The 46,750-nt window shown below is 62.2% G+C and carries 37 protein-coding genes and 1 tRNA gene; 21 read left to right on the top strand and 17 right to left on the bottom strand.

Features of this window, described 5'->3' with window-relative positions; all coding sequences use genetic code 11:
• The first annotated feature begins 229 nt into the window (after positions 1-229).
• Positions 230-439 carry a carbon storage regulator CsrA gene (gene csrA, locus HX839_RS23420; protein ID WP_177047113.1) on the top strand — a complete coding sequence of 70 codons (210 nt, stop codon included), beginning with the start codon at positions 230-232 and terminating at the stop codon, positions 437-439.
• Between the two features lie 3 nt (positions 440-442).
• Here csrA and HX839_RS23415 read toward each other — a convergent pair whose 3' ends face one another.
• The 5 genes from HX839_RS23415 to mnmC all read right to left on the bottom strand — a co-directional run bounded on the left by HX839_RS23415 (position 443) and on the right by mnmC (position 7,749).
• Positions 443-670 (bottom strand): YheU family protein, encoded by a 228-nt coding sequence (locus HX839_RS23415; RefSeq protein ID WP_003192759.1) that lies wholly within the window; start codon positions 668-670, stop codon positions 443-445.
• Between the two features lie 59 nt (positions 671-729).
• Positions 730-1,914, bottom strand: a complete 1,185-nt coding sequence (locus HX839_RS23410) for an osmoprotectant NAGGN system M42 family peptidase (RefSeq protein ID WP_003216760.1) — start codon at positions 1,912-1,914, stop codon at positions 730-732.
• A gap of 170 nt (positions 1,915-2,084) precedes the next feature.
• Positions 2,085-3,830: an N-acetylglutaminylglutamine synthetase gene (gene ngg / locus HX839_RS23405; protein ID WP_134326020.1), complete on the bottom strand. Its 1,746-nt coding sequence runs from the start codon at positions 3,828-3,830 to the stop codon at positions 2,085-2,087.
• Between the two features lie 3 nt (positions 3,831-3,833).
• Positions 3,834-5,606, bottom strand: a complete 1,773-nt coding sequence (locus HX839_RS23400) for an N-acetylglutaminylglutamine amidotransferase (RefSeq protein ID WP_003216754.1) — start codon at positions 5,604-5,606, stop codon at positions 3,834-3,836.
• A gap of 154 nt (positions 5,607-5,760) precedes the next feature.
• Positions 5,761-7,749 carry a bifunctional tRNA (5-methylaminomethyl-2-thiouridine)(34)-methyltransferase MnmD/FAD-dependent 5-carboxymethylaminomethyl-2-thiouridine(34) oxidoreductase MnmC gene (gene mnmC, locus HX839_RS23395; protein ID WP_177067735.1) on the bottom strand — a complete coding sequence of 663 codons (1,989 nt, stop codon included), beginning with the start codon at positions 7,747-7,749 and terminating at the stop codon, positions 5,761-5,763.
• A gap of 141 nt (positions 7,750-7,890) precedes the next feature.
• On the opposite strand from mnmC, the gene pap reads away from it, so the two are divergent.
• The 3 genes from pap (at position 7,891) to HX839_RS23380 (ending at position 11,839) form a co-directional block, all read left to right on the top strand.
• On the top strand, positions 7,891-9,408 hold the full coding sequence (gene pap, locus HX839_RS23390) for a polyphosphate:AMP phosphotransferase (RefSeq protein WP_102368465.1): 1,518 nt from the start codon (positions 7,891-7,893) through the stop codon (positions 9,406-9,408).
• Positions 9,409-9,510: 102 nt separating this feature from the next.
• Positions 9,511-10,695 carry a thiolase family protein gene (locus tag HX839_RS23385; protein ID WP_003216747.1) on the top strand — a complete coding sequence of 395 codons (1,185 nt, stop codon included), beginning with the start codon at positions 9,511-9,513 and terminating at the stop codon, positions 10,693-10,695.
• A gap of 187 nt (positions 10,696-10,882) precedes the next feature.
• Positions 10,883-11,839, top strand: coding sequence for a DMT family transporter (locus tag HX839_RS23380; RefSeq protein ID WP_003216745.1), 957 nt, complete (start codon positions 10,883-10,885; stop codon positions 11,837-11,839).
• On the opposite strand, the gene HX839_RS23375 is transcribed toward HX839_RS23380, so the two are convergent.
• Positions 11,836-13,224 (bottom strand): class II fumarate hydratase, encoded by a 1,389-nt coding sequence (locus HX839_RS23375; protein ID WP_003216744.1) that lies wholly within the window; start codon positions 13,222-13,224, stop codon positions 11,836-11,838. The genes HX839_RS23380 and HX839_RS23375 overlap by 4 nt on opposite strands.
• A gap of 193 nt (positions 13,225-13,417) precedes the next feature.
• Between HX839_RS23375 and HX839_RS23370 the strand changes: the two genes are divergently transcribed.
• From HX839_RS23370 to HX839_RS23340, 7 genes are all read left to right on the top strand, one after another.
• Complete coding sequence (locus tag HX839_RS23370) at positions 13,418-13,936, top strand: DUF2059 domain-containing protein (protein WP_003216742.1); 519 nt, start codon at positions 13,418-13,420, stop codon at positions 13,934-13,936.
• Positions 13,937-13,942: 6 nt separating this feature from the next.
• Positions 13,943-14,236, top strand: a complete 294-nt coding sequence (locus tag HX839_RS23365) for a BolA family transcriptional regulator (RefSeq protein WP_003216739.1) — start codon at positions 13,943-13,945, stop codon at positions 14,234-14,236.
• 139 nt (positions 14,237-14,375) lie between these two features.
• Entirely contained in the window at positions 14,376-15,320 is a 945-nt protein-coding gene (locus tag HX839_RS23360; protein WP_003216738.1) for a rhodanese-related sulfurtransferase, read from the top strand.
• A 3-nt stretch (positions 15,321-15,323) separates the two neighbouring features.
• Positions 15,324-15,959: a DsbA family protein gene (locus HX839_RS23355; RefSeq protein ID WP_008433236.1), complete on the top strand. Its 636-nt coding sequence runs from the start codon at positions 15,324-15,326 to the stop codon at positions 15,957-15,959.
• Positions 15,952-17,772: an ABC transporter ATP-binding protein gene (locus HX839_RS23350; RefSeq protein ID WP_003216734.1), complete on the top strand. Its 1,821-nt coding sequence runs from the start codon at positions 15,952-15,954 to the stop codon at positions 17,770-17,772. The genes HX839_RS23355 and HX839_RS23350 overlap by 8 nt, the downstream gene beginning before the upstream one ends.
• Before the next feature lie 75 nt (positions 17,773-17,847).
• Positions 17,848-20,310, top strand: coding sequence for an EAL domain-containing protein (locus tag HX839_RS23345; protein ID WP_008433239.1), 2,463 nt, complete (start codon positions 17,848-17,850; stop codon positions 20,308-20,310).
• Positions 20,311-20,389: 79 nt separating this feature from the next.
• A complete protein-coding gene (locus HX839_RS23340) occupies positions 20,390-21,151 on the top strand; it encodes a TenA family transcriptional regulator (protein ID WP_218166164.1) in 762 nt (253 codons plus the stop codon).
• A gap of 21 nt (positions 21,152-21,172) precedes the next feature.
• Here the strand turns inward: HX839_RS23340 and HX839_RS23335 are convergent, their stop codons facing one another.
• The 4 genes from HX839_RS23335 to HX839_RS23320 all read right to left on the bottom strand — a co-directional run bounded on the left by HX839_RS23335 (position 21,173) and on the right by HX839_RS23320 (position 25,812).
• A complete protein-coding gene (locus HX839_RS23335; RefSeq protein ID WP_003216729.1) occupies positions 21,173-22,099 on the bottom strand; it encodes a GGDEF domain-containing protein in 927 nt (308 codons plus the stop codon).
• Between the two features lie 169 nt (positions 22,100-22,268).
• Positions 22,269-23,543 carry an MFS transporter gene (locus HX839_RS23330; RefSeq protein ID WP_003216727.1) on the bottom strand — a complete coding sequence of 425 codons (1,275 nt, stop codon included), beginning with the start codon at positions 23,541-23,543 and terminating at the stop codon, positions 22,269-22,271.
• A gap of 187 nt (positions 23,544-23,730) precedes the next feature.
• A complete protein-coding gene (locus HX839_RS23325; protein ID WP_003216725.1) occupies positions 23,731-24,885 on the bottom strand; it encodes an acyl-CoA dehydrogenase family protein in 1,155 nt (384 codons plus the stop codon).
• Between the two features lie 69 nt (positions 24,886-24,954).
• The gene (locus HX839_RS23320; RefSeq protein ID WP_008433245.1) at positions 24,955-25,812 is read right to left on the bottom strand and encodes an IclR family transcriptional regulator; all 858 of its coding nucleotides are present in this window, start codon (positions 25,810-25,812) and stop codon (positions 24,955-24,957) included.
• Between the two features lie 263 nt (positions 25,813-26,075).
• Here HX839_RS23320 and HX839_RS23315 point away from each other — a divergent pair, with 263 nt between their 5' ends.
• From HX839_RS23315 to HX839_RS23305, 3 genes are read left to right on the top strand one after another with little or no spacing between them, the layout of a single operon-like run.
• Positions 26,076-26,861 (top strand): enoyl-CoA hydratase, encoded by a 786-nt coding sequence (locus HX839_RS23315; RefSeq protein ID WP_087692953.1) that lies wholly within the window; start codon positions 26,076-26,078, stop codon positions 26,859-26,861.
• Positions 26,862-26,863: 2 nt separating this feature from the next.
• Positions 26,864-28,393, top strand: coding sequence for a 3-hydroxyacyl-CoA dehydrogenase (locus tag HX839_RS23310; RefSeq protein WP_177067734.1), 1,530 nt, complete (start codon positions 26,864-26,866; stop codon positions 28,391-28,393).
• A gap of 26 nt (positions 28,394-28,419) precedes the next feature.
• Positions 28,420-29,652 carry a CaiB/BaiF CoA-transferase family protein gene (locus HX839_RS23305; RefSeq protein ID WP_003216714.1) on the top strand — a complete coding sequence of 411 codons (1,233 nt, stop codon included), beginning with the start codon at positions 28,420-28,422 and terminating at the stop codon, positions 29,650-29,652.
• Between the two features lie 42 nt (positions 29,653-29,694).
• On the opposite strand, the gene HX839_RS23300 is transcribed toward HX839_RS23305, so the two are convergent.
• The gene (locus tag HX839_RS23300) at positions 29,695-31,077 is read right to left on the bottom strand and encodes a glycerophosphodiester phosphodiesterase family protein (RefSeq protein ID WP_177067733.1); all 1,383 of its coding nucleotides are present in this window, start codon (positions 31,075-31,077) and stop codon (positions 29,695-29,697) included.
• Between the two features lie 176 nt (positions 31,078-31,253).
• Between HX839_RS23300 and HX839_RS23295 the strand changes: the two genes are divergently transcribed.
• Positions 31,254-31,329, top strand: a tRNA-Asn gene (locus HX839_RS23295).
• 65 nt (positions 31,330-31,394) lie between these two features.
• On the opposite strand, the gene HX839_RS23290 is transcribed toward HX839_RS23295, so the two are convergent.
• On the bottom strand, positions 31,395-31,658 hold the full coding sequence (locus HX839_RS23290; protein WP_102368470.1) for an Ada metal-binding domain-containing protein: 264 nt from the start codon (positions 31,656-31,658) through the stop codon (positions 31,395-31,397).
• A gap of 152 nt (positions 31,659-31,810) precedes the next feature.
• Here HX839_RS23290 and HX839_RS23285 point away from each other — a divergent pair, with 152 nt between their 5' ends.
• Entirely contained in the window at positions 31,811-33,856 is a 2,046-nt protein-coding gene (locus HX839_RS23285; RefSeq protein WP_177067732.1) for a prolyl oligopeptidase family protein, read from the top strand.
• Here the strand turns inward: HX839_RS23285 and mug are convergent.
• Together mug and HX839_RS23275 are read right to left on the bottom strand one after the other, a co-directional pair.
• Positions 33,843-34,358 (bottom strand): G/U mismatch-specific DNA glycosylase, encoded by a 516-nt coding sequence (gene mug, locus HX839_RS23280; RefSeq protein WP_177067731.1) that lies wholly within the window; start codon positions 34,356-34,358, stop codon positions 33,843-33,845. The genes HX839_RS23285 and mug overlap by 14 nt on opposite strands.
• A gap of 361 nt (positions 34,359-34,719) precedes the next feature.
• Positions 34,720-35,106, bottom strand: coding sequence for a MarR family winged helix-turn-helix transcriptional regulator (locus HX839_RS23275; RefSeq protein WP_003207888.1), 387 nt, complete (start codon positions 35,104-35,106; stop codon positions 34,720-34,722).
• Positions 35,107-35,415: 309 nt separating this feature from the next.
• On the opposite strand from HX839_RS23275, the gene HX839_RS23270 reads away from it, so the two are divergent.
• The 4 genes from HX839_RS23270 (at position 35,416) to yghU (ending at position 42,174) form a co-directional block, all read left to right on the top strand.
• Positions 35,416-38,604, top strand: a complete 3,189-nt coding sequence (locus HX839_RS23270) for an efflux RND transporter permease subunit (RefSeq protein WP_003207890.1) — start codon at positions 35,416-35,418, stop codon at positions 38,602-38,604.
• A gap of 1 nt (position 38,605) precedes the next feature.
• Positions 38,606-39,787, top strand: a complete 1,182-nt coding sequence (locus tag HX839_RS23265) for an efflux RND transporter periplasmic adaptor subunit (protein WP_003207891.1) — start codon at positions 38,606-38,608, stop codon at positions 39,785-39,787.
• On the top strand, positions 39,780-41,207 hold the full coding sequence (locus HX839_RS23260) for an efflux transporter outer membrane subunit (protein WP_177067730.1): 1,428 nt from the start codon (positions 39,780-39,782) through the stop codon (positions 41,205-41,207). The genes HX839_RS23265 and HX839_RS23260 overlap by 8 nt, the downstream gene beginning before the upstream one ends.
• Before the next feature lie 133 nt (positions 41,208-41,340).
• Positions 41,341-42,174 (top strand): glutathione-dependent disulfide-bond oxidoreductase, encoded by an 834-nt coding sequence (gene yghU / locus HX839_RS23255; protein ID WP_003207895.1) that lies wholly within the window; start codon positions 41,341-41,343, stop codon positions 42,172-42,174.
• A gap of 101 nt (positions 42,175-42,275) precedes the next feature.
• Here the strand turns inward: yghU and HX839_RS23250 are convergent, their stop codons facing one another.
• The 3 genes from HX839_RS23250 to HX839_RS23240 form a co-directional block, all read right to left on the bottom strand.
• Complete coding sequence (locus HX839_RS23250; RefSeq protein ID WP_177067729.1) at positions 42,276-43,571, bottom strand: cation:dicarboxylate symporter family transporter; 1,296 nt, start codon at positions 43,569-43,571, stop codon at positions 42,276-42,278.
• Between the two features lie 91 nt (positions 43,572-43,662).
• The gene (locus HX839_RS23245) at positions 43,663-44,871 is read right to left on the bottom strand and encodes a pyridoxal phosphate-dependent aminotransferase (RefSeq protein ID WP_177067728.1); all 1,209 of its coding nucleotides are present in this window, start codon (positions 44,869-44,871) and stop codon (positions 43,663-43,665) included.
• Positions 44,872-44,882: 11 nt separating this feature from the next.
• Positions 44,883-45,548 carry an RraA family protein gene (locus HX839_RS23240; protein ID WP_134326042.1) on the bottom strand — a complete coding sequence of 222 codons (666 nt, stop codon included), beginning with the start codon at positions 45,546-45,548 and terminating at the stop codon, positions 44,883-44,885.
• 117 nt (positions 45,549-45,665) lie between these two features.
• On the opposite strand from HX839_RS23240, the gene HX839_RS23235 reads away from it, so the two are divergent.
• Complete coding sequence (locus HX839_RS23235) at positions 45,666-46,562, top strand: LysR family transcriptional regulator (protein ID WP_177067727.1); 897 nt, start codon at positions 45,666-45,668, stop codon at positions 46,560-46,562.
• Positions 46,563-46,750: the final 188 nt, after the last annotated feature.

The raw sequence follows: 46,750 nt of genomic DNA, 5'->3' as shown, positions 1-46,750 counted from the left end.
CCCTCGCCACAGCAAGCTCCTCGCCACAACAAGCTCTCTAGCCACAGAGAGCGCCTGCAAATTTGAACATATCGTTTGGTTCTTGGGTGTAATTCGAGATTATTCACTGCCTGTCTGTAGGGTAATTTACCCTGATGTGTAAGGCATGCCTGTTTAACCTGAAGGCCATTGATGGTGCCAGGCAGGGAGCGCATGGTCGGGGTTCGGTAACTTAAAAAGGACGAACCCCATGCTGGTATTAAGCCGCGCGGTAGGTGAAATAATTTCGGTGGGTGACCAGATCACTTTGCGCATTCTGGAAGTGAACGGCACCCAAGTGAAGCTGGGTGTGGAAGCGCCGGTGGGGGTCAATGTGCACCGGGCGGAGGTCTATCAGAAGATCCTCAGTCGCCACGGGCAGCAGACCAACACCCATCCAGTGCCTGTGCCCAATCCTTGAGTCTCAGTCGAACAGGTGCTTGGGCACATCGTGCTTGAGCATCAACTGGCACTGCTCGCTTTCGGGGTCGAAAACAATCAGCGCCTGGCCCTTGGTCAGCGCCTGGCGTACCCGCAGCACCCGTGTTTCCAGGGGGGTGTCGTCACCATTGTCGGTGCCGTCGCGGGTCACGAAGTCTTCGATGAGGCGTGTCAGGGTGTCGACTTCAAGTGCATCGTAGGGAATCAGCATACAAGCCTCGGCTAGGGAATCCCGGCGATGCTACTGCGCCGGGATCCGAGTTGCCAGTCTCAGGTTTTTTGGCCCACCAGGCTGTCCACCGACGGCACGCGGGTATCACTCTCCATTTGTGTGTCGTGTTCGATCTGGTGACTGAACCGGTCGAGGGAGCCCTTGGCCGGCTGTGCATCGCTGGCGAACACCGGCGGGCTGAGGATGTACGCGCCCAGCAGGCGACTCAGCGCGGCGAGGCTGTCGATGTGCGTGCGCTCATAACCATGGGTGGCATCGCAACCGAATGCCAGCAGTGCGGTGCGAATGTCGTGGCCGGCGGTCACCGCCGAATGCGCGTCGCTGAAGTAGTAGCGAAACAGGTCGCGACGCACCGGTAGCTCATTTTCCGCCGCCAGGCGCAGCAGGTGGCGGGACAGGTGATAGTCATACGGCCCGCCGGAATCCTGCATCGCCACACTCACCGCGTGCTCGCTGGAGTGCTGCTCGTGGGCCACCGGCGCAATGTCGATGCCGACGAACTCACTCACATCCCACGGCAATGCCGCCGCCGCACCACTGCCGGTTTCTTCGGTGATGGTGAACAGCGGATGGCAGTCGATCAGCAGCGGCTGGCCGCTGTCGACAATCGCCTTGAGCGCCGCCAGCAGCGCGGCAACCCCGGCTTTATCGTCCAGGTGGCGGGCGCTGATATGCCCGCTCTCGGTGAATTCCGGCAGCGGGTCGAAGGCGACGAAATCGCCGACGCTGATACCCAGGGAGTCACAGTCGGCGCGGGTGGCGCAGTAGGCATCCAGGCGCAGTTCGATGTGGTCCCAACTGATGGGCATTTCATCCACGGCCGTATTGAACGCGTGACCGGAGGCCATCAACGGCAACACGCTGCCACGGATCACTCCGTTATCGGTGAACAGGCTGACGCGACTGCCTTCGGCAAAACGGCTGGACCAGCAGCCCACCGGCGCGAGGGTCAGGCGGCCATTGTCCTTGATCGCCCGCACGGCGGCGCCGATGGTGTCCAGGTGCGCGGAAACGGCGCGGTCGGGGCTGTTTTTCTGGCCCTTGAGGGTGGCGCGGATGGTGCCGCGCCGGGTCATTTCAAAGGGAATGCCCAGTTCCTCAAGGCGCTCGGCAACGTAGCGCACGATGGTGTCGGTAAACCCGGTGGGGCTGGGAATGGCGAGCATTTCCAGCAGCACTTTTTGCAGGTAAGCGAGATCCGGTTCGGGGATGGTTCGGGTCATGGAAACTCCTGATGAGTTGAGGGCATCGATGGTTTCGATGAAAGGGGCGCCTCAGAGATTGTGTTGGCTGTACCGGCGTCTTCGCGAGCAAGCCCGCTCCCACATTTGGAATGCATTCCCCTGTGGGAGCGGGCTTGCTCGCGAAAGCGCCAGTCAAGGCAACACCTTTCTCAAGCCGTCGGTTGGCTATGGGGAAACAACAGGTCCACGAACTTTTCAGCCGTCGGCTGCGGTTCATGGTTGGCCAGCCCGGCCCGTTCGTTGGCTTCGATAAACACGTAGTCCGGTTGGTCGGCGGCCGGCACCATCAGGTCCAGGCCCACCATGGGAATGTCGAGGGCACGGGCGGCGCGCACGGCGGCGTCCACCAGGGTCGGGTGGAGGATGGCGGTGACGTCTTCCAGGCAACCGCCGGTGTGCAGGTTGGCGGTACGCCGCACCGCCAGGCGTTCGCCACGGGGCAGGATGCTGTTGTAGTCGTAGCCGGCCGCCTGCAGGGTGCGTTGGGTTTCATGGTCCAGGGGGATTTTGCTTTCGCCATCGGTGGCGGCCTGGCGTCGGCGGCTCTGGGCTTCGATCAACGCGCCAATGGAATGCTGACCATCGCCGGTGACTTCCGCCGGGCGCCGAATGGCGGCGGCAACCACTTCAAAGCCGATCACCAGAATGCGCAGGTCGAGGCCTTCGTGGAAGCTTTCCAGCAGTACACGGGTGTCGAATTGGCGGGCCGCCTCAATGGCTTTTTGCACGTCTTCAATGGTCTGCAAATCCACCGCCACCCCCTGGCCTTGTTCGCCATCCAGCGGCTTGACCACAATACGCTGGTGCTCGTCGAGAAACTCCAGGTTGTCATCGGCACTGCCGGCCAATTGCTGGGCCGGAAGGTTCAGGCCTGCGGCCTTGAACACCTTGTGGGTCAGGCTCTTGTCCTGGCACAAAGTCATGCTGATGGCGCTGGTCAGGTCGCTGAGGGATTCGCGGCAGCGCACCCGGCGGCCACCGTGGCTCAGGGTGAACAAGCCGGCATCGGCATCGTCCACTTGCACGTCGATCCCGCGCCGATGAGCTTCCTCGACGATGATCCGCGCATAGGGATTGAACTCCGCCTGCGGGCCAGGGCCGAGGAACAGCGGCTGGTTGATCCCGTTCTTGCGCTTGATGGCGAAGGTGGTCAGCGCGCGAAAGCCAAGCTTGGCGTAGAGACTTTTTGCCTGGCGGTTGTCGTGCAGCACCGACAGGTCGAGGTAGCTCAGGCCACGGCTCATGAAGTGTTCGATCAAGTGGCGCACCAGCACTTCACCCACCCCGGGGCGGGTGCATTGCGGGTCGACCGCCAGGCACCAGAGGCTGCAGCCGTTCTCCGGATCGTGAAAGGCCTTCTGGTGGTTCAGGCCCATCACGCTGCCGATCACCGCGCCGCTGTCTTCGTCCTCGGCCAGCCAATACACCGGGCCGCCTTGATGGCGTGGCGTGAGCAGTGCCGGGTCCACCGGCAACATGCCGCGCCCCTGGTACAACTGGTTCACCGCTTGCCAGTCCGCCTCGGTTTGTACCCGGCGAATCCGGAACCCGCGAAACACCCGGGTTGCCGGGCGATAGTCGGTGAACCACAGGCGCAGGGTATCGGACGGGTCGAGAAACAACTGCTGGGGATCAATCCCGAGGATCTGCTGCGGCGCCGCCACATACAGCGCGATATCCCGCTCGCCGGGCTGCTCGTTGAGCAACTCCAGGGCCAGGCTCGCCGGGTCCGGGAAGGTGTGGCCGATCAACAGCCGGCCCCAACCGCAATGCACGGCAATCGGCGTGGGGTCCAGTTCGCTGCCGTCTTCGGCGAAGCGGGCTTGCAGGCGCTCGTAGGAGGGCGCCTGGCCTCGCAGCAAGCGTTGGCTGTAAGCCGTGGCATGAGGTTTCATGAATCAGATTCCTTGTTCGCTGAGCCACAGGTTCAGCGCCGCCAGTTGCCACAGCTTGGAGCCGCGCAACGGGGTCAGTTGGCCTTGGGGATCGGTGAGCAGGCGGTCGAGCATGGCCGGGTTGAACAGGCCGCGGTCCTGGCTTGGGTCCAGCAGCAGCTCACGCACCCAGTTCAAGGTGTCACCCTGCAAATGCTTGAGGCCGGGCACCGGGAAGTAGCCTTTCTTGCGATCGATGACCTCGCTCGGGATCACCCGGCGCGCCGCTTCCTTGAGCACTTGCTTGCCGCCGTCCGGCAGTTTGAATTTGCCCGGCACGCGGGCCGACAGTTCTACCAGGCGATAGTCGAGAAACGGTGTGCGCGCTTCCAGGCCCCAGGCCATGGTCATGTTGTCGACGCGCTTGACCGGGTCATCCACCAGCATCACGGTGCTGTCCAGGCGCAGGGCTTTGTCCACCGCCGCATCGGCGCCGGGCTGGGCGAAATGCTCGCGCACGAAGTCACCGGCGGCGTCATTCGCGGTCAACCATTTCGGCGCGACGGTAGCGGCATAGTCGTCGTAGCTGCGGTCGAAAAATGCGTCGCGGTAGGCCGCGTACGGGTCGCTTGCGCCATCCACCTGCGGGTACCAGTGGTAACCGGCGAACAGTTCATCGGCGCCCTGGCCGCTTTGCACCACCTTGCAGTGCTTGGCCACTTCCCGGGACAGCAGGTAGAAGGCGATGCAGTCATGACTGACCATCGGCTCGCTCATGGCACGGAACGCCGCCGGCAACTGCTCGATGATTTCGCTTTCGGCGATACGCAGTTGGTGGTGACGGGTGCCGTAATGCTTGGCGATCAAGTCCGAATACTGGAACTCGTCGCCGCGCTCGCCGCCCGCGTCTTCAAAGCCGATGGAGAAGGTCGACAGGTCCTGCACGCCGACTTCCCGCAACAGGCCCACCAGCATGCTGGAGTCGACACCGCCGGAAAGCAGCACGCCCACATCCACCGCCGCCCGCTGACGAATCGCCACGGCTTCGCGGGTGCTGTCGAGCACGCGGTCGGTCCAGTCTTCCAGGGTCAGGTTGGCTTCGTCGGCGTGGGGGCCGTAGGGCAGGGTCCACCAGGTTTTCTGTTCAGTCTTGCCATCGGCGTCGATGCGCATCCAGGAGGCGGGCGGCAGCTTTTCAATGCCCGCCAGCAGGGTGCGCGGCGCAGGCACCACGGCGTGGAAGTTCAGGTAGTGATTGAGGGCCACCGGATCGAGGATCGGGTTGATATCGCCACCCTTGAGCAGCGCCGGCAGGGCCGAGGCAAAACGCAGGCGCTGGCCGGTGCGCGACAGGTACAGCGGCTTCACGCCGAGGCGGTCACGGGCGATAAACAGGCGCTGGGCATCGCGCTCCCAGATGGCGAAGGCGAACATCCCGTTGAGCTTGGGCAGCAGGGCTTCGCCCCAGGCGTGGTAGCCCTTGAGCAGCACTTCGGTGTCGCCACCGGAATAGAAGGCGTAGCCCAGGGCTTCCAGCTCTTCACGCAATTCCGGGAAGTTATAGATCGCGCCGTTGAACGCCAGGGACAGGCCCAGTTGGGCGTCGACCATCGGTTGGGCGGAGCCATCCGACAGGTCCATGATTTTCAGGCGTCGATGGCCCAGGGCAATCGGCCCCTGGGCATGAAAGCCCCACGCGTCAGGACCGCGTGGCGCCAAGTGATGGGTGATTCGTTCCACCGCTGCCAGGTCGGCAGGTTGGTGATCGAAACGTAACTCTCCAGCTAATCCGCACATAAATTCCTTACCGGTTTTTCCGTTGGGGAGGGATAGAAATGCAGCCCGCCAAAACGGCGGGTACCCAGAGACTGACCCGGGTAAATTGTGGGAGTTTTAGAACAATACGTTATAAGGCAAAGAGCCTTGACGGGTTGCAAGCCCGTCGTCGCCCTCAGGATTTGCCTGGGTTACCGCGGATCAGGGCGCGCAGCGCGAAGCGATTGGGGTGACAGGCTTCGCTGACACTGCGCGGCAGCGGTAGCGGCTCATCGTCGAGCCAGGCGGCCAGCAGCTCTGCACAGAGTGGCGCGGTGACCAGCCCCCGTGAGCCATGGCCACTGTTGATATACACGCCGTGCAACCACGGGCACGGCGCATCAGGGACCTGCCGGGCGTCTTTGCCAAGGGCGGCGTAGGTGTGATCAAACGCTTCTCGCTGCGCCAGCGGTCCGACGATCGGCAGGTAGTCCGGGCTGGTGCAACGGAAGGCGGCGCGGCCTTCAAGCTGTTCGGGTGCCAGGCTGTCGGCGCCCAGGCGTTGCAGCAAATCGAGGGAGATTTCCCGCAGCATCTCCAGATTGCCCACGTGCTCGGCCACCGTGGGCGTAAGGTCATCGCTCTTGAAGTCGAAGCTGGCACCGAGGGTGTGCTCGCCCAGGCGTGGCGGGGCGACGTAGCCCTCGGCGCACACCACCGTGGCCAACGCCTGGCTTTGCGCCGTTTGCGGCAGGCGAGTGATTTGCCCGCGGATGCGCTTGAGGGGCAAGTCAGCGCTGAAGGAAAACCGCTTGATCTCGGCGGCGCCGGCCAGCACGACCACACTGGCTTGAGCCAGAACCGTATCGTCCTGCAACGCCTGCCACTGACCGTCGACCTGCTTGAGCTCAAGGGCGTCGTGGTGCTGGAGCACTTCGATCAGCGGGTGCCTGGCTTGCCATTCGCACAGCGCCGGCGGGTGAACCCAGCCGCCCTCGGGGAAGAACAACCCACCTTGCTCCAGCGTTATCCCGGCGCGCACCTGTGCCTGCTCTTTATCCAGCAGGTGCAACAGGTCCGGGGCAAAAGCGCCGGCCAGTTGTGCCTGACGCTCGGCTTCCTTGGCGTTGAAGGCCAGTTGCAGCACGCCGCAGCCATCCCAGTCCACGCCACGTTGCAGGTGTTCCAGCAGGCGCCGGGTGTGGCCGAAACCGCTGAGAATCAACTGCGAAAGTGCCGTGCCATGGGCGGAAAGCTTGAGGTACAACACCCCTTGCGGGTTGCCGGAGGCTTCCTGCGCGAGCGCTGCGTGGCGTTCCAGCAAACTGACGCGCCAGCCGCGTGCCGCCAGGCTGGCCGCCGTGGCGCAACCGGCCAGGCCACCACCGATGACCAGTGCATGGCGTTCACCGGAAACCGCAGGCGGGCGCGCAAACCAGGGTTTTGCCGCGGCAGGCGCAGGCGTTTCAGCGGGCCAGCCGAGAAACTCACCCCGCAGGATTTCCCACTTGTGGCCGATGCCGGGGGTGCGCTTCATCTTGAACCCGGCGGCGTTGATCAACCGCCGTACCCAGCCGGTGCTGGTAAAGGTGCTGATGGTCGAGCCCGGCGCCGCCAGCCGCGCCAGTTCGGCGAACAGCTCGGCAGTCCACATGTCGGGGTTCTTGGCCGGGGCGAAACCGTCGAGGAACCAGGCGTCGACCTGCGCGTCCAGCTGCGGCAATTGCTCCAGGGCGTCGCCGATCAGCAACGTCAGGGTGACTCGACCGGTGTCCAGTACCAGCCGCTGGAAGCCTTGGTGAATCGCGATGTATTGCGCCAGCAGTTGCTCGGCGAACGGCGCCAGTTCCGGCCAGAGGGCGAGGGCGCGCTGCAGGTCGGCGCGGCTCAGCGGGTACTTTTCCACGCTGACAAAATGCAGGCGTGCGCCCGCCACCGCGTGTTGTTCGAACAACTGCCAGGCGCACAGGAAATTCAGGCCGGTGCCGAAGCCGGTCTCACCGATCACCAAGCGCCCACCCACCGGCAGCGCCGCAAAGCGTTCCTGCAAACGGTTCTGTTCGAGGAATACGTAGCGGGTTTCTTCAAGGCCCGACTTGTCGGAGAAGTACACGTCATCGAAGACCCGCGAGTGCGGGCGACCTTGGTCATCCCAGTCAAGCTGGGCGTGGGATACGGGGTTCATGAGCGGCTCGGCAAAGGCAAGGCGGCCATTCTAGCTGATCAACAGGGTTGTCATTGATCCATGGCAAGCCGCTGTGGAATTTCCTGCCACGTGTTGTTGCCCAATCCGCTAGTCTTGATCACTTCTGGAACGGAGCCGCCCATGTTCGAATCTGCCGAAATCGGTCACGCCATCGACAAAGACACCTACGACGCCGAAGTGCCGGCCCTGCGTGAAGCCTTGCTGGAAGTGCAGTACGAACTGCAACAGCAGAAGCGCTTCCCGGTGATCATCCTGATCAATGGCATCGAAGGTGCGGGCAAGGGTGAAACCGTCAAATTGCTGAATGAATGGATGGACCCGCGCCTGATCGAGGTGCGCACCTTCGACCAGCAGACCGACGAAGAACTGGCCCGCCCGCCGGCCTGGCGCTACTGGCGCCAGCTGCCGGCGAAAGGTCGCATGGGGGTCTTTTTTGGTAACTGGTACAGCCAGATGCTGCAGAGTCGCGTCCATGGCGAGATCAAGGATGCGCGGCTCGACCAGGCCATCGCCGGTGCCGAGCGCCTGGAAAAGATGCTGTGTGACGAAGGCGCGCTGATCTTCAAGTTCTGGTTTCACCTCTCCAAGAAGCAAATGAAATCCCGGCTCAAGGCCTTGCAGGACGACCCACTGCACAGCTGGCGCATCAGCCCGCTGGACTGGCAGCAGTCCAAGACCTACGACAAGTTTGTGCATTTTGGTGAGCGGATCCTGCGCCGCACCAGTCGTGACTATGCGCCTTGGTATGTGATCGAGGGTGTCGATGCGCACTACCGCGGGCTGACCGTCGGCAAGATCCTGCTCGAAGGCCTGCAAAACGCCTTGAAAGTGCCCAAGGGTAAAGCCAGCGGCATGAACCCGGCGCCGCTGCCATCGGCGGTTGACCAGATGAGCCTGCTGAACAGCCTGGACATGAGCCTGAGCCTTGAAAAGGACGATTACGAAGAACAACTGATTACCGAGCAGGCACGGTTCTCCGGGCTGATGCGCGACAAACGCATGCGCAAGCACGCGTTGGTGACGGTGTTTGAAGGCAACGACGCGGCGGGCAAGGGTGGGGCCATCCGGCGTGTGGCGGCAGCCCTCGATCCCCGGCAGTACCACATCGTGCCGATCGCCGCGCCCAGTGAAGACGAGCGCGCCCAGCCTTACCTGTGGCGTTTCTGGCAGAAAATTCCGGCGCGGGGCATGTTCACCGTGTTCGACCGCTCCTGGTATGGCCGGGTGCTGGTGGAACGCATCGAAGGCTTCTGCACGCCGACGGACTGGATGCGCGCCTACGGCGAGATCAACGACTTCGAAGAGCAACTGCGCGACGCCGGGGTGATCGTGGTCAAGTTCTGGCTGGCGATCGACAAGCAGACGCAGCTGGAGCGGTTCCAGGCCCGCGAGGAAATTCCGTTCAAACGCTTCAAGATCACCGAGGACGACTGGCGTAACCGCGAGAAGTGGGACGACTACCGGGCGGCGGTGGGCGACATGGTAGACCGCACCAGCACCGAGATTGCGCCGTGGACGCTGGTTGAAGCCAACGACAAGCGCTGGGCGCGGGTGAAGGTACTGCGCACCATCAACCGGGCGCTGGAGGAAGCGTTCGACAAGACCGACAAGCATGACAAGAAGGACAAGAAGAAGTAACGCCATGCTTTTGCATACGCGGGGTGAATGATTGTCGCGGTTGAAGAGGGCGGGATCTATGCTCGATCCATCTCTCAACAACCACAACAATTGAGGTAGCCCATGCGTGAAGTAGTGATCGTCGACAGCGTGCGAACCGGCCTGGCCAAGTCCTTTCGCGGCAAGTTCAACCAGACCCGTCCCGATGACATGGCTGCCCATTGCGTGAACGCGTTGCTGACCCGCAACGGCATCGACCCGGCCACGGTCGAGGACTGCATCGTCGGCGCCGGTTCCAACGAAGGTGCCCAGGGCTACAACATCGGCCGCAATGTGGCGGTGTTGTCGCAACTGGGTACCGGTACGGCGGGCATGACCCTCAACCGTTTCTGTTCCTCGGGGTTGCAGGCGATTGCGATCGCCGCCAACCAGATTGCTTCCGGTTGCAGCGAGATCATTGTCGCCGGTGGGGTCGAGTCCATCAGCCTGACCATGAAGAGCGTCAACACCGATAACCTGATCAATCCGTTGCTCAAGGAGCAGGTGCCGGGCATTTACTTTCCCATGGGGCAGACGGCGGAAATCGTTGCGCGGCGGTATCACGTCAGTCGTGAAGAGCAGGATCTGTATGCGCTGCAAAGCCAGCAGCGTACGGCTCAGGCCCAGGCTGACGGGTTGTTCGATGATGAAATCGTGCCGATGGCGGTGAAGTACAAGGTTGAGGACAAGAACACTGGCGCGGTGCAGGTGTTGGAGGGGGTGGTGGATCGGGATGATTGCAATCGTCCGGATACGACGTTGGCCAGTCTTGCGGGATTGAAGCCGGTGTTTGCGGAGGATGGGTCGGTGACGGCGGGGAATTCGTCGCAGTTGTCTGATGGGGCTTCCATGACACTGGTGATGAGCCTGGAAAAAGCGCTGGAACTGGGGCTTAAGCCCAAGGCGTTTTTTCGCGGGTTTACGGTGGCGGGGTGTGAGCCGGATGAGATGGGGATCGGGCCGGTGTTTTCGGTGCCCAAGTTGCTCAAGGCCCGTGGGCTGGCAGTGGCGGATATTGATTTGTGGGAGTTGAATGAGGCGTTTGCCTCGCAGTGCCTTTATGCGCGTAATCGGCTGGAAATTGATAACGCCAAGTACAACGTCAACGGTGGGTCGATTTCCATCGGGCATCCGTTTGGGATGACGGGGTCGCGGCAGGTGGGGCATCTGGTGCGTGAGTTGCAGCGGCGCAAGTTGCGTTACGGCATTGTCACTATGTGTGTGGGCGGCGGCATGGGGGCCACCGGCTTGTTCGAAGCCGTACGCTGACTCAGTGTGGGAGTGGCGGTGCGACGATTCGACTTGCTCGCGAATGCGGCGGGGCAGTCGATGAAAATGTTGGCTGATAGACCGCCTTCGCGAGCAAGCCCGCTCCCACATTTGATCAGCACCGTATCCCAATCCGTTCACATCCCCCTAGAATGCACCTCCTCCACCTCAGGCATTCGGGGCACTCATGCACATCTCATCGGGCCGTTGGGTCTACGGTTTATCCCTGGCCCTGCTGACCGCGCTGCTCTGGGGCATTCTGCCGATCAAACTCAAACAGGTCTTGCAGGTGATGGACCCCGTCACCGTCACCTGGTTTCGCCTGGTCGTCTCCGGCAGTTGTCTGTTTATCTATCTCGCCGCCGTAAGGCGCCTGCCCAGCTGGCGCTCCCTCGGACCAAAAGGTGGCTGGCTGGTAGCAATCGCCGTGTGCGGCCTGATGGGCAACTACGTGCTCTACCTGGTCGGCCTCAAACTGCTGAGCCCCGGCACCGCGCAACTGGTGGTACAGGTGGGCCCGATCTTCCTGATGATCGCCAGCGTCTTCGTGTTCAAGGAACGCTTCAGCCTCGGGCAGGGCATGGGCCTGCTGGTGCTGATCATCGGCTTCGGCCTGTTCTTCAACCAGCGCCTGACCGAGTTGTTGACCTCCCTGGGCAGCTACACCGCCGGGGTGCTGACGATTCTCTTGGCCACCACCATCTGGACCTTCTACGCCCTGGGCCAGAAGCAGTTGCTGACGGTATGGAATTCGTTGCAGGTGATGATGGTGATCTACCTGTCCTGCGCGCTCTTGCTGACGCCATGGGCGCACCCGATGGAAGCGCTGCAACTGAGCCCGCTGCAAGGCTGGCTGCTGCTGGCCTGCTGTTTCAATACGCTGATTGCCTACGGCGCATTCGCCGAAGCCCTGGCCCACTGGGAAGCCTCGCGGGTCAGCGCCACCCTGGCGCTGACGCCATTGGTGACTTTCGTCGCGGTGGCGCTGGCCGCCTGGATGTGGCCCGAGTATGTGCACGCCGAAGACATCAATGCCCTCGGCTACGGCGGTGCCGTGTTGGTGGTGCTGGGGTCTGCGACCGTGGCGTTGGCGCCGTCGCTGTTCGCCGGGCTCAGGGCCCGGCGTGCACGATTGGCGTCTTAATGACCGGCTTCCAGCATGTTTTCCGGACGCACCCACTGGTCGAACTCTTCGTCCGTGAGATAGCCCAGCTTCAGCGCCGCTTCCCGTAGGGTCAGCCCTTCGGCATAGGCCTTCTTGGCAATCTCGGCGGACTTGTCGTAGCCGATGTGCGGGTTCAGCGCAGTCACCAGCATCAGGCCACGCTCAAGGTGCGCGGCCATTTGCTCGGCGTCGGGTTCCAGGCCGGCGATGCAGTGCTCTTGGAAGTTGCTGCAACCGTCGGCCAGCAGGCGGATCGATTCCAGCAGGTTGTGGATGATCACCGGCTTGTACACGTTCAACTGCAAGTGGCCCTGGCTGGCGGCGAAGCCAATGGTCACGTCATTGCCCAGCACCTGGCAGGCCAGCATCGACAGCGCTTCGCACTGGGTCGGGTTGACCTTGCCGGGCATGATCGAGCTGCCCGGTTCATTCGCCGGCAACTTGACTTCCGCCAGCCCGGCACGCGGGCCGGAGCCCAGCAGGCGCAGGTCGTTGGCGATTTTCATCAGGGCCACGGCCAGGGTCTTCAAGGCGCCGTGCAGGGTGGTCAACGGCTCATGGCCCGACAGCGCGGCGAATTTGTTCGGTGCGGTGACAAACGGCAGGCCCGACAGCGCGGCCAATTCCGAGGCAATCGCCTCGCCAAAACCGTGGGGTGAATTGAGCCCGGTGCCGACGGCAGTACCACCCTGGGCCAGTTCACACACGGCGGGCAGGGCGCTGCGGATCGCGCGTTCGGCGTAGTCGAGTTGCGCTATAAAGGCCGAGACTTCCTGGCCGAAGGTGATGGGCGTCGCATCCATCATGTGGGTGCGGCCGGTTTTCACCAGCTTCATGTGGCGCGCCGACAACTCTGCCAAACCACCAGACAGTTCACGGATCGCCGGCAACAGCTTCTCGGTGACGGCCTGCACGGCGGCGATGCTCATGGCGGTGGGGAAGCAGTCGTTGGAACTCTGGGAACGGTTGACGTGGTCGTTGGGATGCACCGGGCTCTTGCCGCCGCGGGGCTTGCCCGCCAGCTCGTTGGCACGGCCGGCGATCACTTCGTTGGCGTTCATGTTGCTCTGGGTGCCGCTGCCGGTCTGCCACACCACCAGGGGAAACTGGTCGTCGTGTTCGCCGGCGAGCACTTCGTCGGCGGCCTGTTCGATCAACCGGGCAATGTCGGCGGGCAGGTCGCCATTGCGGTCGTTGACCCGGGCCGCAGCCTTCTTGATCAGGGCCAGGGCGTGCAACACAGCCAGGGGCATGCGCTGGTCGCCGATGGCGAAGTTCACCAGTGAGCGTTGGGTCTGCGCGCCCCAGTAAGCGTCATCCGGGACTTGCACTTCTCCCAGGCTGTCGGTTTCGATACGGCTCATCGGGCACACTCCTTCAGGTTCGTTTGCGCAGTTTAGGCCCTGATCGTCCGGTGGGGTTCCCTTAAAAGACTTTTCATCGGATTAAGCCCCGCAAAACCAGGCCCCACAAGGCGTGGGGTTGAGCCGCGGCGTTTTTTAGGCGCAGAATGGGCGCCCTTGGGGTCTTACCTCGCCTGCTAGAAAAGGAAACTCGATGACTCGTCTTCGTGCCATCTGTACCGCGGTTGCTCTGGTATGTGCCAGCGGCCAGGTTTTTGCCGATACCGCCAGCCACAACGCCAGTGCCGAAGCCTTCCTTACCCTGGCCCATGCCGACAAGCTGGGTACCCCGGTGTACATGCAAGTGCAACAAATGTTCGCCCAGCGTTTCGAGCAGACCAAGGCGCCTGCTTCCAAGCAAACCGTCCTGGACACCTACCAGGCCAAGGCCAACACCGCCCTGGACCAGGCCATCGGCTGGAACAAGCTCAAGCCGGACATGATCAAGCTCTACACCGACAACTTCAGCGAATCCGAGCTCAAGGACCTGGTTGCGTTCTACCAGTCGCCACTGGGCAAGAAAGTCCTGGAGAAAATGCCCCAGCTGACCCAGCAATCGGCCCAGATGACCCAGGCCAAGCTGGAAAGCGCGGTACCTGTGGTGAACAAGCTGCTGGAAGACATGACCAACGAGCTGACGCCAAAAGCCCCGGCCCCGGCCAAGAAGAAGTAAACAGGAATGACCATGCAACAGCGTATCGAATCGGCACTCGTCGCCCTGAGCCCGGAACACTTGAGCGTGCTGGATGAAAGCCATATGCACAGCCGTGGGTTGCAGACCCACTTCAAGGCCGTGCTGGTCAGCCAGCAGTTCGAGGGCCTCAACCGCGTCAAGCGCCACCAGAAGGTCTATGCCACGTTGGGTGACCTGATGAGCGAATTCCATGCGTTGGCGCTGCATACCTACACGCCTGAAGAATGGGCGAAAATCGACGCAGCCCCGGCCTCGCCGACCTGCGCCGGCGGTCACTGACACTGTGGCACATCAGCTTGATGTGGCGGTCCATAATCGTCGCCATTTTTGTTAGAATCCGCAACGCGCCGCTCAGTCGGCGCGTTTTTTTTGCATCCGGTTCACCCTTTACGAGGGTAGCCACCTGGAGAGAACACCCATGACTCAACCGATTGTCGTGGCGGCACTGTATAAGTTCGTCACCCTCGAAGATTACGTCGCCCTGCGCGAGCCACTGCTGCAGGCGATGGTCGACAACGGCATCAAAGGCACCTTGCTGATCGCCGAAGAAGGCATCAACGGCACCGTTTCCGGCAGCCGCGAAGGCATTGATGGCTTGATGGCCTGGCTCAAGAACGACCCGCGCATGGACGACATCGACCATAAAGAGTCGTACTGTGACGAGCAGCCGTTCTACCGCACCAAGGTCAAGCTCAAGAAAGAGATCGTGACCCTGGGCGTCGAAGGCGTCGACCCGAACAAGAAAGTCGGCACCTACGTCGAGCCGCAGGACTGGAATGCGCTGATCAGCGACCCTGAAGTGCTGCTGATCGATACCCGCAACGACTACGAAGTGTCCATCGGCACCTTTGAAGGCGCGATCGACCCGAAGACCACCAGCTTCCGCGAATTTCCCGACTACATCAAAGCCAACTTCGACCCGGCCAAACACAAGAAAGTCGCCATGTTCTGCACCGGCGGCATTCGTTGCGAAAAGGCCTCGAGCTATATGCTCAGCGAGGGTTTCGACGAGGTGTATCACCTCAAGGGCGGCATCCTGAAGTACCTCGAAGAGGTGCCGCAGGAAGAAACCAAGTGGCAGGGCGACTGCTTTGTGTTCGACAATCGCGTGACCGTGCGCCACGACTTGAGCGAAGGCGACTACGATCAATGTCATGCCTGCCGCACACCGGTCAGCGTCGAGGACCGTGCATCCGAACACTATGTAGCTGGCATCAGTTGCCCGCATTGCTGGGATAAGCTTTCAGAGAAGACCCGTCGCAGCGCGATCGACCGGCAAAAGCAGATTGAACTGGCCAAGGCCCGCAATATGCCGCACCCGATTGGCTACAACTACAAGCAATCCCCATCCTCCGAGGCCTGAGCCATGTCCGCACGCCTGCTCTATGTAATGGATCCGATGTGCTCCTGGTGCTGGGGTTTCGCCCCGGTGGCCAAGGCGCTGGTTGAGCAGGCCCAGGCCGCAGGCGTGGAGCTGCACCTGGTGGTGGGCGGCTTGCGCACCGGCAGTGGCGCGGCGCTGGAGCCGACGACCCGGCGCTATATTCTTGAGCATTGGCAGGCCGTGACCGACGCTACCGGCCAGCCGTTCAAGCGTGAAGGTGCACTGCCTGATGGTTTTGTCTACGACACCGAGCCGGCTTGCCGCGCCGTGGTCACTGCCCGCAGCCTGGCGCCGGATTGCGCGTGGAAACTGCTGGGCCTGATCCAGCAGGCGTTCTACGTCGAAGGGCGCGACGTGACCCGCGCCGACGTATTGGTGGAACTGGCCGAGACCGCCGGCGTGCCGCGTATCGAGTTCGCCGAAGCTTTCGATCGCGCCGACCAGCACGCGGCCACCGCGGCGGATTTCACTTGGGTCCAGGACTTGGGTATCGCCGGTTTCCCGACCTTGCTGGCGGAGCGTAATGGGCAACTGGCGCTGCTGACCAACGGCTATCAGCCGCTGTCCGAATTGGCGCCGCTGCTGAGCCGCTGGCTGGAGCGAGCTGCCTGTGCATGATCAGCCCGATCCCGTTGAGCAACCCAAGCGTGTCGACCGGCTGACCTGGGCGGAAGTCCGCCGCCTGGCGCTGCATCACAAGAAATCCCTGTGGATCGCCAATGGCGTCGCCGTGCTGGCAACCTTGTGCAGCGTGCCGATTCCATTGCTGCTGCCGTTGCTGGTGGACGAAGTGCTGTTGGGCCATGGCGATGCGGCACTGAAGGTGATGAACCACGCATTGCCCCTGGGTTGGCAGAAGGCCGCCGGCTATATCGGCCTGATGCTGCTGGTGACCTTGCTGCTGCGTTGCGGTGCCCTGGTGTTCAACGTGCTGCAGGCGCGGTTGTTTGCGCGGCTGGCCAAGGACATCGTCTATCGCATTCGCGTGCGGCTGATCGAGCGCCTCAAGCGCATTTCCCTCAGCGAATACGAAAGCCTGGGCAGCGGCACGGTGACTACGCACCTGGTCACCGACCTGGACACGGTGGACAAATTCGTCGGTGAAACCCTCAGCCGGTTCCTGGTGGCGATGCTCACCCTGGTAGGCACCTCCGGGATCCTGATGTGGATGCACTGGAAGCTGGCACTGTTGATCCTGCTGTTCAACCCGCTGGTGATCTACGCCACGGTGCAGTTGGGCAAGCGGGTCAAGCACCTGAAGAAGCTGGAAAACGACAGCACGTCGCGTTTCACCCAGGCGCTGACCGAAACCCTCGATGCGATCCAGGAAGTGCGTGCCGGCAATCGCCAGGGCTTTTTCCTCGGTCGCCTGGGCCAGCGGGCCCAGGAAGTGCGGGATTTTGCGGTCAATTCCCAGTGGAAAAGCGACGCCTCCAGCCGCGCCAGTGGCTTGCTGTTCCAGTTCGGTATCGACATCTTCCGTGCGGCGGCGATGCTGACGGTGCTGTTTTCCGACCTGTCCATCGGCCAGATGCTCGCGGTGTTCAGTTACCTGTGGTTCATGATCAGCCCGGTGGAACAGTTGCTGAACCTGCAATACGCCTACTACGCGGCGGGCGGGGCGCTGACGCGGATCAACGAACTGCTGGCCCGCGCCGATGAACCGCAATACGCGGGCGGTGCCGATCCGTTTACCGGACGCGAGACCGTCGGCATCGAAGTGCGCGGCCTGAATTTCGGCTACGGTGAGGAACTGGTGCTGGACCAGTTGAACCTGAACATCGCCCCGGGTGAAAAAGTCGCGATTGTCGGCGCCAGCGGCGGCGGCAAAAGTACCCTGGTGCAGCTGTTGCTGGGGCTGTATACGCCGCAGGCCGGCAGCATTCGCTTCGGTGGTTCGACCCAGCAGGAAATCGGCCTGGAGACGATTCGCGAGAATGTCTCCGTGGTGCTGCAGCACCCGGCACTGTTCAATGATACGGTGCGCGCCAACCTGACCATGGGCCGCGAGCGCAGCGACCAGGCCTGTTGGCAGGCGCTGGAAATTGCCCAGCTGGATGCGACCGTCAAGGCGCTGCCGCTGGGCCTGGACAGCGTGGTCGGACGCTCCGGCGTGCGCTTTTCCGGCGGGCAGCGTCAACGCCTGGCCATTGCACGGATGGTGCTGGCGGAGCCGAAAGTGGTAATACTCGACGAAGCCACCTCGGCCCTGGATGCGGCAACCGAATACAACCTGCACCAGGCGCTGGCGCGGTTTCTCAGTGGCCGTACCACCTTGATCATCGCCCACAGGCTGTCGGCGGTGAAACAGGCGGATCGGGTATTGGTGTTCGATGGCGGCCATATTGCCGAAGATGGCGACCATCAGCAGTTGATTGCTGATGGTGGCTTGTACGCCAAACTTTACGGACACTTGCAACAAGTGCGGTGATTTAGCCTACGCTGAGCTATCAGGAGCGGTTTTCACTCGCGTGCGTATTTTAGTTGTGCATGTGCAAGGGACCTCATGAAGCAAAAGCAGACTCTCGGAACCCCTCGGTTATTGGGCATTGTGTGGCCTTTTATCGCCGTCGTGCTGTTCCAGGCATTGTTAGGCTGCGTCAGTCTCTACGTACTCTCGGCGGTGCGCGGTTATGTGGCGGGCGAAAGCCTGTGGTCCAAGGGCCAGAAAGACGCGATCTTTTACCTGACGCTCTACGCCGACAGCCGCGACGAAGCCACCTACCTCAAATACCAGAACGCGATTGCCGTACCCCAGGGCGGGCATGAGCTGCGGCTGGCCCTGGACCGCCCGACGCCGGACCTGCCTGCCGCGCGCCAGGGCATCCTCAAGGGCGGTAACCACCCTGACGACGTTTCCAGCCTGATCTGGCTGTACCTCAACTTCCGCCATTTCAGTTACCTGGAAAAAGCCATCGAACTGTGGACGGTGGGCGATGGCTACCTTGTGCAACTGGACGACCTGGCCCAGGAGATGCACCGAGCGATCATGGCCAATCAGGTCAGCGGCAGCGACGTACACCGCTGGAAGCAGCGGATCTTCGCGATCAACGACGGGGTGACGCCGGCCGCGAAAGCCTTCAGCGATGCCCTGGGTGAAGGCTCGCGGATGATCCTGCGCCTGCTGCTGGTGACCAACCTGGCCACGGCACTCGGCTTGATCGTGCTGGCGCTGTTGCGCACCCACAAGCTGCTGGCCCAGCGACATGCGTTTGCCGACGCGCTCCAGTTGGAGAAGGAGCGGGCGCAGATCACCCTGGAGTCGATTGGCGACGGAGTGATCACCACCGATGTCGACGGCGCCATTGCGTATATGAACCCGGCCGCCGAAGCCCTGACCCATTGGAAAGCCGCCCAGGCCCAGGGGCTGCCGCTGGCGGCGCTGTTCAACCTGCTGGACGAAAATGCCCAGGCCGACGGCTTTACCCTGATCGAACACATATTGGGCGGCCAGCTCGGTGGGGGCAGCGAGCACTCCAAGCTGATCCAGCGCCTGGACGGCACCACCGTGTCCGTCACCCTGGTGGGCGCGCCGATCCGCAGTGCCGGCAAAGTCGTCGGCGCGGTGCTGGTGTTGCACGACATGACACAGGAACGCCAGTACATCGCCAACCTGTCCTGGCAGGCCACCCACGACGCCTTGACCGGCCTGGCCAACCGCCGCGAGTTCGAGTTCCGCCTGGAGCAGGTGCTGCACAACGTCGGGCGCCAGCAAACCGGGCGCCATGCCTTGATGTTCCTCGACCTGGACCAGTTCAAGCTGGTCAACGACACCTGCGGGCATGCCGCGGGGGATGAACTGTTGCGGCATATCTGCGCGCTCTTGCAGTCCGACCTGCGTGAAGGTGACACCCTGGCCCGGCTGGGCGGCGACGAGTTCGGCATCCTGCTGGAGAACTGCCCGGCGCCGGTGGCGGAAAAAATCGCCGAAAGCCTGCGCCACACCGTGCAGAGCCTGCACTTTGTGTGGAAGGGCAGGCCGTTTGTCACCACCGTGAGTATTGGCCTGGTGCACATCACGCACGCCCCGACCACCCTGGAGACTTCCCTGCGAGCCGCCGACATGGCGTGCTACATGGCCAAGGAAAAGGGCCGCAACCGGGTGCAGGTGTATCACGCCGATGACTCGGAATTGTCCCTGCGCTTTGGCGAGATGGCCTGGGTGCAGCGCCTGCACATGGCGCTGGAAGAGAACCGTTTTTGCCTGTACGCCCAGGAAATCGCGCCCCTTGGGCACACCGAACAGGGGGATGGGCATATCGAAATCCTGCTGCGCCTGCATGACGAGGCGGGGCGGATCATCCTGCCGGACAGTTTTATCCCGGCCGCCGAGCGTTACGGCTTGATGACCTCCCTGGACCGTTGGGTGGTGGAGAACGTGTTCAAGATCATCGCGGGCTGCATGCGTGAGCGCCCGGGCCGGCCCATGGCCATGTGTGCGATCAATCTGTCAGGCACTACCATCGGCGATGAGGACTTTCTTGGGTTCCTGCGTGAGCAATTCATTGCCTATGGCATTCCACCGGAAATGATTTGTTTTGAAATTACAGAAACCAGCGCTATAGCGAATTTGGGTAGTGCGATTCGTTTTATCAACGAGCTCAAAGAGTTAGGGTGCCATTTCTCCCTGGATGACTTCTGCGCCGGGATGTCCTCGTTCGCATATCTTAAACATTTACCTGTAGACTTCTTGAAGATCGATGGAAGTTTCGTAAAGGATATGCTGGACGACCCGATTAACCGCGCTATGGTCGAAGTGATCAATCACATCGGTCATGTCATGGGTAAGCGCACAATTGCCGAATTTGTCGAGACACCCCAGATCGAACAAGCCTTGCTTGAGATCGGGGTCGACTACGCTCAGGGATACCTGATCGAGCGACCGCAGTTGTTTACCTTTGATAGTTTGCAGTGTCGACCTGTGCGACCGCAGCCTCTGTTATTCAAGGCGCCTGGCACGTTCCGATGAAACATTTGCTGGTCTGTACATATCACAAATCAAAAGGAGCCCGACAGTGATCGACACATTCAACAGAACCGGCCCGCTTATGGAAGCCTCAAGTTACCCCGCCTGGGCGCAACAGCTGATCCAGGACTGTAGCGAGAGCAAGCGTCGCGTTGTCGAACACGAACTGTACCAGCGCATGCGCGATAACAAGCTCAGCGCCAAGACCATGCGCCACTACCTGATTGGTGGCTGGCCGGTGGTTGAACAGTTTGCGTTGTACATGGCACAGAACCTCACCAAGACCAAATTTGCCCGCCATCCTGGGGAGGACATGGCGCGCCGCTGGCTGATGCGCAATATTCGCGTGGAACTCAACCACGCCGATTATTGGGTGCATTGGGCCCGCGCCCATGGTGTCAGCCTGGAAGAATTGCAGGCACAGGAAGTGCCGCCGGAGCTGCATGCACTGAGCCACTGGTGCTGGCACACCAGCTCGGCCGATTCGCTGATTGTCGCGATTGCCGCCACCAACTACGCCATCGAGGGGGCCACTGGGGAGTGGTCCGCCGTGGTGTGTTCCACCGGCGTCTATGCCGCGGCTTTCCCTGAGGAAGACCGCAAGCGCGCGATGAAGTGGCTGAAGATGCATGCCCAGTACGATGACGCACATCCCTGGGAAGCCCTGGAAATCATCTGCACCCTGGCCGGCATGAACCCGACCAAGGAACTGCAGGTAGAGCTGCGCCAGGCGGTCTGCAAGAGCTACGACTACATGTACCTGTTCCTGGAACGTTGCATGCAGCTGGAAAAGTCGGTGGCCGCCCCCCGCAAACAACCGGCCCTGGTTGCCAGCGAGGCGTAAACGGGGTGATGGCGGGGTAAATTACCCCGCCATTGCCAGCCGATTGCGGCCTTCACGCTTGGCCACATACAAGGCACTGTCCGCCCGGCGCAACAGGCTCTCGGCGGACTCTCCCGCCAGCAAGGTCGAGCAGCCCAGGCTCACCGTCAATTCGATCCGCTCATCATCCGCCCAATAATCCTGGGCCTGTGCCGCCTGACGCAGGCGCTCGCCGACCATCGACGCCGCGTCCCGGCCGGTGTTGGACAGCAGGATCAGAAACTCTTCCCCGCCAAACCGGAACACCATGTCCACATTGCGCAGCTGGCTCTTGATCGAGGCGGCGACCGCCTTGAGCACCTTGTCGCCCGTGGCATGGCCGTGGCTGTCGTTGATGTGCTTGAAGTGGTCGATGTCCAGCATCAGCAAGGACAGGGGTTGCAGGTGCCGGCGAGCCATGTCGATTTCCCGTTGCAGGGTCTGGTCCATGGCGATGCGGTTACCGGTTTCGGTCAGTGGGTCGCGCAGGGCACTGCGAGTCGCCGCACGGTAGAGCAGGGCATTGCGCATCGGGTAGAGCAAGGTGGCCAGCAGCGATTCCAGGTTGGCCAGTTCGTCTTCGAGAAAGCGTTGGTTGCGCCGAAACACCAGTTCGCCAAGGTGCTCGCCTTCATGGCTGAGGGCATAGCTCACCGAATGATGGCCGCGGTGACCGTACTCCAGGCGCAGGTCGCTGGCTTCGTGGCGGTATTGCAGGGCGTCCAGCGGCACCAGGCGTTGGATCTCGCGGAAGAACAACGCAAGGATATGCTCCGGCTCCAGGCTGGTTTGCAATTGCATGCCCAGTTGCTGGCGAAGTTGCTCAACCGTCGCGGGGCGTCGTGTAAGAAGGGAAGGCTGACCAAAGCCCAGGCGTTGCAATTTGGCGCTGTCGAAGTCAATTGCGTTGGTCTGGGTCGGTGTTTTCATAAGCGAATGAGCCTCTAAGCACAAAACTGTCTTACAGGCTGGGTGAGAGCGTCGTACTGTTCCTTCAGTTCCGTAGGACTGACGTACAGTCTAGCCCGGTTTGTCTAAGGGTATAACTGCCGCACGTCTTATAGCCGGGGCCGCGTCGCCGCGGGCCCCGGGTTAGGGCTTATTGTTTTTGCGGGTCGAACTGCTTGTCGCGGATAAACAGCGCTGGGATTACGCCGCAGATAAAGTACGCGCCGCCCATGACCAGGAATCCCACGCCAATCGAGCCATGGGACGCCAGGAAACCAATGGCTGCTGGTGCCACCGCCGCGCCGATTCGGCCAATGTTGTAGGCGCCGCCCACTGCCGAGCCGCGAAATTTCGCTTCGAAGCTTTCGGTCATGTAGGTCGCATTCACGCCGTAGGGGATGCCGTACAGGAAACCGAACACAATCAGCATCCACAGGATGTTGTCCGGGCTCTGGAACAGCACGATCACCGGCAGGAAAATCGCCGTGCCCAGCGCGCCGACGGCGAACACCAGGCGCCGGCCCAGGCGGTCTGCCGCGAGCCCGGCGAGGATCTTGCCGAAAATCATCGCCGCGTAGGTGCCGACCATGTAGCTGGTCATCGACTTGAAGTTCATCCCCAGCTCGCCTTCCAGGTATGACGGCATCCAGTTGTTCACGCCGTAGTAGCCGAACTGCAGGAAGCCTGCGGTCAGTGCCCAGAGGATAAACATGCGGCTGGCTTTCGGGTCGCTGAAGATCAGCTTGAACATGCCGTCGGGTTTCTTCGCCGACACGCGCTTGATGCCTTCGGCCTTTTCCCGGGCACGTTCGGCCTGGGCCTTGATCCAGGCTTGCGGCTCCGGCACCAGGCGTTGCATCAGTACGGCGAGGATCACCGGGATGATCGCCACGTAGAACAACCAGCGCCAGCCGTGGTTCGGCAGGATCCAGCCGGCGAGCAGGGTGGCGACGATGTAGCCCACCGACCAACCGGCCTGCAAGGTGCCGAGCACGGTGGTGCGATAGCGGGTCGGCACGTATTCGGCCATCAGGGTGTTGCACGCGACATACAGCGCGCCGAGGCCCAGGGACGCGAAGAAACGGGTGCTCGCGAACTGCCAATAGCTGTGGGTCATGCCCAGGATCGCCGTGCCGGCGGAGAACAGCACGATGCTCCAGACCACGGTTTTCACCCGGCCAAAACGGTCACAGGCCCAACCGCCGTAAATCCCGCCGATGGCCATCCCGGCCAGGGTGAAGCTGCCCAGGCTGCCGGCTTCGACGCTGGTTAGGCCGAACTCGGCCTTGAGGCTGCTGAGGCTGTAGGACAGCAGCATCAAGTCGGCACCGTCGATCAGCAGGCCGAGGAAGCAGAAGATGAATACGATGATCCACAGTTTGTTTTGCGCGGGCGACAACGCACCCGCCGAAGCGGCGACTTCCATAGCGATACCTTGTTGTAGTTGTTAGGGCACAAGTTATGGGTGTTGCGGTAATGCGGTTGGAACACGGTCAAAATGTGGGAGCGGGCTTGCTCGCGAAAACGGTGTGTCAGTTAATGCATCCGGTGGCTGATGTACCGCATTCGCGAGCAAGCCCGCTCCCACATTGGTCCAGTGTTGTTCCCGGGGTTCAGTGCTTGGCCTCGCGAATCATGTTGCGGGCGATCACCAATTGCTGGATCTGCGTAGTGCCTTCATACAGGCGGAACAAGCGCACATCGCGATAGAACCGCTCGATGGCGTACTCGCTCACATACCCGGCACCGCCGTGAATCTGCACACAACGGTCGGCCACCCGACCGCACATTTCCGTGGCGAACATTTTCGAGCAGGACGCTTCGGTGCCGATGTTCAGGCCTTCGTCACGCTTGCGCGCAGCGTCCACCACCATGCAGCGGGCGGCGTAGATCTCGGCCTTGCTGTCGGCGAGCATCGCCTGGATCAGCTGGAACTCGGCGATCGGCTGGCCGAACTGCTTGCGCTCCAGGGCGTAGTTCAGGGCATCGTTGAGCATGCGCTCGGCGGCCCCGACGCTGACGGCGGCGATGTGCAGGCGGCCCTTGTCGAGCACCTTCATCGCCGTCTTGAACCCCACGCCTTCGACGCCGCCGATCAGTTGGTCGGCCGGTACGCGCACGTTGTCGAAAATCACGTCGCACGTGTGGGCGCCTTTCTGGCCCATCTTGTGGTCGCGCTTGCCCAGGGACAGGCCGGGGGTGTTGCGCTCGACAATGAATGCACTGATGCCGCCCGCGCCCTTGATGTCCGGGTTGGTACGGGCCATCACCGTGTAGATCCCGGCGTGGGGGGCGTTGGTGATAAAGCGCTTGGTGCCGTTGATGACATAGTGGTCACCGTCGCGCACCGCCGTGGTTTTCAGCGAGGCGGCGTCGGAGCCGGAGTCCGGCTCGGTCAGGCAGAACGAACTGAGCAGTTCACCGCTGGCGAGTTTTGGCAGGTAGTGCTGCTTCTGCGCCTCGGTGCCGTCCAGCAGGATGCCGATGGAGCCGATGCCGTTGTTGGTGCCGAAGTAGGAACGAAATGCCGGCGAGGTGCGGCCCAGTTCGAAGGCCACGTTGACCTCTTCTTCCATGGTCAGCCCGAGGCCGCCGTAGGCTTCAGGCAAGGTCAGGCCAAACAGGCCCAGCTCGCGGAACTGGCTGACGATATCCGCCGGGACGTCATCGGTCTCGGCCAGTTCGTTTTCCCGGGGGATCAGCGCCTCGTTGACGAACTGCTGCAGGGTTTCCAGCAACAGATGAAGCGTTTCGGGGTCTCGGATCATGTGCATTCCTCAGCGGCCCGTTCGGCGGGCCTGTTGTCGTCAATCTGCCGAGGCCTTGCACCGATCTGTCTAGCGGGCGGCGGCCTCGATGTTGTTCACCATGTGCTTGAGACGGGGCCCGATGTCGTCCTCGAGTTTCTCCCGGGAAAGGTGAAAACTCGGTCCGCCACAGTTGAACGTCAGCAGCCCATGTTGTGCATGCAGCAGCGGTACGGCGATGGCGTTTACATCGCGGTGCCACTCACCGATCGACATGCAGTAGCCGAAGTCGGTGTAATCCCGGAAGGCACGTTCCAGACCCTTCCTGATGCCCGGCCAGTCCTCCAGATGACGCTGGCGGATATGGTCGAGGATAAATTCCCGCTCGTTTTCCGGCATCGCTGCCAGGCAGGCGCGGCCTGCGGAACTCAAGTGCAACGGCAACCGTGTGCCGACCTGGCGGCGCATGGTCATGTTGGCTTCACCCTGGACCACGTCCAGGTAAACCATGTCCAGGCGGTCCCGCGTGGCCATCGCCACCGCGGCCTGGGCGTACTTGGCCATCGTCTCCATCAGCGGATGGGCCACGGCCCGCACCGACAGGTTCGACAGCATTGCGTAACCGAACGCCATCACGCCCACATCCAGCTGATACCGGCCTGACTGCGGCAGGTGCTTGAGATAGCCCAAGCGGGTCAGCGTATGGGTCATCCGCGTAATCGTCGGCTTTGGCAGCCCGGTCTTGCGCGCCAGCTCCTGGTTACCCAGCACGCTTTCGCTGGGGGTGAAGCAGCGCAGCAATTCCAGGCCACGGGCCAGGGCGGTGACGAACTGGCGGTCCTTGTCTTCTTCCTCGTCGGCATTCATCGGATCGATCAGCAAGTGCTCGAAGGCGTGGTTACCGGCAGGTGTTTCGGGTGTGTTCGGGTCCAGGTTTCGACGGCGCATGTTAGTCCCCCTTTTTTTAGAAAATCAACAAAACAAAATTGTATTCCGCACAGCGAAACTAATCAACTTTGCGTGGCGTTGTCTTTTTGTTTAATAAAACTCGTCTAAACAACGAGTTATAGCCCGATTTATCGAAGGGTCAGGTTTTTACGTTTACATCACGGCGACTCGGTCCTTATGATTATCGCTAAATACGGAATGTTGTTTCGCATAGCGAAACTGGCGATATCCGAACTAACAAGAACATTGCAGCAGGAGAATTTGTGGCCAGCCTCGACCAACCCGTAGTGCACCTCGACGTCCAGGACAATGGCGTCGCCGTGGTACGCATCCACCGTCCCGAAGTGAAAAACGCCTTGAACGCCCAGGTTCGCGAAGAGCTGGCCGAGCACTTTCGTGCTCTGGCCAAGCGCCGTGATGTGCGCGCCATCGTGCTCACCGGCGGCGACCAGTTCTTCGTGGCCGGTGCCGACATCAAGGAATTCGCCAGCGCCAGCCCGATCGAGATGTATCGCCGCCACACTGAATACCTGTGGGAAGCCATCAGCCGCTGCCCCAAGCCGGTGATCGCCGCGGTGAACGGGTTTGCCCTGGGCGGCGGTTGTGAGCTGGCCATGCATTGCGACCTGATCGTCGCCGGGGAATCGGCGCGCTTCGCCCAGCCCGAGGTCAAGCTGGGCCTGATGCCGGGCGCCGGTGGCACCCAGCGCCTGGTGCGCGCCGTGGGTAAGTTCCAGGCCATGCGCATCGCGTTGACCGGCTGCATGGTCAAGGCCGCGGAAGCCCTGGCCATGGGCATGCTCAGCGAAGTGGTGGCCGACGACCAGACCATCCCCCGCGCCCTGGAACTGGCCGCGCAGATCGCCGCCTTGCCGCCACTGGCGGTGGAACAGATCAAGGAAGTAATGCTGGCCGGCGCCGACCTGCCGCTGGAAAGCGCGCTGGTGTTGGAGCGCAAGGCCTTTCAACTGCTGTTCGATTCGGCAGACCAGAAGGAGGGCGCCGCGGCGTTCTTCGAAAAACGCACCGCGAACTACCTGGGGGAATGACAATGGCTGATTCAATCAAGATCATGGGCCTGGTAGGCACCGGCGTGATGGGCGCCGGGATTGCACAGATTGCCGCTCAGGCGGGCGTGTTGGTGCGCTTGTTCGATGCCCGCGACGGTGCGGCGCAAACCGCTCGGGATAACCTCGGCGCCACGCTCTCGAAGCTGGCCGCCAAGGGCAAGATCACCCAGGCAGCGGTGGACGCTGCGCTTGCGAACCTGCAAGTTGCCGCCACCATTGAGGCGTTGCGCGATTGCAACCTGGTGGTGGAAGCCATTGTCGAAAACCTCGACGCCAAGCGCGGCCTGTTGCAGCAGCTGGAAAGTGTGGTCAGCGCGGCGTGCATCCTCGCCACCAACACCTCGTCGCTGTCGGTCACGGCCATCGCCACCGGCTGCCGACACCCTGAGCGGGTCGCCGGGCTGCACTTTTTCAACCCGGTACCGTTGATGCGCGTCGTCGAAGTAATCGACGGCCTGGCCACTGCACCGAAGGTCGGCGATGACCTGCTGGCCTTCGTCGGCCGTACCGGCCATCGCGGCGTGCGCGCCAAGGACACCCCGGGTTTCATCGTCAACCACGCCGGCCGTGCGTACGGCACCGAAGCCTTGAAGATGCTCGATGAAGGCATTGCCGAGCGCGGCGACATCGACCGTATCCTGCGTGAAGGCGCAGGCTTTCGCATGGGGCCGCTGGAACTGCTGGACCTCACCGGGCTCGACGTTTCCCACCCGGTGATGGAGTCGATCTACAACCAGTTCTATCAGGACCCGCGCTACAAACCATCGCCCCTGACCCGCCAGATGCTGGTGGGCGGACGCTTCGGGCGCAAGAGCGGGCAGGGCTTCTACCGCTATGAAAATGGCCAGGTGGTGGACGGCCCGCAGCCGCAGCCGGTGCCTTCCATCAAGCAATTCCCGCCGGTATGGATCGCCACCGAAAACGCCGAAGACTACGAGCGCCTCAGCGCCCTGGTGATCGAGTTGGGCGCACACCTTGAAAGCGCGGCGCAGCCTTCGCCTGAAGCGTTGTGCCTGCTGGCGCCCTACGGTCTCGACGCCACCTCGGCCAGCGAGCGCTTCCACACTGACCCGGCACGCACCCTGTGCATCGACCTGCTGACCGACCTGTCGCGCCACCGCACCCTGATGCAAAACCCGCTGACGTCCACCGCCACCCGCGATGCCGCCCACGCGTTGCTCGCCAGTGACGGTGTAGGTGTGACAGTGATCAGCGACAGCGTCGGCTTCGTTGCCCAGCGCACCCTGGCGATGGTGGTCAACCTGGCCTGCGACATTGCCCAGCAACGCATCGCCAGCGTCGACGACATTGACCAGGCCGTACAACTCGGCCTGGGTTATCCACAAGGCCCGCTCGCCTGGGGCGATGCCCTCGGGCCACGGCGCATCCTCACGATTTTGCAACGCATGAGCGAACTCACCCACGACCCGCGTTATCGTCCCAGCCCCTGGCTGCGGCGGCGTGCCGTGCTGGGGATTTCCCTGCGTCATGAAGAGCCGGCAGTCGGCTGATTTCGATTCATCACAGGACAAGAATAATGGGTGCATTGACAGGTTTGCGGGTGCTGGACTTAAGCCGGGTATTGGCCGGGCCCTGGTGTGGCCAGGTGTTGGCCGACCTCGGCGCGGAAGTGATCAAGATCGAACGGCCACAGAGTGGCGACGATACCCGCGGCTGGGGCCCGCCGTGGATGAAGACCGACACCGGCGAGTCATCCGGGCAGGCGTCTTATTACCAGTCCACCAACCGCGGCAAACTATCCGTGGCCATTGACCTGGCCACCAGCGAAGGCCAGGAACTGGTGCGGGCCCTGGCGGCCAGCTCCGACGTACTGATCGAAAACTACAAGGCCGGTTCCCTGGCACGTTATGGCCTGGATTACGCGACCCTGGCCGAGATCAATCCACGGTTGGTGTACTGCTCCATCACCGGCTTCGGCCAGACCGGCCCGCGCGCCGAAGAACCCGGCTACGACTTCATCATCCAGGGCATCGGCGGCCTGATGAGCATCACCGGCGAGCGCGACGACCTGCCCGGCGGCGGCCCGCAAAAAGTCGGCGTGGCGTTCTCCGACCTGATGACCGGCCTGTATTCCACCGTCGCGATCCAGGCCGCGCTGCTCAGCCGCGAACGCACCGGCGTTGGCCAACACATCGACATGGCGCTGCTGGACGTACAAGTGGCAACCCTGGCCAACCAGAGCATGAACTACCTGGCCTCGGGCAAGGTGCCGCAGCGTTTCGGCAACGCCCACGCCAACATCGTGCCGTACCAGGTGTTCCGCGCCGCCGACCGCGACTTCATTATTGCCTGCGGCAACGACAGCCAGTTTGTAGCGCTGTGCCACAGCATCGGTTTGCCGCACCTGCCGGAAGACCCGCGCTTTCGGCGCAATGCCGATCGGGTTGCGCATCGGGCGGAGATTGTCGAACTGTTGTCGGCGCACTTCCTGGGGCGCACGGCGGACGAGTGGGTGGCGAGTATTCACGCCTCGAAAGTACCGGTGGGGGCGATCAACAACATCGCGCAATCCCTGGAAGAGCCGCAGGTGATTGCCCGTGGGTTGATGGTGAAGATCCCGCATCCCAGGAATCCGCAGTTCGAGATGGTCGGCAGCCCGATCAAGATGTCGGGCACGCCGGTAGAGTATGTAAGACCGGCGCCGATGTTGGGGCAGCATACCGATGAGGTACTGGGCGAGCGCCTCGGCTTGTCGGCAGAGCAGTTGGGGCAGCTCAAGGCAGGAGGGGTGATTGAGCAACTTGACTGAAGGATGGCGGCCCATAAGGCCGCCATCTTTGCGCACGACTTTTTAGCGCGCGACTTCTTTAAGGTAGGCAGTTCGGGCCGCAACGGCAGTCGGCGTGAAATCCGTAAACACACCGTCAACACCGGCGCGGAAAAAGGCCATGTATTCCGCCGCCGGGCTGCCCTTGTAGGCGCCGGCCAGGTATTTGGCTTCGTTGCGGAAGGTGAAAATATGCACGAACAGGCCGGCCTTGTGCGCATCGCTGATCAGGCTGGTGGGCTTGAAGGTATCGACCTCGGGCAAGCCGGGGTTATGCGCTGAAGCGGCAGTCAGCGACATCGCTTGCGGCTTCCATGGCCCGATGCCGTCGGCGTAGGTCTTGACCTCGGCCAGCCCGGCCGGGGTCAGCATCGCACCAAAGGCGCGTGGGTCGCCGGCGACGGTCCAGCTGTAGGGGCGGCCGCTGACGAAGGTGTTGGGTTTGTCGGTGATGAAAATGGTCTCGCCGGTCTTGAAGTTCACCCCGTTCCCATCCACCAGTTGAACCGCCCTGGTTTGCAGGCCGATGGAGCGCAGGTATTTCAGGCTGTTCGGGTCGAAGCTCTGCACGAACACCGGCGCGTCTTTGCGATTGAGGTTGTTGTCTTCAAGGGTCTTGAGAAACGCCGCTTCGAACGGATGACTGCCCGGCGCGCCGCAGCCGTTGGCGATGGCCTGGGCATTGTTCCAGATCGGGTTCTTGCTTTCCGGGTAGGTGGTAATCACGCGGCCCGTGGCGGCGCTTTTGGCTTTCGCGATGTCGATCACTTCCTGGAAACTCAGGATCGGCAGCTTGCCGTTGAGTTCGGTCGGGCGCTCGTCGCGGGCGTCGTACGTCGTGCCGCCGATCCATTGCTTGAGTTCGGCCAGGGTGAAATCGCTGATTGACCAGTCGTTGGTATGGTCTTCGCCATCCACGATCAAGGACTTCAACACGGATTTTGGATCGTTGGGGTCAGTCAGATCACTCAGGTACTGGGCCGGGCCATTTTCTGCAGTGGCCGGATACCTGACGTTAACCAGTACACCCGGCACCGTGCGCTTGCGGCGTGCAACTTCGGGATTGGTCTTCGCGACGTCGCTGATGTTGGTGTTGTCGCTCAACCAGGGATTGTGCCGGGCCACCAATACACAGTCCTTGGTCATGTGCAGGTCCAGCTCCAGCGAATCCGCACCAGCGTCGGCTGCATGCTCGTAGGAGGCCCGGGTTTCTTCCGGGTACAGTCCTGGCAGGCCGCGATGGCCGATAACCAGCGGCGGTGCACCGTCCAGGGTTTTGAACGAAGCAGGCGCGACAGGCGCGCTCCTGGTCACACTGTCACACGCGCTCACCGTCAGGCTGCATCCGATAACGATAAAACGGGCAAGCAGGGTTTTTACCGCTGGCGGGCCTGAGCGAGTGTGCATGTGTCGTCCTTCAAGAAGAGGGTAGGGGCGGGGTATCTGCGGATGTTGGCGTTGACGTATGACAGCGTCGTGACAGGAAGTGGCGTGGTGATTTTCCAGTGCGGCGCACCTGGGGTGAAGCAAAAATCTCACTGAATGCTTGACTTCTCCTTTTCAATCAGTAACATACGGCGCATTCCGCGATAGCTCAGTTGGTAGAGCAAATGACTGTTAATCATTGGGTCCCTGGTTCGAGTCCAGGTCGTGGAGCCAGATAGTAAAAAAGCCTGCAGCAATGCAGGCTTTTTTTTGCCTGGAATTTGTCCCGGACACTCGATTCAGGCGTGCCCTCGAAACAGGCGATATTCGGCTGGCATGCACACCGCACAAGGACGAAATCCCGCGGCGATAGCCGTCGCTTCATCGAGAAAAAACACGCGATTTTTCACGTAGCCGCCACGCGCAATGGCTCCCAGCGCCGCACGACAGTCGAGCTTTCCATAGCGCTTGCCGCCTCGGTGGCCGCCCAGCGTTCCCGGCTCGGGGCTTGGGAAGGGGCTTGCGTCTGCGCCCATCAGCATCCATATGTTTTTGTCAGCCATCGCTTGTCCTCCTGCCGCACCAGCCTGCGGTACGTCCGCCATGTATCGCCGATCAGATCGGCTGGCGCACCCGGTTTCTTGCTTTTTTTATCACTCAAAAAGGCTCAAAGTCGGGCACGCTATCCATTTCTGCTTTTCGACAGGATTCGAACATGTCAAAACTTCCCGAAACGTCCAATGATCCCTACCAATGGCTTGAAGACGTCGACGGCACGCGTTCACTGGACTGGGTACGCGCCCAGAACCTCAGGACCGAAGACCGGCTCGCCCGCTCCGGCAGCTTCAAGCAAATCCAGGCCGAGGTGCTGGAGATACTGGACTCGGACAGCAACATCCCCTACGTCGATAAGGTCGGCGCCTATTACTACAACTTCTGGATGGACGCCGCCCACCCGCGGGGCCTGTGGCGTCGCACCACGCTGGCGGAGTACCGCAAGCCTCAACCTGCCTGGGAAACGTTGCTGGACCTTGACGCACTGAACGCCGCCGAAGGCGAAAACTGGGTGTGGCACGGTGCTGATTTCTTGCGCCCGGACTACCAGCGCTGCCTGCTGGCGCTGTCCCGTGGCGGCGCCGATGCGAATGTCACCCGCGAGTTTGATCTGGCCAGCAAGACCTGGGTCGAAGACGGCTTCCAGTTGCCCGAGTCCAAGGGCGGCCTGGGCTGGATCGACCGTGACAACGTCTATGTCTATACCGATTTTGGTGAAGGGTCGATGACCCGTTCCGGTTACCCGCGCATCGTCAAGCAGTGGCAGCGCGGTACACCGCTGAGTGCCGCCAGTCTTGTCTATGAAGGCGCGCTGGATGATATGTACATCGCGGCGATGCACGACGACACGCCCGGCTACGAGCGTGACTTCGTCAGCCGCACGCTGGCGTTCTACAACAACGAGCTGTACCTGCGGGGCAGCGACAACCAACTAAGCAAAATCGACGCGCCGAACTCGGCGGAAAAGTCGGTGTACAAAGACTGGCTGCTGCTGGAACTGCGGGAGGACTGGACGCTTGATGAAGTGTTTGTGGCCGGCTCGTTGCTGGCGATCCGGTTTGATCGCTTCATGGCAGGCCAGCGGGATTTCGAGGTGCTGTTCACCCCTACGGACAGCACCTCGCTGGCAGGGTTTTTCTGGACGCTGAATCACCTGGTGCTGAACGTACTGGATCACGTCAAGAACCGCCTCAGCGTCCTCACTCCCGGCGCGAACGGCTGGCAGCACAGCCCGTTCACCGGGGCGCCGAGCATGGGGACGGTGGGTGCCAGCGCAGTGGACAGCGACGACAGTGATGCCGTCTGGCTGGTGACCACTGACTACCTGACGCCGACCACCTTGTCGCTGGCCGAGATCGGTCATCCGCCCGAGGTACTGAAAACCCTGCCGGCCTTTTTCGATTCCAGCCAGCACGTGATCGAGCAGCACTTTGCGGTCTCCAGGGACGGCACTCGTGTGCCGTATTTCCTGGTGCTCGGCAAAGACCTGCCGCGCAACGGCACGGCGCCGACCTTGCTCTATGGTTACGGCGGCTTTGAATACTCCCTGACCCCGTATTACTCCGGTAAGGCAGGCCGCGCCTGGCTTTCGAAGGGCGGGGTGTACGTGGTTGCCAACATTCGCGGTGGCGGTGAATACGGCCCGCGCTGGCACCAGGCCGCACTCAAGCAGAACCGTCCGCGTGCCTACGAAGATTTTGCCGCAGTGGCCCGTGACCTGATCGACCGCGGGATTACTTCGCCCCGACACCTGGGCGCGGAGGGTGGCAGCAACGGTGGTCTGTTGGTCGGCAATATGCTTACTCAATACCCGGAACTGTTCGGTGCAATCGTCTCCCAGGTGCCCTTGCTCGACATGCAGCGCTATCACCTCCTGTTGGCCGGGGCGTCGTGGATGGGGGAATACGGCAACCCGGACGTACCTGAAGAGTGGGCGTACATCCAGACATTTTCTCCATACCACCTGTTCGATCCGGCGAAGGCCTACCCACCGGTGTTTTTCCTGACCTCGACCCGCGATGACCGGGTGCATCCAGCCCACGCCCGCAAGCTGGCGGCGAAGATGATCGAGGCCGGCAAGGACGTGACGTACTACGAAAATATCGAAGGTGGGCACGGCGGGGCGGCAGACAATGCGCAGGCTGCGCATATGAGTGCGCTGGTCTACAGCTTTTTGTGGGAGAAGTTGAGTTCTAATCGGGACTGAGTGTTGCCAGCCTTAATTGCTGGTATGCCTGCACCAATTGGTCGAGCGTAAACCCAAGGTTTCTGCCGCTGGGATTGGGCAGAACCCACACCGCCGCACACCCCAGGGTGTGCGGTTGAAGCCCCCAGGCAATCTGCTTCTGCCCGCTCAACGCGCTATAGGCGGCCTTTCCCAGAAACGCCACATACCGTGGCGCGTAGCGTGCGATCTTGCGTTCAAAACTAGCCGCCGCCGCCCTGAATTCATCCGCCGACAACTGATCCGCCCGGGCCGTAGGCCGCTCCACCACCGTGGTCAGTCCGCACTGGTATTGCAGAATCGTGCGGTCGTTCTCCGGCTGCACTTCATGGGGCGTAAACCCGGCCAGGTGCAGCGTGCGCCAGAACCGATTGCTCCTGCCCATGAAGTGATGCCCGGTGGTGGCGGCCTTCAGCCCCGGGTTTATGCCGCAGAAAATCACGGCCAGGTCTTTGGTCAGAATGTCTTCGAGTGTTTCGTTCATGCTGAGTCTCAGGCAAGTGTCTTTCACGACGTTGGGAAAAACACAGGGGCGGTCTGGCGTATCGCGTTAGTCGGGATACCCTGTGAACCTGTTCAGGCTATCTTTACAGCGGCCATCATGGTTAACGGGGCCCGCAGGTCAACAGCAGAGCTGCTTTATGTGGGAGCGGGCTTGCTCGCGAAAAAACCGAGAACGCCGCGTTGAATCAGGATGCCAGCGTCATCGTTGACGACCTTCGCGAGCAAGCCCGCTCCCACATTTGACTGTGCCCGCTCTTGATTTTGATCTTGGGCGGCCCGCGGAGTAATGCCGGCAAGAGCGGAACCAATATCAGCCATTACCTAAATAACCGATATGCCCCCTAACCCAACAACGCCCGAGCAAACTCATCAGACGCAATAAAGTCCATGGCCTTACGCAACTCGCAAGCCGCCTCAGCCCCAAACACCTCATCAAACCGCACCGCCATCTGCCTGGACACCACCCGCGCCTCTTCGTATTTACGCTGCCCCGCGTCGGTCAACAGCACCCGCCGGCTGCGACGGTCCAACTCATCCACCCGCAACACCACCAGCCCATCCCGCACCAGCGGCTTGAGCGTATGCCCCAGGGCCGACAAATCCATCACCAACGACTGCGCCAGGTCGCGCATCTTCGGAGCGTCCCCATTGGCGATGTGGTTCATCAGCGAATACTGGGTGGCCTTCAAACCAAACGGCGCAAACGCCTCGTCATAGATCTGCGCCATACGACGGGACGCGCGCCGCACGGCTCCGTTGGAACAGGTGCTCGGGCTATTCAGGACAGGCGGTGCGCATTTCACAGGCTGATCACTCGCTACAGATCAAGGGTTAACCGAACGTTAATCCGGCAAGATGAATATTGACACATGCTGCAACAAATTAGTTGCGTATGCCACTAAACGCTATATCGTGGCATATGCCTCTATTTTGACCGGATGTCAGTGCAGTTGGCCCGGAACACAGACGGGCGGGGCAGGAGGGAAGCGCTGTTCGGTACCTCCTTCAGTCATCAACTTCCTGTCTGGATCACATCTATGCTCAACCTCGTGCGCATCGCATTGCGGCGCCCCTATACCTTCCTGGTATTGGCTATTTTCATTCTGATTGTGGGCCCGCTCGCGGCCTGGCGTACACCGACCGACATCTTCCCCGAAATTCGCATCCCCGTGATTGCCGTGATCTGGCAGTACACCGGCTTGCCGCCCGACCAGATGGCCGGCCGCATTACCTCGCCGTTCGAGCGGGTGCTGACCACCACGGTCAACGACATCCGCCATATCGAGGCGCAATCGCTGAACGGCTACGGCATCGTCAAGGTGTTCTTCCAGCCGGGAGTCAATATCAGTACGGCCAACGCGCAGATGACTTCGGTGTCCCAGGCCATCCTGCGTCAACTGCCGCCGGGCACCACGCCGCCGCTGATCCTCAACTACAGCGCCTCGACAGTGCCGATCGTGCAGTTGGCGTTGTCCGGCAAAGGCCTCAGCGAACAGAAACTCGGTGACCTGGGCCTCAACACCGTGCGCCTGATGCTGACCACGGTGCCCGGTGCCGCACTGCCATACCCGTTCGGCGGCAAGACCCGCCAGGTGCAGATCGACCTCGACTCCGCACGCATGCAGGCCCGTGGTCTCTCGGCGCAGGACGTGGCCACTGCCCTGGCCACGCAGAACCTGATCACCCCGGTGGGCACGCAAAAGATCGGCAGCTACGAGTTCAACCTGCAACTGAACAACTCGCCGACGGACTTCCACGACCTGGAAAACCTGCCGATCAAGACCGCCGACGGCACCACCGTGTTGATTCGTGACGTGGCCACGGTGCGTGACGGCAACCCGCCGCAGACCAACATCGTGCACGTCAACGGCAACCGCTCCGTGCTGCTGCCGGTGCTCAAGACCGGTTCGGCCTCGACCCTCGGGGTGATCGCCGGGATCAAGGACAAACTGGCCGACAACAAAGGCGCCTTGCCGCCCAACCTGAATATCGACCTGATCGGCGACCAGTCGCTGTTCGTGCGCTCGGCCATCAGCGGCGTCGCCCGGGAAGGGATCATTGCCGCCGCGTTGACCAGCCTGATGATCCTGTTGTTCCTCGGCAGTTGGCGCTCCACGGTGATCATTGCCACGTCGATCCCGCTGGCGATCCTGTCGTCGATTGCCACGCTGTCGGCGCTCGGCGAAACCCTCAACATCATGACCCTCGGCGGCCTGGCATTGGCCGTGGGGATCCTGGTGGATGACGCTACGGTGACCATCGAAAACATCAACTGGCACCTGGAGCAGGGCAAGCCGGTGGAGACGGCGATCCTCGACGGCGCGGCGCAGATCGTCACGCCGGCGTTCGTGTCGCTGCTGTGTATCTGCATCGTGTTTGTGCCGATGTTTTTCCTGGAAGGCGTGGCGCGCTTCCTGTTTGTGCCGATGGCCGAAGCGGTGATCTTCGCGATGATCGCCTCGTTCATCCTCTCGCGAACCCTGGTGCCGACCCTCGCCAATTACCTGCTCAAGCCTCACGAACATCATGCGGACGGTACGCCGGTGGTGGTGCCGTCGAGCAACCCGCTGGTGAAATTCCAGCGCGGGTTCGAGCGCCAGTTCGAGGCGTTTCGCGGGGTTTACCACGGGGCACTGGAGAGTGCCTTGCACCACCGCCGTATCGCGGTGATCGCGATGCTGGCGTTCGTCGCCGTGTCGTTTGCGCTGGTGCCATTCCTGGGTCGCAACTTCTTCCCCGACGTCGACTCCGGGCAGATCCTGTTGCATGTGCGTGCACCGATCGGCACGCGGGTCGAGAGCAATGCGCGGCTGGTCTCGCAGATCGAGAACACCATTCATAACGTGATCGAGCCCCGGGAACTGGCGGCCATCGTCGACAATATCGGCCTGGCCATCAGCGGGATCAACGTGGCTTACAACAACACCGGCACCGTGGGTTCACAGGACAGCGACATCCAGATCAGCCTGAAAGAAGGCCATCGTCCCACCGCCGAATACATGCGCGAACTGCGGGAGCGGCTGCCCCGTGAATTCCCGAATGCGGTGTTCTCGTTCCCGGCTTCGGACATCGTCGGGCAGATTCTCAACTTCGGTTCTTCGGCGCCGGTGGATGTGCAAGTCAGCGGCAATAACCTGCCCGCCAACTTCACCTACGCCAGCACGTTGCTGCGGGAAATCCGGCGGGTGCCGGGTGTGGTGGATGCGCGTATCCAGCAGTCGCGGCAACTGCCCACGTTCAAGATCGATGTGGACCGTACCCAGGCCCAACTGGTGGGCCTGAACGAGCGCGACGTGACCAACAGCCTGGTGGTCAACCTGGCGGGTTCCAGCCAGGTGGCGCCGACGTTCTGGCTCAACCCGGCCAACGGCGTGTCTTATCCGATTGTGATGCAAACCCCGCAGTACGGCCTCGACACCCTGGCCGCCCTGCATAACCTGCCGTTGAGCGGCAGCCCCGGTTCGGCGCAAGACCAGACCCTCGGCGGCCTGGCGTCCATCGAACGCAGCCACGCGAACTCGGTGGTGACCCAGTCGGACATCCAGCCGGTGGTCGAGGTGTTGACCGCAATCCAGGGCCGCGACCTCGGTGCCGTTGCCGCCGACATCCAGAAGATCATCGCCGCCCACGCCAGCGAAGTGCCCACCGGCTCCAAGGTGCTGTTGCAGGGTCAGGTGCAAACCATGAACGCGGCCTTCAGTGGCTTGCTGTTTGGCCTGCTTGGCGCGGTGGTGCTGATCTACCTGCTGATCGTGGTCAACTTCCAGTCCTGGGCTGACCCGTTCGTGATCATCACCGCCTTGCCGGCGGCGCTCGCGGGCATCGTGTGGATGCTGTTCATCACCCACACGCCGCTGTCGGTACCGGCGCTGACCGGGGCGATCATGTGCATGGGCGTGGCCACCGCCAACGCCATCCTCGTGGTGAGCTTCTGCCGCGAACGCCTGGCCGTGCACGGGGATGCGGTGCAGGCGGCGCTTGAAGCCGGCTTTACCCGTCTGCGCCCGGTATTGATGACCGCGATTTCGATGATCATCGGCATGGCGCCGATGGCGCTGAGCCTGGGGGAGGGCGGCGAACAGAACGCCCCGCTGGGCCGCGCGGTCATCGGCGGGCTGGCCTTCGCCACCATTGCCACGTTGTTCCTGGTTCCGCTGATTTTCAGTCTTGTGCACGGGCGGCGTCAGCACGCCACGCTTGCGACCACCGCCACTCAAGGGGTTTGACATGTCTGCTTCCGTTTCCAATCCGGGTTCGCCCCGCCGTAAATCCCGTGGTCTGCTCTGGCTGGTGCTGGGGCTGGTGGTCCTGGTTGCCGTGGTGGTATTCGGCATCGGCGTGCGCGCCAGCGAATCCCATGACCTGAAAACCTGGACCGATGCCCAGGCGTTGCCCAGCGTGATCCTGATCACCCCGAGCGTGCAGCCCCAGGGTCCGATCCTGAACCTGCCGGGGCGTCTTGAGGCGTACTCCCGGGCGTCGATCTTTGCCCGGGTCAATGGCTACCTCAAGACCTGGAACGTCGACATTGGCGACCACGTGAAGGCCGGGCAACTGCTGGCCGAAATCGACACGCCGGAGCTCGATCAGCAACTGCTGCAAGCCAAGGCCGTGCTGGCTTCGGCCCAGGCCGACGAGTCGCTGGCACAGACCACCGCCAAGCGCTGGCAGGCAATGCTTTCGTCGGACTCGGTGTCGCGCCAGGACGTGGATGAGCGCACCGGCGACCTGACTGCCAAGCAGGCCAAAGTGGTCGCGGCCAGGGCCAACGTCGACCAGTTGGTTGCCACCAAGGGCTTCCAGCGCTTGACTGCGCCGTTCGCCGGCGTGGTCACTGCACGCTCCACCGATGTGGGTGCGCTGATCAGTGCCGGTGGTGCCACCGGCAAAGAGCTGTTCGCGGTCTCCGACGTCAGCCGCCTGCGGGTGTATGTGCAGGTGCCGCAGTCGTCGGCGCCGCAGATTCAGGTGGGCACCGTGGCGCGTCTGAGCGTGCCGGAGTATCGCGGTGAAACCTTCAACGCCAAGGTGATCGCCACCGCCGATGCGGTGAACGCCGCGTCCGGCAGCACCCTGGTGCAACTGTTGGTGGAGAACCCCGGCAGCCGCCTGTTGCCGGGCGGCTACACCAGCGTGCAGTTCACCTTGCCGGTGCAGACCGACGTGCTGCGCCTGCCTGCCAGCGCCCTGGTGTTCGATGACAAGGGCATGCGCGTGGCCACCCTCGACGCGAATAATCATGTGCACTTCAAGACCGTGACCATCGCCCGGGACTTCGGTGACAGCGTGGAAATCGGCAGCGGCCTGGTCGCCACCGACCGCGTGATCGACACCCCGCCCGACGGCCTGGCCGACGACGATTCGGTGCAACTGGCCGCCAATCCCGTGGAGGCCAAACCCCATGGCTAAGCGCACTTGCCTGGTATTGGTCGCGACCCTGGGCCTGGGCGCCTGCCATCTTGCGCCGCCGCTGGACGTGCCGGAGGTACCCATTGCCGCGCAGTTCCATACCCAGGGACCGTGGACCGTCGGCACGCCGAACGACCAAGCAAGTCGCGACGGTTGGTGGCACATCTACAAGGACTCGCAACTGGACGCGATGGAGCAGCAGTTGCTGCAAAGCAACCCGGACTTGAGCGCGGCACTGGCTCACTATTCCCAGGCCCAGGCGTTTTTGGCCCAGGCGCAATCCGGGCTGTTTCCAAAGCTGATCGGTTCCAGCAATGCCCAGCGCATTCGCCAGTCGGACACCCGGCCACTGCGCTCGGCCAGCCCGCCGAATGTTTACGATTCCGGGACAGTGGGGGTCGAACTGGACTATGAAGTCGACCTCTGGGGCCGTGTGCGCGACACCGTTGCCGCCGGCACCAGCGACGCCCAGGCCGCCAAGGCCGACCTGGCCTCAGTGCGTCTGAGTTTGCAGGCGCAATTGGCCGACAGCTACATCCGCCTGCGTGGCATCGACCGGCAAGACCAGTTGCTGCAGGAAACCAGCGATGCCTATGCCAAGGCTTTGAGCCTGACCGAAGGCTTGCACGGCGGCGGTATCGTCTCCGGGCTGGACGTGGCGCGGGCGCGTACCCAACTGTCGACGGTCAAGTCGCAGTTGAGCCAGAATTTGGTGCAGCGTGCAGTGCTCGAACACTCGATAGCGGCGATGCTGGGTGAGTCCGCATCGACCTACACGATTGCCCCAAGCGTCGCGGATATCGCCTTGCCCGGCGTGCCCACCGGTGTACCGTCTACGCTGTTGCAGCGTCGGCCGGACATCGCCGCTGCCGAGCGCCGGATTGCCTCGGCCAATGCACGCATAGGGGTGGCGAAAGCCGCCTGGTTCCCGGCCCTTACCCTGAGTGCCCAGGGTGGTTTCCAGAGTGATGAGTTCGCGCACTTGTTGAGCGCGCCCAACATTTTCTGGGCAATTGGCCCGTCGCTGGTGGGGACGATTTTTGACGGCGGCGCGCGCCAGGCCGGGGTGGACAGTGCCAAGGCGGCAACCGATGAAGCCGCGGCCAAGTATCGTGGTGTAGTGTTGACCGCGTTCGAGCAGGTGGAGAACAACCTCTCGATCATCTCCGGGCTCGACACCGCCCTGGTTGACCAGCGCGATGCGGCGGCAGCCGCGCAGTACGCCGAGGACTTGTCCCTGGCACGCTATCGCCAGGGTGGCGCGGCGTACCTGGACGTGGTGACGGCGCAGGTAGCGTCGTTGCAGGCACAGCGCACGGTGCTGGATCTGCAGACTCAACAGTTAAGCGCCAACGTAGGGCTGATCAAGGCACTGGGTGGCGGTTGGAATATGGCCCAACTGGCCCAAAAGAACCTGTAGGAGCGAGCGTGCTCGCGAAGGTCGTCGACCACACCGCGGGCATCCTGAAAGAACACGGCGCCCTCGAGTTTTTCGCGAGCAAGCTCGCTCCTGCCGTTAGTTGTTGTGAACATTGAATCCAAGGAGTAGTGGCATGACTGATTACGTACCGCCAAAAGTCTGGACCTGGAAGACCCAAAACGGCGGCACCTTCGCCAGCATCAACCGGCCCATTGCCGGCGCGACCCACGACAAGGAATTGCCGGTAGGCCGTCATCCGTTGCAGCTGTATTCGTTGGCAACGCCCAATGGCCAGAAGGTCACGATCCTGCTGGAAGAGCTGTTGGCCCTGGGTCACAAGGGGGCGGAATACGATGCGTGGTTGATCAGGATCGGTGACGGCGACCAGTTCGGCAGTGGCTTCGTCGGGGTCAATCCGAACTCGAAGATTCCCGCGCTGCTGGACCGCAGCGGGCCCAAGCCGATTCGGGTGTTCGAGTCGGGTGCGATCCTGCAGTACCTGGCCGAGAAGTTCGGCGCGTTCCTGCCCACCGAACCGGCGGCCCGTGCCGAATGCCTGTCGTGGTTGTTCTGGCAGATGGGCAGCGCGCCGTACCTGGGCGGTGGTTTCGGGCATTTCTATGCCTACGCGCCGACCAAGATCGAATACGCCATCGACCGCTTCGCCATGGAAACCAAGCGCCAACTGGACGTACTGGACAAGCAATTGGCCGAGCACGAATACATTGCCGGGGATGAGTACACCATCGCCGACATGGCGATCTGGCCGTGGTACGGCGGCCTGGTGAAAGGCCGCTTGTATGAGGCGGGGGAGTTTCTCTCGGTGCAGGATTACAAGCACGTCGTGCGCTGGGCCAATGCCATCGAAGCGCGGCCGGCGGTGCAGCGTGGGCGCCGGGTCAACCGTGTGTCGGGCGAGCCGTCAGAGCAACTGCGCGAGCGGCATGACGCGTCGGACCTCGACTGACCCAACACACCCACCCTTGTGGCGAGGGAGCTTGCTCCCGCTGGGCTGCGCAGCAGCCCCAAAACCTGCGCCCACTTTCTACCTGAAAGAATGCGGGCTGCTTATTGGGGCCGCTTCGCGGCCCAGCGGGAGCAAGCTCCCTCGCCACAGGTTTCAGCGGTGCCTTCACGGCGTTCCCACTTGGCAATCACCAGCGGTGCCAGGGCATTGCCCAGCACGTTCAACGCGGTGGTCGGCATTTCCATCAGGCGATACACCCCGGCGATGAAGGCGATGCCCTCCAACGGCAAGCCCGCACTCGCCAGGGTCGCCGACAGAATCACGAACATGAACCCCGGCACCCCGGCCGCGCCCTTGGATGTCAGCACCATGGTCACCACCAGCAGGGCCTGGTCGCCCAGGCTCAGGTCAATACCATACAACTGCGCCACAAACAGCGTGCCGATCCCCAGGAACAGCGACGCACCGTCCAGGTTGAACGAATACCCCACCGGCACCACAAAGCTCACCAGTGAAGGCGGCACGCCGTAGGTTTCGAGCTTCTTCATCAGTTGCGGCATCACCGCCGCCGAACTGGCGGTGGAGAACGCCAGGATCAGTTCATCCTTGATATGTCGCATCAACGCAAACAGGTTGATCCCCCACAGCCGCGCGACCAGGTTGAGCACCACCAGCACGAAGAATGCAATCGACACGTAGCTGACCAGGATCAGCTTGGCCAACGGCAACAGCGAGCTGAACCCGAAGTTGGCCACGGTCACTGCGATCATCCCGAACACGCCGATGGGCGAGTAGGCCATGATCATCGACGTGACCTTGAACATCGCCTCCGACACCCCGCGCAGCAGGGCAATCACCGGGTCCTTGCGCTCGGCCGGCAAGCGCGAAACCCCGAGGCCAAACATCACCGCGAAGAACAGCACCGACAGCAGGCTGCCCTGGGCCATGGCGTTGATGACGTTGTCCGGAATGATCCCGACAATGATCTGCCCCAGGCTGTGGCCGCCGCCGGCGCTGCTGGTGGGCAAGGTCACGGCACTCGCTTGCAGGCTGGCCAGTTCGGTGCCGGCGCCCGGCTTGAGCAGGTTGCCCATCACCAGCCCGACGATGATCGCCAGGGTGGTGATGCAGAAGAAATAGCCCAGGGACTTGGCCCCGATGCGTCCCAGGGATTTACCGTCACCGTGCCCGGCAATGCCCACCACCATGCAGGCAAACACGATGGGCACGACGATCATCTTCATCAGCTTGATAAAGATATCGCCCGCCGGCTGCAGCAGGTTGTCCACCAGCCACGGCCGGGATTCGGGAAAACGGTGCAGCAGGGCGCCGATGGCGATGCCGGCGAGCAGGCCAATCAGGATTTGCCAGACCAGCGCAATGCGGGGCTTGTGCATGGGAATGCCTCATTTATATCAATGATTATGAGTGTTGTTCTAGGCAGTCAATGAGCGGCCATCCCTGGCCGCCGGGTGGGGCGGGAATCCGTCAGCGCAATCGATGGCACGCTTCATTCAGGCGACGGCAACCTTCTTCAATCACGTCAAGCGAGCTGGCGAAAGACAGGCGGATATACGGCGACATGCCGTACGCCGCGCCGCTTACGGTGGCCAGGCCGTGTTCCCGCAGCAGGTGCTCGGCCAGTTGGGTGTCACTGTCGATCCGCTCGCCCTGGGCGGTGGTCTTGCCCATCAGCCCGGCGACGTTGGCGAACACGTAGAACGCGCCATCCGGTGGCGTGAAGCTCACGCCGGGAATGTCTTCGAGCAGGCCCAACATGCGTTCGCGACGTTGCTGGTACACCTCGCGCATCCCGGCGATGGGCACCTGGTCGCCGGCGAAGGCGGCCACTGCGGCAGCCTGGCTGAGAGAGCTGGGGCAGGTGGTGGTTTGCGAGAGCAGCTTGGCAATGGCCGCGATCAACCAGGTCGGACCGGCACCGAAGCCCAGGCGCCAGCCGGTCATGGCGTAGCCCTTGGAGGCGCCGTTGACGATCAGCGTGCGCGGCTTCAGGTCCGGTGCGAGTCGGGTCAGGGAAACGTGGCGGGCATCGTCGTAGACGAAGTGCTCGTAGATCTCGTCCGCCATGATCAGCACATGGGGATGACGCCGCAGCACCGCGGCCAGGGCCAGCAGTTCGGCCTCGTTGTACACCGCGCCGCTGGGGTTGTTCGGGCTGTTGAGGATCACCCATTTGCTGCGCGGGGTGATCGCTTGTTCCAGGGCCTGAGGCGACAGCTTGAACCCCAGTGACTCGTCGCCGGGAATGATCACCGGCGTCGCGTCATTCAGCCGTGCGATGTCCGGGTACGACACCCAATACGGCGTGTGCACGATGACTTCGTCGCCGCGATTCAGGGTCGCCGCCAGGGCGTGATAGATGATGTGCTTGCCACCGCACCCGGCGATCACTTCGTCCAGCCCATAGTCCAGCTGGTTATCGCGCTTGAGCTTGAGGCAGATCGCCTGGCGCAGGGCGAGGGTGCCGCTGGTGGCGGTGTAGTGGGTGTCGCCACCGTGCATCGCGGCGCTGGCTGCTTCGAGGATATGCGCGGGTGTATCGAAGTCCGGCTCGCCCACGGTGAAGTTGACGATGTCCCGGCCCTGGGCGCGCAGTTCGCTGACCAGTGCATTGGCGGCGATGCTCGGGGAGGGCGCGATGCCCAGCACCCGGTCGGACAAAAAGGCAGTGCTCATGATGACTCCCCTCAGCCTGCCAGGCCGGCCTGTTGCAACACCTTGTCGATCCAGCTCTGGCGCACCGCACCGCTGGCGATTTCGGCTTTGACTTGCTCTTCATGGGCCGCGTGTTGCGCGGCCTTGCGCAGCACTTCGGCGGCGTCGGCCTGGGAGAAGGCGACCAGGCCGTCTTCGTCACCCACCAGCACATCCCCCGGGTTGATCAGCATGCCGCCGATGGACACCGGCACATTCACCTCGCCCGGGCCGGTCTTGTAGGGGCCGCAATGCACCACGCTGCGGGCGTAGCAAGGGGTGTCCTCGAAGCTCGCGACATCCCGGATCGCCCCGTCAATCACAAACCCCACGCAGCCGCGTTGCTGGGCGTAGAGCTTGACCAGTTCGCCGATCACCGCGTTGTTGGTGTCGCCCTGGGCATCCACCACCAGCACGTGGCCGGGCTCCAGCATGCTCAAGGCCTTGTAGATCAGCAGGTTGTCGCCGGGGCGGGTTTTTACCGTGAGCGCGGTGCCCACCAGCTTGCCGGTGCGGTTGTAGCGGTTCAGCCCACGGGCGCCGATGTGCCGGCCGAGGTTGTCGCTGATGTGCGGGGTGACCACGTGAGTGAAGGCTTCGAGCACTTCGGCAGAAGCCAGCGGCGGGTTGGGGAGGATGCGGGAACCGGGCAAGGACATGGCTGTAACTCCGATTGATCTTATGGGTCTGTGGCTAGATCTTAGGAGTGATGAACATACAGTTTTAGCGATATTTTATTATCTGATAGGATCGCTTTTTCTCATGGGAGATAGCCGATGATCACGTTCAAGCAAATCGACGCGTTGTACTGGATTGCCGAGCTGGGCAGTTTCGAGGCGGCGGCGAACAAGCTGAACATGTCGCAGTCGGCGATTTCCAAGCGCATTCAGGAGTTGGAAGAAACCTTCGATGTGGAGATTTTCGACCGCAGCAAACGCAATGCGCGGTTGACGGAAAAGGGCGCCGAGTTGCTCGACTACGCCAAGGACCTGCTGGAGCGTCGTGACTACATGCTGGAGCGGGTCAGCACCCGTGAAGTGCTGGTGCGCAGGTTTCGCCTGGGGGTGACGGAATTGACGGCTTTCACCTGGTTGCCGGCGCTGGTGGAGGCGTTGCGCGAGGCCTATCCCAAGGTGCAGATCGAGCCGTCGGTGGAGTTGAGCAGTGAGCTGTTTCGCAAGCTGGAGAGTGATGAGCTGGACCTGGTGATCGTGCCTGATGCCTACAGTGATTCGCGCTTCCTGAGTACGCCGCTGGGCAGTGTGGAAAACGCCTGGATGTGCGCACCGGGGTTGGTCAGCGAGGCTGATCCGGTGGGGCTTGAGGCATTGGCCGGGTATACGGTGTTGACCCAGGGGTCGCACTCGGGGACGGGGCTGATTTATGAGCGCTGGTTGGCAGCGCATGCTGTGCAGATGCCGCGCAAGTTGACCAGTCATAACCTGTTGGTGCAGGTCGGGCTGGCGCTGTCGGGGGTGGGGGTGAGTTATTTGCCCAAGGGGTGTTTGTCGCATTTGATCGAGCGCGGAGAATTACGCGCATTGGAGACGGAACCGGCGCTGCCCAAGGTTGGGTATGTTGCGTTGCATCGCGGAGATCGGCAGTTTGGCTTGAACCAGAATGTGGCGCAGTTGGCGGTGCAGTGTTGTGATTTTTCGCGGTTGTTGTTTTGAGTGTATATCCGTTATTTAGGTAACGGCTACTTAGGGTTCCGCTCTTACAGCGGGTCACTTTTGAAAAGCGCAAAAGTAACCAAAACGCTCTGCCCCGCCTGTCGGCACCTCGCCTAGGCTCGGTGTTCCCTCACTCCGGCATTGCTCCGCGGGCCGCCGCGACGGGCCATCCATGGCCCGGCGCGGCT

Origin of the sequence: Pseudomonas sp. I8001 (assembly GCF_013385345.1) — a bacterium.
Taxonomy (GTDB): Bacteria; Pseudomonadota; Gammaproteobacteria; order Pseudomonadales; family Pseudomonadaceae; genus Aquipseudomonas.
Note: the sequence above shows the minus strand (reverse complement) of the source record. Positions and strands in the feature narration are given on the sequence as shown.

Coding starts and splice junctions, on each gene's coding strand:
- HX839_RS23305 (WP_003216714.1), top strand. CDS start 28,420: ATGGGTGCATTGACAGGTTTGCGGGTGCTGGACTTAAGCCGGGTATTG.
- yghU (WP_003207895.1), top strand. CDS start 41,341: ATGACTGATTACGTACCGCCAAAAGTCTGGACCTGGAAGACCCAAAAC.
- HX839_RS23260 (WP_177067730.1), top strand. CDS start 39,780: ATGGCTAAGCGCACTTGCCTGGTATTGGTCGCGACCCTGGGCCTGGGC.
- HX839_RS23340 (WP_218166164.1), top strand. CDS start 20,390: ATGGAAGCCTCAAGTTACCCCGCCTGGGCGCAACAGCTGATCCAGGAC.
- HX839_RS23370 (WP_003216742.1), top strand. CDS start 13,418: ATGACTCGTCTTCGTGCCATCTGTACCGCGGTTGCTCTGGTATGTGCC.
- HX839_RS23400 (WP_003216754.1), bottom strand. CDS start 5,606: ATGTGCGGATTAGCTGGAGAGTTACGTTTCGATCACCAACCTGCCGAC.
- HX839_RS23360 (WP_003216738.1), top strand. CDS start 14,376: ATGACTCAACCGATTGTCGTGGCGGCACTGTATAAGTTCGTCACCCTC.
- mug (WP_177067731.1), bottom strand. CDS start 34,358: ATGAACGAAACACTCGAAGACATTCTGACCAAAGACCTGGCCGTGATT.
- HX839_RS23285 (WP_177067732.1), top strand. CDS start 31,811: ATGTCAAAACTTCCCGAAACGTCCAATGATCCCTACCAATGGCTTGAA.
- HX839_RS23290 (WP_102368470.1), bottom strand. CDS start 31,658: ATGGCTGACAAAAACATATGGATGCTGATGGGCGCAGACGCAAGCCCC.
- csrA (WP_177047113.1), top strand. CDS start 230: ATGCTGGTATTAAGCCGCGCGGTAGGTGAAATAATTTCGGTGGGTGAC.
- HX839_RS23345 (WP_008433239.1), top strand. CDS start 17,848: ATGAAGCAAAAGCAGACTCTCGGAACCCCTCGGTTATTGGGCATTGTG.
- HX839_RS23275 (WP_003207888.1), bottom strand. CDS start 35,106: ATGGCGCAGATCTATGACGAGGCGTTTGCGCCGTTTGGTTTGAAGGCC.
- HX839_RS23355 (WP_008433236.1), top strand. CDS start 15,324: ATGTCCGCACGCCTGCTCTATGTAATGGATCCGATGTGCTCCTGGTGC.
- HX839_RS23330 (WP_003216727.1), bottom strand. CDS start 23,543: ATGGAAGTCGCCGCTTCGGCGGGTGCGTTGTCGCCCGCGCAAAACAAA.
- HX839_RS23270 (WP_003207890.1), top strand. CDS start 35,416: ATGCTCAACCTCGTGCGCATCGCATTGCGGCGCCCCTATACCTTCCTG.
- HX839_RS23265 (WP_003207891.1), top strand. CDS start 38,606: ATGTCTGCTTCCGTTTCCAATCCGGGTTCGCCCCGCCGTAAATCCCGT.
- HX839_RS23410 (WP_003216760.1), bottom strand. CDS start 1,914: ATGACCCGAACCATCCCCGAACCGGATCTCGCTTACCTGCAAAAAGTG.
- HX839_RS23300 (WP_177067733.1), bottom strand. CDS start 31,077: ATGCACACTCGCTCAGGCCCGCCAGCGGTAAAAACCCTGCTTGCCCGT.
- HX839_RS23240 (WP_134326042.1), bottom strand. CDS start 45,548: ATGTCCTTGCCCGGTTCCCGCATCCTCCCCAACCCGCCGCTGGCTTCT.
- mnmC (WP_177067735.1), bottom strand. CDS start 7,749: ATGAACCCCGTATCCCACGCCCAGCTTGACTGGGATGACCAAGGTCGC.
- HX839_RS23235 (WP_177067727.1), top strand. CDS start 45,666: ATGATCACGTTCAAGCAAATCGACGCGTTGTACTGGATTGCCGAGCTG.
- HX839_RS23380 (WP_003216745.1), top strand. CDS start 10,883: ATGCACATCTCATCGGGCCGTTGGGTCTACGGTTTATCCCTGGCCCTG.
- HX839_RS23415 (WP_003192759.1), bottom strand. CDS start 670: ATGCTGATTCCCTACGATGCACTTGAAGTCGACACCCTGACACGCCTC.
- HX839_RS23310 (WP_177067734.1), top strand. CDS start 26,864: ATGGCTGATTCAATCAAGATCATGGGCCTGGTAGGCACCGGCGTGATG.
- HX839_RS23325 (WP_003216725.1), bottom strand. CDS start 24,885: ATGATCCGAGACCCCGAAACGCTTCATCTGTTGCTGGAAACCCTGCAG.
- HX839_RS23250 (WP_177067729.1), bottom strand. CDS start 43,571: ATGCACAAGCCCCGCATTGCGCTGGTCTGGCAAATCCTGATTGGCCTG.
- HX839_RS23320 (WP_008433245.1), bottom strand. CDS start 25,812: ATGCGCCGTCGAAACCTGGACCCGAACACACCCGAAACACCTGCCGGT.
- ngg (WP_134326020.1), bottom strand. CDS start 3,830: ATGAAACCTCATGCCACGGCTTACAGCCAACGCTTGCTGCGAGGCCAG.
- HX839_RS23335 (WP_003216729.1), bottom strand. CDS start 22,099: ATGAAAACACCGACCCAGACCAACGCAATTGACTTCGACAGCGCCAAA.
- HX839_RS23385 (WP_003216747.1), top strand. CDS start 9,511: ATGCGTGAAGTAGTGATCGTCGACAGCGTGCGAACCGGCCTGGCCAAG.
- HX839_RS23375 (WP_003216744.1), bottom strand. CDS start 13,224: ATGAGCCGTATCGAAACCGACAGCCTGGGAGAAGTGCAAGTCCCGGAT.
- HX839_RS23245 (WP_177067728.1), bottom strand. CDS start 44,871: ATGAGCACTGCCTTTTTGTCCGACCGGGTGCTGGGCATCGCGCCCTCC.
- pap (WP_102368465.1), top strand. CDS start 7,891: ATGTTCGAATCTGCCGAAATCGGTCACGCCATCGACAAAGACACCTAC.
- HX839_RS23365 (WP_003216739.1), top strand. CDS start 13,943: ATGACCATGCAACAGCGTATCGAATCGGCACTCGTCGCCCTGAGCCCG.